Raw genomic sequence first — 57,111 nt, 5'->3', positions numbered from 1 at the left:
CTGGCAGCGGACATCTGTTGCGGGATCTGATCGAGCACGTGGGTTCAACGCATTCAGGCAACGCCCGAAAGATCATCTTCATCGGCGATCCTGCGCAGCTGCCTCCGGTCGGCATGTCGACCTCTCCTGCCCTGGACGCGGATTACCTGCGTGAGACCTTCGGGCTTGATGCAACCAGCTACGAGTTGACTGAAATCGTCCGCCAGAAAGCTGAAAGCGCGGTAATCCGCAACGTCATGCCCCTGCGCGAAGGCGTTACCAGTGGACGCTTCAGCAGCCTGACGTTCTCTTTCGACGATGACGTCATCCAACTGCCCAAGGACAGTGTCACACCTCTCTATATGAAGATCCGCGAAGGACGCGGCCCCCAGGCGCCGATCATCGTTACCCACTCGAATACCGAAGCCGCCAATTTCAACCGCGCGATCCGGGCAGTACTGTTTCCGGGCAAGGCGACAGTGGCGGCCGGTGACAGCGTGATTGTTGCGGCCAATGGCTTTTGCGGTCCTCATTACGTCGCTAATGGTGAAATCCTGCAGATCGACGCGGCTGAAGCGACGGTCGAGCGACGGTCTGTGCAGTTGCTTCAGAAGATCGGCAATAGCGACGTATCGGAACCCATTAATGTCGCGCTGAATTTTCGAGACGTCATGGTTGCGCTGCCGCAATCGGAAGGTGACGATCTCATCCTGAAGGCAAAGATACTCGACGATTTTCTGCACGGCGACGATGCTAGCTTGGCATCTGCGCAGCAGCGCGCCCTCTACGTCGATTTCCTCAAGCGCCACAAGCATATCGACCGGAACAAAGATCGTGATGCGTTCCAGTTGGCCCTGCGTTCGGATCCGTATTTCAACGCTCTTCGCCTCAGGTTTGGCTATGCCATTACCTGCCACAAGGCACAGGGCGGCGAGTGGAGCCATGTGATCGTCAGTTGCGCAACCCGGCAGAACCCGCGGTCATCGGACTATTTTCGCTGGCTCTACACGGCCATGACCCGGACCAGCAGAAAGCTGTATCTTGTCGATCCGCCGGAGATCAGGCTGAAAGCGGCGGGAACCGGATGGGKTACGCCGTCTACCACAGAACCCGGCCCACAAAGCCCGGAGTCCGGCCCTCCCGACCAGCGAGCGATGGCCCCTGAATCAGCTGGAGGGGCCCCCTGCCCGGCTTTGTCCCCGCAATCCCTGTTCCGCACTTGGCTTCAAACGGAAATCCGCAACAGGCTGGCCGACACTGGGGTCGAGATCGAGGACGTCGCTCACCACCAGTATCGAGAGGCGTATTTCTTCAAGCGAGGTGCTGATGCTGTTCGGATCGACATCGGCTACAAGGGAAACTGGACTGTCTCTAGCGTGACCTGCCCGAGGCCTGACGGCTTCGCGGAGGAGATCATAGCTCGCATCGCTGGATTGTCGGGCCAGAAACCAGGAACCGGCACTTCGAGCTCGGCCAGCGTGGGCGCGCCTGACCGCCCTTTCCTGCGGGATTTCCATGACCGGTTGATTGCCGCGCTGTCGAAGAAGGGCATCACGGTCGCCAACTTTAAGGAGCAGCAATGGAGCCAGCGCTACACTCTTGCGCGCGGTCTGGACACAGTCACGGTAGACATCTTTTACAACGGCAAAAACCAGTTAACCAAGTTCATGCCCGTCAATCCGTCCCTGAACCCAGAACCATCACTCATCGCGCTGCAGGATGATGTCGGAACCGTCCTGACCGACGAGGTTGTCCCGTGAGCATCTTTAGCGGGAGCCGGCGAAATAGGAGTTTGGGGGCGGGAACTTGGAACCATCGCTCCAAAGAGGTCACCGAACTTAGGAAAGGTGGCCAGCTTGCCGCTGCACATGCACTCTCACTGGAGCGCATCGCTGATTCCGAGGCCGATGACTACGACCGCGCCGCCTTTGCATGGTGTTTGATTGCGCTCGTGAAACAGCATTCAGCCGATGGTAATCACATGGCGCTGTCCGACTATCTGGACCAGTTGCGGCGCTTCGAAGTCCCGGCCTCAGACGCAATGCTGGCGGAGCATCGCGCGAAGGCTTTGGACCTCGCGGACCCCGACCGCCGTGCGATGCAGTCAGCTCGCATTCTGAGCAAGCAGGGCAAGCACGAGGAGGCCGCAAGGATCTACGCCGACCTTGATGCGAACGGAAAGCTGGCACCAGAGGATCGAAAGGCGTCGGGGTGGGAACTCTACCGCCTAATCAAAGTCGAACTCGAACAGGCGCAGGACGAGAAATTGTCTCCGCCAGTTGTTCAGCGCGTGAAGAGAAACCTGAACACCTATCTGAAGCTATCGATTGGCGGCCCTGACCTTCTGCACAGCCTCATGCTGCGGCAAGCGTTGCGCCTGACAAAGGGCGAACAGCTCAAGCTTCTTCCTTTTCTTCGCCTCTGGAACCCGGATCAGTTCAACGACGAGGACTTTGACCGGCAGACGGGAAAGGACGGCAAGACCTACCCGTCCCTCGTCGAGCAGGTGATCCAGGCCGCGTCGGCCGAGGCAGCCCAGAGCGACCGCGTGGATGACTGCCATTTCATTTTGCCGCATGTGCAGGCCGCGATGAAGCGCTTCCCGGATAACATCTGGCTCAAGTTCAATCTCACGAAACTACTGCGGGGTATGGGGCGTATTGATGAAGCGCTCAAGCTGGCCGTCGAATTTGCGCGCGAGAAGGCTTCTGAGTATTGGGCTTGGGAACTGATCGGTGACCTGGTGCCACATGATATCGATCTGCGGCGCTCGTGCTATGCCAAGGCCCTGAGCTGTTCACAGGACGATAACTTCGTAGGGAAGGTCCGCCTCAAGTTCGCCGCTCTGTTGGAAGAAAGCCACCCTGCCGAAGCCCGGTTCGAGGCAGAGCGAATGATTGCACACCGCGCCCGCGCCGGATACGCGATACCCCGCGAAGCACAGAGTCTTGTTGAAAGACTTTCTGCGGTGACGCCGAACACGACTGATCGCGCCTTCTATGGCAGCCTGAGCGATGCGGCGGAAGCTTTGCTTTTCTCGCACCTCCCGTGGACCGATGCGTGCCTCGGGGACGTTTTCACCATCGAGGGGCGAGATGGTCAGAAGCCTCGAAGGCGCCGCAGAATCTATGTGAAGGGGAATCCGTTCGCAATCGAGTTGAGCCTGCCCGACAGCCATCCGGACATCCGCAGGTTGGCCGAAGGAACGCCGATCAAGTTGCAATTAGAGACATCAAAGGCCGAGCCAAAGCGCACAATAATTCACCGGATCAGCCGCCGGGAAGACGGCACACCCATGGACATCATGCCCTTTCGGGTTGGTGTCATCGACCACATCAACCATGGAAAGTCTCTGCTTCACGTCATCGTAGCACGCGGCGTGGATGGAACTTGCCCAATCTCACTTTGCCCGTGGCAGGTGGAGATTGGAACCACCGTGGCAGTTCGTCTTTCCCAGCACCATTCGAAGAACGGCCTTCGCACGCGTATTCTCGAAATTGAACCCACCGAACAATCACCTTCTGCTGATGTCTGTCGCCCATTCCGCGAGGCAACGAACGTGACGCCGAGCGGGCTGGGGTTCACACTTGGAGATATCTTCATTCCTCCTCACATGATCACTGCTGAAGGGGTACAGGCGGGCGATCTTGTGGAAGGCGTGGCTGTTGCAAGTTTCGATAAGAAGCGTGGGAAATGGGGGATGAAGGCGATCAAGGCGAAAGTTGTCGCGCGAAATCACTTCGACTTTGGAGGTGAAAACGATGACTGGGAATAGCCGCCGCAAAGCACAGAACTAGAGCAATTCTCCCTATGCTTATCTTCCCAATCGCTTTGCCCTCTCGGCCATCCTGACCACCTGCGCGCTCGCCGTCGCCGCGGCGCTCTTTACCGCAGCAGGAGCGTGTACAGTTCCACGTCCAATCGCCTCACCCGTCGTGAGCGCCCCTATCCGCGACCTGCCCTGGACACCAGATGTGTTAGCCAGCCCTCGCAGTACCCCTGCGGACCCGCTGACAATCGCCGGTGCCGCCGCCACCATTAGGTTTCCCGAGATGCCGCGAACGATCAGGGGTGTTGCTGCTACAAATCCTTTGGCCAGGAAAACCATGACGAAGAACGGCACGAGCGATCCGATGTTGGTTGCCGAGTTCGGATCACCGAGCTGGGCTAGCAGCGAATTCGCCATGCCGACGACGGTAGAGAACATTGCTGCGATTACGATGGGGTAGAAGGCATAGCTGACTGTCGTCGAGACCCATCTGTGGAAGAAATCCTTGGTCGCGTCAAAGAGCGACAGTGCGATCATGATCGGAGCGAGGCCAAGCATGAGTGTCAGCATCATCTTGGCGAAGATGAGTACGATGCCGGTCATGAAGCCGAGAAGGCTGAGGAGCACCAGGCCAATGCCGCCGAGGATCGCTCCGGTCATCCAGTTGAGGTTGTTGCCGATAGCGTTAAGGTATTGGCTGAACTCTGTAATCAGTCGGTCGAATTCGGCTGCGAAATAGGTAGCGCCCGCCCCGCCGCCCCCGACTGATGAAATCAGTGCGCCCGCCACATAGTCGAGCCCACCAATGACTGCATTTGCGACAGCGTTGAAGTTGGCCCAGTTGAAAGCGAAGACTCCTATCAGCATCAGCTTGATCAGGTACCAGAAGAAACTTGCCCCATCCATGCTGCGGAACTGGAATGCCATGTTGATGCAGACGCCGATCAGCGAAAGCGTGACCATCAGCAGGACGATCGTGCCGGTATTGCTTGCCACGGCCCCGAACTGGGACTCGGCCGCATCGGCGAGGAAGCCGTCGGCGGTTCCAACCATCCAGCTGACTATGCTCATTACCAGTTGCCTTGCGCTTCGCAGATATCCTGGACGGCGCGGGCGATCTGGTTCTGTTCGTTGCGGAGGGCCAATTGGGCTTGAGTGTGCTCCGCTTGGGTGTTGCTCGCGAACTGTTCCTCGTACTCGGTCGAAGCGGCATCCCAAGACGGGAAGCGCACATCACAGCCGCAATCGCCACTTTCGTTGATCGTCTCCCATGACCGCAACTCGTAGAGACGCATCAACGTCAGCGCCTTGTAGGCTTCCCGCGGATTGATTTCGTCCATCCAGGTCGGGCGCGCCGGACGATCGTTGCAAATCCGGTACTTTTGAGGCGACATATCGACCGTGAGATCGTTTGAGATCGGAGGCGAAGTCTGCGCCACAAGTGGGCCCGCAAGGGCGGCAAGCATGACTGCGAGGATTGGTTTTCGCATCTGGGGGGTCCTTTTTTACTCAGCGGCAACGGAGGGGCTCTTGTTGCCTCTGCCGTCGACCGTGTCGAGGTTCAAATCTGTGGTTTGACCCGGCAGGAAGAACTCGGTGATTCCGCGCGCGCCTTCATGGCGGCCTGCCTGAATGATCACGTCGATTGAGCCCTCGATATAATCGATCATGTCGGCATAGGTCATCGGCACATCGGTTTTCAGGGCGGCGATGGCGAGGCGGCGAACAGCAAGTTGTGGAGTCTCGGCATGGAGCGTAGTCAGCGATCCACCGTGGCCGGTGTTGATTGCCTCGAGAAACGTCATCGCCTCGCGCCCGCGGACTTCGCCTAGGACGATCCGGTCAGGTCGCATGCGAAGCGTTGTGGCCAAGAGCACATCGGCACTGCGGGCATCCGTGTCCCGGTCCGCGATCAACGTCACGGCATTGGGCTGCTCGGGGCGCAGCTCGGCCGCCTCCTCGATGGTGATGATCCGCTCTTCGGGCGGGATCAGCGAAAGGATCTTGCGCGCCGCGACCGTCTTGCCGGTCGATGTACCGCCCGAAACGATCATGTTGAGCTTGTTCTCGACGCAGAAGCGCAGCGCGGCGTCGATGTCGCCGGAGGCAACCACATCGCGCAGCGCGGCGTTTCGTTCGCGCCGCAGACCTTCGAGGCTGCGCTCCTTTCCATAGAGGAAGCCGAGCCGGATTGCCTTCAGCGGCAGGGAGGAGAAGAAGCGCAACGATATTGAAAACCCGCCCTCGACTGCCGGCGGCTGGATCACCTGCGCGCGGATCGGGCGATCTCGATATAGGATCGAGACCGAGACAATGGGCTTCTTCGTGCTGAGCGTCGTCGAGGCGGCCGAGGCGATCTGGTTGCCGAGGTCCTTGATCTCGGTCTGGCTCAGCGGGCTGCCGAGACCTCGCATGAAGTGATCGCCCTGGAATTCGCCCCAGACTTGTCCGTCGGGATTGATACAGATCTCGATCGTTTCATCGCGCAGGACCTCGGGGCCGAAACGGTCGAGCGACGCTTCCAGATAACTTGCAGCCATGTCAGAAAATCTCGAGGTCACGATCAACCATGACCGTGATCCGTGTACCCTGATCGACATGTATCACTGGCCGGATCGCCAGATAGTCCTGCATCACGCTTTGCGTGCTATCGCGCAGGTCGGTGCCGACATCACTCGCAACATCGGCCGCCGCCTCGCTGTCGATTTGACCCGCTGCAGCCGCAGGCAAGGCGCCGATCAAGGAGATCAGCGCGGCGGAGCCGAAGCGTTGCGCGAAACGGGTGTCGACAAACCCGGTGGTGCCAGTACGGCCGAGTTCGTCTCCACCGAAGGCGCTGATCTGCACGGTCTGATTATCGGGCAAGATGATCCGATCCCATGCCACCATGACGCGCGATTGGGCAAGTGCGACATCGGAGCGGTAGCGCCCGATCAGCCGCGCGCCGCGCGGGATCAGGATACGCGTTCCATCGAAAGAATGGACGTCTTCCGAGACGATGGCGCGGATCGCGCCGGGCAGTGTGCTGTCGAGGGCCGTCTCTGTCACAGCCTGAATCATGGTGCCCTGAACAACCGTGTTCAATGGGTTCGCGATCACTTCGGCACGTGTCACCTGTGCTGGTTGCGCGCCCGAACGAACAAAGGCTTCATCTGCATTCAGACGCGCGGCTTCCAGCGTATTCTCCCTATCCGCACCCGCGCCCATCCCGGAGAACGCGATCATAGGAGACGCGATGCGCTCTGCGCGGGCCTCAGCTTCGGCTGCGCGCCGCCTTTCGAGTTCGGCCAGCCGCAATTCTTCTTCACTTGGTCCCAATGAGGTCGGCTCTGGTGGTACAAGCCGTGCTAGCTCCAAGTCCATGCGGAGCTGATTCAATTCGCGATCCCGCTCGGTCAGCTGCCGCTCGAGGGCACGCTGCGCCTCGGCGGATGCTTCCTGTAAGGTGGCAATTTGCGCCGTCAGGTCCGCAATAGCCTGCTCCGCCCCGCTATTCGCGGCCTCGGCCGGTCTTGCGCGCAGTTCCTCGAGTTCCGCTCTCAATGTCGCAAGACTTTCCATCAGCGCGAGTTCAGACTCGCTCGGACCTGTGCCCGCAGGCGGGGCTTGGCTGGGCTCCGGGGTAGAAATCGGCGCCAGATCTCCGAATCCGGGGCCGCTGCTCTGGAACTCCTCCGGCGCGGCGGTCGCCATTGGTGCTTCTGCCGACGGCTGTAGGGCAGCCCATGCCAGACCGCCTGCTGCCGCGATGCCGACGACTCCAAGGATCGCGGCAAGCGGTGCAGGCCGCTTGCTTGCCTTCGCTTTGCCTGTCGAGCCTTCGAGAGCCGCGAGGCGCGCGGCGAGGTCTTCCGTACCTTCGGTCATGATGTGGCCTGTCCTGCGTCCTGGACGCAAATCACCTCTTCGCCAAGGCGAAGGACCCATTGTCGGTTGACGCCGGACACGCGGATGACGCCGTCACTCAAGGCCTGGCTGTTCACCGCGCGTTCCCTGCCGTTCGAATATCGGAAGATGGCGGGCACCGGCGCATTCCGTGCGAACCGGAAATACGTGAAGGTACCATCATCCCAGATGGCCGTCGGCGTGAACTCTTCTCGGGCACTGACCGCATAGTTCGCGTTCGGCGCATCGGCCGCAACCGCCCTGGTGGGTTGTACGCGGTTTTCAGGATAGCGGAACTGCACGACATAATGCGGCGTCTCCCGGGCTTCGACGACATGGAAGTAGTAGGAGCGACGGTTGGTGTAGACGGTGATGTTGGTGGCGACGCCAGATGCTGTCGGCTTGATGGCGAAGGCACGGCCACCCGGGACACCGTCGAATTGAAACCCGACCGTATCGCCGGCGATGATCGAGCGGATGGTTTCACCCTCACCGAATTCGACTGTGGTGACGCTGGTCAGAGTCGTGACGACACGGTAAACTTGGCCTTCAGTCCAGGTCGCGACGCGCACGCGATTGTCATGAGAACCTGGACGGGGCGTAGTTTCGGCCAAAGCAGTCGTTCCCGCGAACGCGAGAATACTGGCGGCCAGCAGCGCAGAGATTGGAGTGCGAGTCATTCGGAACGGTCCGATCGGATGGCATATTGGGTAACGGTGAAACCGAAAGGGTTTTGCCAAACATCGTCGATCGCGCGGGTCCGCTCGGGCCGGAATTCGAACATCAACGTGGCAGTGAACGATCCATCCTGTACCCCCTGAGGGCTGGTCAGGCGCTTTCTGAGCCGCACCTGGGCGCGGTTATCGCCAATAAGGGTGATCGATGCGATCTCGACAGCCATCTCGGCCGCAGCCCCGTAACGCGTCGGCGGATAGCTGTCCTGCCCCGATGTCCACATCGCGCGCATGCTGGCCTCGGCCGATCCGGAAGACTGTGCCAGGACACGGCGGACACGAAGATCGTTGTCGAGCTGGTTGTAGGTTTCGCGGTCGAAAATGTAGCGGTAGATTTGCGCTTCGATCACGGCAGGCCGTTCGGCGAGCGACACGGTTTCAACCGTGGCATTGGGGAGCGCCATCCCGGTCGCGGGATCGTAGGGCACAACCACGGGAGGCGGCGTCTCGACCATCAGCGCGACAGCCGCAGCCGTCAAACAGCCGAATACGCCAAAGCCTGCCCCGGAAATGCCGATCATCCGCCAAAGCTGTTCCCGGCGCAGGGCACCGTAGACAAGTTCCTCTTCCACGAGCTCGCGCGCAGTCATCACCCCTGCCCCACTCACGGCTCAAGATCCGGCAAGGTGAAGTCCATGTAGAGGCGTTCTTCAGCAACGGTGGCGGCGTCAACCACGCCTGCATTGCCAGCGCCTAGGGTTTGGATCGCTTCCAGCTCCCACATCCGGGTCATGGCGATGGCGAGTTCCGCCGTGACGCGTGTGTTATGATCCATCGAGGCTTTGAGATCTTCCATGTCCGGGATCATCTCGACCAGACGTTCCACCCGTTCGAGAGACTGTTCCGCCTCTGCGTGGCTGTTCTGCGCCGCCGCCGACATCACAGCACCTGTGGTTGCCCGCGTGGCCACGCCTTCGGCGCCCGGATTGCCGCTGGTGGCGATCTCGCGGAGTGAATCCTCGTCGAACCCGGCGCTTGCCAGCGCCTGTTCCATCTGCGTGCGCATGGGCACGGCATTGGGCCCGATGAGAGCGCTCCAATCACCCGCCTGGATGCCTCGGATCAGGCCGGGGATGTCTTCGAAGTTGGCCTCAAGCAAGGAGTCGAGGTCCCCGCCCATGGCAAGCCCGAGGATGCTGCGCGGCCCGGTGAGCGAGGCATACATCTCGTTCAGCTGATCGAGCTGGCTTTGCAGCATGTCCAGTTGCTCCAATGCATTGTCCAGAAGATCCGTCTGGACCCCGAAATCCTGCAGCATCTGCTGAAGCTGACGGATTTCCTGGGCAATGTTCTGAGTGTCCACCGTGGGCACACCCTGTGCCGCGACAGGTCCGGTGACATTGAGGGCAAGCGCGAGAGCGATGCTACCGGCGAAAAGGGAACGGGGCAGGCGCAGGTTCAACGCAAATCCTCCTGACTGAAATCCATGAATTGCCGCTCGGCAGCCTGGGCCGCCGCCAAGGCGATCTGCTCGGCGCTGAGTGGCTCGGTTCGGGCGGCCTTGATCCGGGTTCGGATTGCGACCAGTCGGSCAAGTTCTGCCCGGGCATAGGTGTTGAGCGCGATGGCCTCGTGGATATCCTCGGTTTCACTGATGCGTGTAATGATGTCCTGAACCCGCAGGGCGGCGGCGCGGACCGAGACCAGCGAATAGTCGCCATAGACCCCTGCGCCATGGGCCGAGAGGCTGAAACTCGCGTTGGCGAGGAGCACAGGGTCGATGGTGCCGAGCGCATCGATGCCGCCTACGGCCGCGAGGTAGCTGTTGTACTGCTGCGGGATCACCACGACATAGTGCTGGGTTTCCGCGAAAGGCGGCACACCGCCATAATCCTGCACATTGCCAGGACCGGCGTTATAGGCGGCGAGCGCATGGATAATGTTGCCATCGAACATGTTCAGCATTTGTGCGAGGTATCGCGCACCGCCGGTGACCTGCAGATAGGGATCGTCGTAATAGGCCGGGTAGATCCCGAGATCGCCCGCGGTACCGGGCATGATCTGGGTAAGTCCGAAGGCCCCCACGGGTGAGCGTGCCCCGATCTGGAAACGACTTTCTTGCCAGATCAGCGCCTGCAAGAGACAGCGCCATTGCACGAGCGAAAGACCTGCGCGGCCGACCCCGGACAGACTATGGGTGTCGCGTGCTGCGCGGATGATCAGCTCCTCGATCCCCTCCCTGGCATCGCCGAACATCCGCGCTGCCGCTGGATTGGTGTCCTCGGGCGCATAAAGACTGGCGGCCGCGCTTTCGACGTCGTCTACCGCCCCCTGCCCCGCCTCGAGCCCCGCCACGGTTCCGGCCACGTCTCCAGCGCCAAGCGACATGGCATCCATCAGCCCTTCGAGGGAGGCGAGTTGCTGGCGCTCGATTACGGCCAGTTCCTCCTCGCGGCTTAGCCGGACCTGCTGCAGTGCCAGGTCCCGATCGGTCTGCTCAAGGATGGCCTGCCGCTCTGCGAAGAGGCGCAGATCGAAGGTCGGCACGCCTTGGGCGACCGCTGGCCCTGCCGTGGGACCTGCCAGTGCAAAGCCGATCATCGAGAGAGGAAGCCAGGTCCGCATTGGCTCAGCCGCCCGCCCCCAAGAGGACGAAATCGCAGGCCGTGTCGCGGCGCGTGACCTCCGCCCCCATGGTCGAGATCGTGGCGGTGGCGGTTCCTGCCTGCGCAGGAGCCTCGCGAAAATTGAAGCAGTTGGATTGCGGGGGGTTATGCTGCGCACAGGCTGTCAGGGTCAGGCCGAGCCCGAGCAGCACGACGCTGCGAATGATGGTACGGGTCATGTCACTCTCCAGAAATCAGGACGTTCGCGATAATCGGCGCCGACAAGCGCTTCGCCCTTCTCCATTCCGCCAAGGATGGTCACGAGCGGGCCGAGCGCGCTGAGATCGGCATCGATCACGACGGAACCACGGTCGTCGCGTACAAGCGCGAGCCGCGAGGCCGAGCCGACGCCTAGAAGCACGTCGAGCTCTTTCTCGGTCAGGCCGAGCATCGCGTAGTCAGCGGCGGAAGCACGAATGTTGGGCAAGAGCACCTGCGTCGGCACCGCTTCCACGATGGTCTTGCCGGTGCGCGTGCGCTCGAGCTGGCTGGCATATTGCGTCATCATCACGACGACGGCGTTCTGCTTGCGGGCGGTCACCAACCAGTTGCTGAGTCGCTCCGCGAAGTAGGTGTTGTCGAGGGCTTTCCATGCCTCGTCGATGACGATGATGGTGGGCTTGCGGTCCTCGATCACCCGCTCGACCCGGCGGAAGAGGTAGGACAGGACCGCCATGCGTTCCCGCTCGCTCTCGGAATCGAGGATGCCGGTGAGGTCAAAGCCCGCGACGTCTCCATCGATGCTGAAACTGTCCTCGGCATTGGCCCCGAAGATCCAGCCGTAGCGACCCTCGGCCGTCCATTCCTGCATACGCTCGAAGAGATCGCCCTCGTCATCGGTCGAGACCAGCAGCGAGGCGAAATCCGACCAGTTCCGTAGGCCCGCATGTCCTGCGCTCGCGTTCTGGCGTACGACCTCCTGCAGTCGGTTGGTCTGCACCGGGGTCAGAGGCCGGTCGCGGCGCTCGAGAAGACTTGCAAGCCAGTCGGCAAGCCAGGCCTGCCCGCGGGCGTCGATCTCGGTTTGCAGCGGGTTCAGACCCGTGGGTCGCCCTGCCCGCACCGTCGAATAGCTGCCGCCAAGCGCGCGGACCGCCATTTCCATCCCGGCGCGGTAGTCGAAAACGAAAAGCCGCGCACCTGCGCGCCGGGCCATGGTCATCAGGAATGCTGCCAGCACGGATTTGCCCGAGCCGGGACGGCCGAGGATCAGCGTGTGGCCACCCGTGGGTTCGCGATCCGGCGCGCCCTGTTCGTGGAAGTTGAAGCGAAAACCACTGCGCTCGGGTGTCGGAAAGAGCGTGATCGGCACGCCCCAGGGGACTTCCCGCCCTGTCTTTCCGAGCGGGGTGCGGTGGAAGGTAGCGAGATCGGCGAAGTTGTGGTTCGTGATTGCGGCCTTGCGGCTTCGCGCTCCGGTATTGCCGGGATGCTGCGCCATGAAATGCGCCCGCGCCCCGAAGGCCTCCGAGATCAGGTTGATCCCGGAAGTGGCGGAGATGTTGCGGATTTCGGCCGCGATGTCGTCAAGCGCCGTCTGGGTGCGGGCATAGACGGCCACGGTCATGTGGTGCTCGCCGAAGATCAGGCGTTTGGATTCCAGATCGTCCTGCGCGAGTTCCAGTTCCTGGGCGAGACTGACGGCTCCGTCATTGGCGGCCTGCATTAGCCGCAGCTGCCGCTTGATCCGGCCCGCCATGATGTTGGCGTTGATCGGCACAAAAGAGTGTGTGACCACCATGTCGACGGGCAGATTCAACTCGTCGAGCATCAGGCTATCGGTCTTGGCGGGGTAGTTCTTCACCGCAAAGATCGCCCCGAGCTTGTCGCTGACGGCACCGTCCGAGAGTGCGATGGTCGTGCCGCGGAAGGTGACGCGCGTATTGGCTACGTCCTCGGCGATCACACCGAGGCGCGACCGGGGGAAGAGCGGGTGCTCCTCGCCCGTGTTGAGTGAACCGAGGAAGCCCAGAAGCTCTCCGGTGCTTGCGGCCAGCAGGCGGGGCTTCAGCTCATCGAAGGAGGACAGCAGAAACCCCACAACCTCGTCGAGCTTGCGCAAGCGGCGGGTGGTGTCGGCCGCGTGTCGCGAGCGAGACGCCCCAAGTCCGAACGGCAAGCGGCTGCCGGTCTCAGGTCGCTTCAGCACCGTCAGGGTCAGCGTCTTGTCGCGCAAACCCGCGCGGCCGAGATGCGCGTGCCATCGTTCGTCGACGGCAGCCGCAAACCCTACGCCCGGAACGGGCGGCAGGGTCACATCGACCGCTTTCGAGACCTTGTGCAGGTAGAATGAGAACTCCGTCCCCACCTGCGCGACGATGCCAGCCAGCAACCCTCCGATCCGGTCGAGATGCCCGTCCTCGCTCGTGGTGCTGTTCACCCCTTCGAGGCGGATGCACTGCATCAGTTCGTTGCCGCGTGTCCGGATCGTTCGGTCGTTCACGAGGCTCACATAAGGCAGCATCATTGAGAGCCGCTTCTCGCCCTTGACCCATGCGGGTAGCGCGGTCAGCGGATCGATGGCGTTCTCAACCTCATAAGCAATTCCATCACGGGGCATAGCTGTCGCCTCCGTGCAGCTTGCGATTCGTCGTGGGCGGGGTTTCCTGCAGGGTGATCACCAGGACATCGAGGAAGTTCGGATCCCAGTCTGCGGCCTTCCAGAGCGCCGGCCAGGCCAGCCCCGCGAACACAGCCACCACCCAGCTCTGCACCCAGAGGAACAGAAGCGTCGAGCCGAAGAGCCAGACCATGGCGTACATGATCGGCAAGCCCATCAGCTTGGGTGGCCTGAGAAGACCGATGAAGACGCGGGACTGGTCAGCCATGGATGGAGCTCAGGTGGTCCAGATGGCGGCGACGATGGTGGGTGCTGCGGCGATGCCGGCGATTGCAACCACGACCCAGAGCGCCTGACGAAAGTCGAGGATGCCAAAGAGCCAGGAAAGGAACACCCCGATCAGTGCGAGCGTGCCAATCACGATCCCCAAGGGACCGGTGATCGCATCGACAATTCCTTGAAGCAGGGTCTGCACCGGCGAGAGGTCGATGCTCTGTGCAAGCGCTGGACCCGCCAGCACGATAAGGGCCATCGCGCCGAGCGCGACGATCGAAGGTCTCGATGTCATGAAAGATCTCCTCTGAGCCGCTCAAACACGGCAGTCACACGGGCCACATGCCCTTGGGTTTCTCGAAAAGGGGGGATGCCGCCGTGGCGTGTGACCGCCTCAGGGCCAGCGTTGTATGCCGCAAGGGCCAGAGAGCCCTCGCCGAACTGGTCGAGCATCATCAGCAGGTAGCGAGCTGATCCGTCGAGGTTCTGCGCAATGTCATGTGGGTCGACGCCGAGGTCGCGGGCAGTATCCGGCATAAGCTGCCCGAGGCCTATGGCACCGACAGGGCTACGTGCAGCCGGATTGTATGCGCTCTCGACTTCAATGTTGGCTCGGTAAAGGAGCGCCCAATCAGTGACGGAAAGCCCCGCGCGACGCAGCGCACCATGCCCGGCATACCGTAGCGCCGTGGTCTCGATCGCATGGAGGATTTCTGGGGTGGCGCGGGCGGCGGATCGAGCCGGGATCGCTGTCTCGCTCGTTGCGTCAGGAACGCGAGGTTCTGCGAAGAGAAAAAGGCGCCCGTTTGTCTCTTGAGAAGAGGAAATCAATTGGCCGTCTGGGCCAACCGAAAAGATGAAAACGTCGGCCAGGGCCGGGGGCGCGGAACAAACGCCTGTACCCAAAGCAACGACGAGCGCAGTCGCGCGGTCAGCTGCCTTTGACCGGAGGCGCGGCGTGGCGCTCGCGGCCACCTTCTTCAAGTGGGATGCTAGCGGTCGTACAGCCCATGTCGGCCAGGAAACTGACAAGGCCAACGATGGTTTTGAAGTCGCGGAGCTTGAGGACGCTTCGGCTGGTGACGAGCATCTTATCGTCACGCCCATCAGTGGCGACGGCGCGGATGACCCACGAGCCGTACCAGCTGTTATGGCGCTTCTCTGCTCTCTCCTTGCAGACCACCTCAATGAGGTAGCCCTCGGCGAGCAAGCCGCGCAGTCCGTCTTCTGTAACCACATTCGGGGCTTCTTCTATCATGGCCTTCCCTTGGGTCCTTGTTCTGCCTGGGTGCAGTATCAGGCCCACGGGGTCGCAACACCGTGAGCGATACAAAACAACATTAATGATAGCAAGACAATAATAACGTGTTGACGAAGTTCGCCTTGCTCCGATAACGGTGATAGCCGACAGAATGATAATCTTAAAGGCGGCAAAGGAGTTTTGCCCTGCGCTTGTTTATTGCGCGCAACGCACCGTTGCTGTTCGCGTTCCTGCTTGGAAGCATGCCGATAGCCGCGGCAGCAGATTGCGTACCTCCCGAACGACCGTTCTTGCCTCAGTCGCAAGAAGACATGCGTGCCTACGCCGATCTGATCAGAAGCGATTTCGAGACCTACATTGCCGATGTGCAGGACTACTTCCGTTGTCTCGACGCCGAGCGCGCTCGCGCCTTTGTTGAGGCGAGGGAGGTCAGTGATGACTACGCCAGGTTCCTGAATGCTCTCGAGTAAGCGACTACGGGTTTGTGCCGCCAGTAGAAATCAACCGTTAGACCAACGCTCCGTCAGTCTCCAACGCAATGATGTTTTTCAAGCGGGCGATCATGTCGTCACCAACTGCGACATCCACGCTCGCCGTCTCGATGATCGTCTCCTGACCTGATATCCGAAACTGGGCCTGAAGACCTTCCGATCCTGAAAGATCTTGGTGATGCGGATAGAGCAGCGTCAGTCGCGGGGCTTTGTACAGGTGCGCATAGGCCATCATCTGATAGACGTCGCCTTGGGACACTCCTTGTTTTCGATCATCAATACGGGAGGAAATCCGCTTCCACTTCGTGTCGATCACATGGACAACCTGCCCCGCACGCCAGATCAGGATATCGGGTTTCGTCTGGAACACAGCGCGGTCATCATCGAGCGATGTCAGGCAGAATAGTCTCCCGCCTTGTAGAGAGACCCGATACTCCGTGCGTGCCAAAGCGCGTGTGATCAGTCGGCCGACATATTCCTCAAAAAGTGCGTTCATCTCAAAGAGGAGTGCAGTCCCCCGCCCCACCCCGGCACTCGTCGTTTGGTACCGATTACGCAGAAAAAGTTGCGCCATCCCGAACAATTCCTGCCACGCCCGGTTTGTCCGGTCGATGATGACCTCATTCCATTTCAGCGCAGGAACAGCGACTTCGGATATATCGGCGTAGACGAAAGCCAGTTCGCGCAAACGCTGTTGATTGGCGGGACTGCGCGACATTCTGGAGAGATGTGCGACCGTTGCTTTCATGATGCGGTTCAGAGCGATGTCTTCTGACAGCTCATCAAATTTGCAAGCGAGCCGTGAGGGGTTCGCTGCGTGACGAGTAAATTGACGAGGCAGATTGAGCGTCCCGCGCAACGCTGCAAGGTCATCCTCTTGGACAATATATCGCCGCGGCATGCCGCGGCGAACGGCATCGGTCAGCTTGCTGCAGAAAATGCGGATGAGAATTTCCAGAAGCGTTTCGCGCTGCCAGTCAAGCTCTGTGATCTGGCCTGTCTCGATTTTTAGGTCCAGTGCGACTGCGAGCATGTGAACAAGACGCTTGCGAATGGCAGCATTCTTTCTTGCTTCGCATCCTTGCCCTTCGACATCGATCTTGGGAAGAATTTCAAGGCTGCAGCCATCGGTTGCCAGGACCCCGACAACGCCACGCGCCCGCAGTTCATGGCGCCGATCCTCAAGCACTCCGCCTCCACCCCTTCCTGCAAAGGTCGATGCTCTGGCGAGCGCCGCGAGACGCTCGGCAAAATGATCGGGAATGCAGCCGTCCCCTTCGCCGTGGGGCAACGTTTCCCATTCGCGCAGGGTGAAGGCCGGCATCAGGCCGCAAACTCCGAGAAGTCGAATTTGTCTTTGACCGTCCACCGCAGTTTTTCGCTAGAAAAGTCGTCTTCAGTCATGCCTCCGGGTACCGCAATTTGTTTGGCATCGAGGAAGCGGGCGGGACCGTGAGTAGAGTCGCCAAGAACAGCTGCGACCTTGGACCAGTCCTCATAGAAATACTCAGCCAGAAGCGGGATCACCTTGTCTCGCATGACGCTCTCAATATCCGCCCGCGTCTGGCAGCCTGTGAAGTACGCGTGCCCGATTTGATGCTCCCGGTCGAACAGATACTCGATTCGCTCGTTGATCGTAGACAGCAGCTTTTGCAGATCGACCCCATCAACGTTGTCCGACAAAACTGAAGGGTCGGGCATCAGTTCCTTGAAAGAAAACCGGCGGCGTAGTGCTGTGTCCAACAGCGCGATGGAGCGATCGGCCGTGTTCATCGTACCGATGACATGGAGGTTCTGAGGCACGCCAAAGGACTTCTTGGAATAGGGAAGCGTTAGGCGGATCTCGTTGTCCGTCCCGAGCCGCTTGTCGGGCTCGAGAAGCGTGATCAACTCGCCGAAGACCTTCGAGATGTTTGCCCGGTTGATCTCGTCGATTATGAGGACATGCGGTCTTGCCTCCCGATGGATCGGTTCGCCGCCGCTATTCATGTAGCTTTCGATGGCAACAGTATCGAGGCGGGCCAGATCGAGGGCATAGATCGACTTCATGGTGAAATTGCTATCGTAGATCTCGGAGGCAGGAACCCCATCTCTGTCGACCCAGAGCCATCGCACGGACCGCCTGTGGCAGTATTTCCGGTTGTCCCGCTGCCGGTATTGGTACTCCCCCGTGATTTCGCCGATGGCCCGGAACAGTCGGTTGCCCTTGGTGACAACGATGATGTCTCCCACGTCCAACTGATTGCGGAAAACGTCCACTTGGCTCACTTGGCCCGACTGGAGAGTAACCTCGCCTTCGCGCTCGCCATGGGTACGACAAGCCTCCAGTATCTCCTCGACATCGGAAAACCTGTCGTCGGAGAAGTCGATGTCCTCCCAGCCGAGGAGCGTGTGCCCCTCGGAGATGGCTTCCTCGAACAGGTAGTCCTCCGCGGCCACGTTGGCGCGCGCGATCGACATCTTGAAGACCTGCCGCCCGTCGAGGGAAACGACGTTCTCTCGCGGTGCTGTCGGCACGCCCTTCTCCGCACGCTCCGAGATGCGCCTGAATATGCCGGGTGCGGGCTCCAGCCGGAACCCGGTACCCGCCGAGCTGTCCTCGGACTGATCCGTAGTCGGTCGCAGTCCCTCGATGAACTCCTCGTAGGACATAGACTGGTGGAAAGTCACGAATTCGATGCGCCCCTCGCTCACAAGGCTGCGGTACGTGCTCATGAGCTCTGCTCGGCCATCTTGTCCATTTAGTGCAGCAGTAGCCTCGTCACCCAAGCACAGCCGGACGGCCTCCCATGCCGTCTGATACGTCTTGCCCGTGCCCGGCGGGCCATAGAGGATCAAGTTTACGGCGGATGGCGAGGGCGCTTTTTTTGTGTCGGTCACGGTGTCCGCCTCCGGTTGGGAATTTAGCGTATAGGTGAAAACGGTCGAACTGCTTGGATTTGGTTCGGTGCTCGTGGGCGGTGGTACTTGCGCAAGTTTCTGGAATTTTTCACCACCAAGTGCCTGGCAGATGTTCGGGAACGCGTCTTTCAACCCGATTCCCGCAGAAAGGTCTCCTGCGCGGATGGAGACCTCCCTGGCCGACTTTTCCCGGGCAGGTTCGATGAAATAGTTCAGGGCGCAGAGCCTGATCCGGTCGGCACCTTCCATTAGGTGTTCGTACCGCTCAGGGCGCTCGGTGGGCTGATCGTTTTGGTCGACGATGATGTAACCGGCGTTGTGAAGACGCGCAGCAGCATCCGCCTTCTGTCCCCAGCCACCGTTTAGTTCTGTCTTGCCGAGAATGAAGCCAATTAGCGGTTTGGTCGGATAAACGCGGTTTCCGCGCTCACGCGATGACCGGACCCAATAGTCGCGTGGCTCACCGAAGGCACCAAAGATATCGCTATGAGCTCCGTTCGCACGGTAGCTGTCGTATGCGTCCATCGCGGCTTCAATCTGGGCTCGATCGAGTGCGTGGCCTTTTGCGCCTTCCTCCATCGCATAGTTATGGACGACCCAAAGCGCACTTTGAACGTCGATCATATCTCGAGGTGCGAGGCCGCGCTCTTCGAATGCGTGACGTACTGCCTTCATAAAGCGCATCTCATCCGCGTAGGTCTCGGCAAGCGTTGAATGCTTCGGGAATGGTGTTCGTACTGCTTCGCGCCATAGATCCTGCCTAACCGTATGCCGGATGTAGACTGCCTGATCTGGCCATAGATGAAAGAAAATGAACTCACCGATCTGCCTCGCCGCGTCTTCCGTGCCGTTCGGCACGGCCTCTTTCCAAATGCCTGCGAAGATGTCGAGCGCCGCCGCATGTTCTTCCGGTGATCTAAGTGCAGCACGTACAAGCGACGCAACGGCGGGATCGAGAAGCCCGTGATCAGCGTTGCTCTTTGGGCTTAGAGGTTCGCTCGTGCGCCAATCCAAAAGGTTGTTAGAGTCAGTCGCGGCGGTGAAAACGGCTTCTGTAATCGAGCTGTCATCGCCTGCGCTTTCCAGGGCCGGGCGCAGCTTGTTGATCGTTGCCAGTTTGTAGTTTCGTTCTGCTTCATCAAAATCTGGATCCGGGCGATCGAAGCGATCGAGGCTTGGAAAGAAGTGTTGCAGACGCTCTATCCAGCGCTTCACGGCAGTCGGGTCGAGCTGAAAGTCTCCCGCAAAGCCAAGAGCGGTCAGAGCTGCGCGCGCCCTATCGGGATCGAGGTCACCAAGCTTCCAAGCGTCTATGTCTTGAAAACCTTTCGACTTGAGCCCGCTGTGGCGACCTTCACTGTCGCTTCCGGACGGCGGCTTCCTGCTGGGTTCCAGGCCGGCATCGCGCAGCGCAGGCACATGACTCTCGTGAAACCAGAGGTTTGGGCGATCGTTCGTATACTCGAGACAGAGCGGCCGACCCTGCGGATCGATCAGTGGGCCAAGATAGAGGCTTGCATCGTAATCCGGGTTTGGCCGCAGTTTCGAGTTCCGAATGACTTCAAACACTGCACGGCGATTAGCCGAGGGCTTTCGCTTTATTTCAAGTTCGGAAATGCGGTTTGTGAAACTGCTCCAGTCCATTTTCCCTATCTCGTTGATTCTGGTTGATAGCTTTTCAGCGCGCATAGCGTGTTGATCAGCTGCATTTGTTCCACGGTATCGCACTTGGCCTCGCGCAAGCGCGGTGAGCCGAAGACCAAGGCCAGGCCCTTGGCACGCGACACCGCCACATTGATACGGTTGAGCGAAAACAGAAACTCCATGCCTCGCGATGTCTCTTCAGCAGAAGATGCCGTCATTGAGACAAGGCATACAGGTGCTTCCTGCCCCTGAAACTTGTCGACCGTCCCGACCCGAATGTCATCGGGAAGTGCATCTTGGAGGGCATTCACCTGAGCGTTGTAGGGGGCCACAACGATGATGTCAGACCGGCGCATGGGTCGCTCAGTGCCGTCTTTTTCAGTCCAGGTGCCCGTTAGAAGGTCGTCAATCGTGTCCTGAATTGCGGCAACCTCTTCGGAAGCGATCTGCGCATTGCCTTCATGGTTCACGGGCACCCAAAAGGCACCCGCAGCTGGGAAACTGGTTCCCGATACGCCTTGGCGGACCGTAGCTGCGTGACTGATCAAACGACCTTCGTAGACCTGATCGGAGATGAAACGGCAGACGTCGGGATGCATCCGGCGCGTGACGGGAAGGAAAATCCCTCTGTCAGGCGGAATTGTTGCGTGATCGCCCAGCATCCAGTCCAGGCAGGAAAGATTTGCGGGTTCAGGGTGTGCCCCTTGGATCACTTGCGGAAGCTGTCTCGGATCGCCAACCAGCACGATGTTTTTTGCAGAGCGCCCCATGGCAGCCATGTTGGCCAAGCCAACCTGCCCCGCCTCATCAACGAACAGCCAGTCGTATGCCTGCACATTCTCTTCCCGCGCAAAAAAGAAAGCAGTTCCGCCCACGACATGACCGCCACTTGCGGCTTCGGCGTTATCTGTAGTGCGTTGAATTGGACAATCGTCTGGGTAGCCATCTTCGGACCCGGAAACCTTGTGAATCAGATCCAGCGTGATCGGCAGATCTTCGTCTTCAAGCGCACCTAGGCACCCCATCAATACGTTGCGGATGGCCTCGTGGCTGTTCGATGTGACACCTACGCGCGCGCCTTTTCGGACAAGAGACAGGATCGCGCGGGCAGTGACGAACGTTTTGCCCGTGCCCGGGGGACCCTGAATAGGCAAAACCGTTTGATCCATCGCGCCGACGGCATCAATCGTGCCTATGACTGGGTCCTCAACCGGCAACAGCGCCCCAGTAGTCAGCCGCGGCGCCGCTCTGCATAGAAGATCATCTACGGCCCGGTAGGACTGAACCGCGCATTGATCGGCGATGACGTCCTGCAGAGCCGCTGCGATGACCTTGGTATCAAGCGGCCAATCGGGGTGGAGAGAGAGGCGATCCTCCAAAAGGTGGCCTTTTCCCGGTCCGACCTTGACCGTAATCTCGCGTCTTCTCCGGTCCATCTCCTCGATATTGACAGAGACCGGGGCGCCATCGAAAACAGGAACGGTGGCTTTCTTTCCTGGCCGCAGTTTTGTCTCTTGCACTGGAAAGCGGTAGCGGCGTGCAAACGAACGCTTTACCGGCTCGACAGCGGAAATCGCTTCCAGCCCAGCTAGGGCGTCCAAATCGTCGATGAGGTCATCTTCGTCTTTCGCGGCGCTGTCAAAAACGGCCCATTGGGCAGGTTTGACCTCGCGCCTGTGAAAAAGACCCAGATTGAACAGTAGATCCTGCCGCTCATCCGGCAAAGCAGAAGCGGCAATCCGCTCGCGGAGCGCCCTTGTCTCTCCGTCTTCCTCAGCTTCTTTTGGAGCCGCGTCTTGGCCAATCGATGGCCACGGTCCTGCCGGGCGGATGCCAACCAGCCAGTCTCGCAACTCTTCGGTCGAGATGCAGTCAATACGGTTGTAGTCCTCGATTTCATCAAGGATGTGTTGATCGCCGATCTCGCGCCATCTTTCGTATGCTACGACCGAACCACCCGCTGTTTTGACCTCTCCGTCGCGCTTTCGGTCGTAAAAAGCTTCCATCGATTTGATCGAATAGTTTGGCTCCGAACCAATCAGTCCTCCACGCACGACGGCGAACAGATCGACAAAACGGCGCTCGCGTAGAAGCCGATCGAGAAAGGCTTCGCCGATTCCATATTTGGTCGTCAGCCGCTTGAGAGCCGTGATTTCATAAGGGGCATAATGATAGATGCGCGCTTTAGGATACTCTTCCAGCCTTGCGCGGAAGAATGCCAGTAAATCGCTCAAAGCTTGGGCCTCGGCCCTGTGATCATGCGCCCAGAACGCTAGAAATTGCCCGTCGAGCCAGAGCCCGTGGAGGTATTCCAGCCCGCCTTCGAAGTGTGGATCTCCTTCGATGTCATAGAAGACGTCGCCAGGCTGTGGTTCTGGCAGCAGGTCAAAGCCTTTGCCAGGTTCAGGCACCCTCAATTCGAACGCTGGTCCTCCAGTCTTCCGGGCATGCTGCAGACGCGCCTGCGTGACCAGTCGCAAGCGAGTGTTCTCGGACATGCCGCGGACTGGTTGGGCGACCGCCGCCAGCTCCGCCATGGTTTTGATACCAGCTGCTTCAAGCTTCTTGACCTGGCCCTTCGTGACATTCGCCACATTGAAGAGGCTGTCCTCCTTCGCCCATACATCGGCGCAGTGATCTGCCCAACGACACAGTCCGCAGTCGGCGCAAGGTACAGGCCGCGTGGCAGCCGGTTCCGCCACGAAAGCCTCAAGCCGCGCACGGGCTGCTCGAGCGTAATGTGCGTAATCTGCCAGCCGCAGCGTTGCACGCTCACCTGTCCCGAGTTCAACATGCGCAAACACGGGAGGCACACCCTGAATTTCGGTCAGAAGGTCTGAGTAGAGCACGAGCTGCAGAACATGCTTGGGATGCGGTCGGCGTTTCAGTTTGGTGTCGGCCACTTCGTAACTGAATGGTCCAAGCGCCGAGGGCGTATCCACCCGCAAAAGAAAATCCGACCATCCACCCCAGTTCCCGGACAGAAATGCACCTTGGAAGACGACCTCGGCACCGCTTTGCAGTGCCGCGCGTGTCGTATCGGAATCCTGGGCGATGTTTCCCCGTTCGATCTCCACGACTTTGTTGCCCGCGGCCTTCAGACGTTCGAGATGCGCCAGCTCGTGCGCATCTCCTTGCTTCTGCAGAAGTGCGGCGTCTTCTGTGTCTTCTCCCGGGGTGGGCCCTTCGCCTCTAAGGCGCAATAAGTCGAGGGCGGTCGCATGGGTACATCCCATGAACCGCATCAAGTCAGTCGCCGAAAAAAGGATTTTGTTGTCAATTTTCCGCATGGGTTCCAGCAATCATCAATGAGCGCAACCCTCGGAGCGGAAACGTCTCGTTAGCTTGCAGCTTCTTCAATAACATCGGTGGGTGTCAATATCTGTCGTGCTTGGCAAACATTTGATTCTTGACGCTTTACAGCCGACGACGCGCTGCGGACACTGCTATGCGGCGAAGCCGTCCTGGCCCCGAACAATCCGAAGACTTTTGGGCGCAATAAGGGAAGCGCGCTTGCCCTTTGCTCCCATCCATAGTGAGAACCCTTTGGCGATTAAGTTTGCCGCATCATCCAGCGTAATGGCATAAACTGCGAATTCAGCATGGTGCTTGTTCTTTCCATGCGCCGGGTCCGCCAACTGATACCCTTTGCTGGTGATTGCCGGCTCTTCAATCACCCCGGCACGAGAGCAAATCCGTTCAATTTTGATCACACGTCCACGCATCGTTTTTTCCCTCTCTGTGTTCTGCTGCGCCTGACGAGCCTCTCAACTCGCACCGTGATCACCCTTACCGGAATCGGCTCGACAGGACGCAATGACACAAATAGCCTGCAAGGGTGTCAAAAACTGACAGGTCCAGAGCAGCCCATGTCCTTTTCCAAGGCCCAAGATCTCATTCGTCTTGCTCAGATGGCCGCCGCGCGCCGCAGCGGGGTCAGTCTCGAAGACATCTGTGACGAGTTTTCAGTTTCTCATCGCACTGCTCAGCGTATGACCGATGCGTTGGTGGCCACCTTCGGAAATGTCGTGGCTGAAGACGGTGAGGACCGGAAGCGACGCTGGTGCTTACGCGACACTGGACTCTCACGGCTACAACTTCGGCATGAAACTGGCGCCGAAGCACTGGAGATCGCTGCTCGTTCAGCCGAAGCAGAAGGCAGGCTGCGGCATGCAAAGGCCTTGGCGGACCTTCGAGATGGTATGTTGGCAAGAGTGCCGGCTCGAGCTCGCATCGAAGCGGATGCAGAGGCTGTCCTGATGGCCATGGGCCAAGTCACACGACCCGGCCCCCGTGTCAGTGTCGCTCCCGACATTCTTGACGCAATTATCGAGGCGCTGCGCGGACCCTTTCGGTTACGCGTGCGCTACAGTCAGGACACGAAGAAACGCATCTTGGAGCCGCATGGGGTATTGCTGGGGCACAGGACATATCTTGCCGCGCGTGACCCAGCAAAGGCAGATGAGGTCCGAAACTTCCGCATTGATCTTATACACGAAGCAGAAACCTTGAATGAAAGCTTCAAGCTCCAGGACGGCTTCACCATTGCAGATTATGCAGCCCACGCCTTTGGGGTCTGGCAAGATCCGGCGCAATTCGGGGAAGTGATCTGGCGCTTCAGGCCAGACGCAGCCGCTCGTGCAGCCGGCTTCCAGTTTCATCCAAGACAGACATTGGAACACCAGCCAGATGGCAGTCTTATCGTCCGTTTCCATGCAGCGGGCTGGCTTGAGATGGTTTGGCACCTGTATCAATGGGGCGACAAGGTTGAAGTCATCGCCCCGGCGGAGTTGCGAGCCATGGTCGAGGGCTATCGCCGCTCCGATTTTGCCGCGATGCCGTGACCTGATTTTTCGAGGAGAATTTTTATGAACGACAGCTTGACGTTCCAAGCACTGAAGGAAAAACAGAGGGCCATTCGCTCGGGATTTCCCGAAACCATGGGCCTTCGTGTCCACCGTGCAATCAGTTGGATCGGTCGTGCCGAGGCCTGTGAAGAAGACGATGACGCGCGGTTCATATTTCTTTGGATCGCATTCAATGCAGCCTACGCCGACGAACGAGAATTCCAGTCTATCCCGCTAGGTGAACGCGCTACGTTCCTTGAGTTCTTTGGTCGGCTGACACAGCTGGATGCTGATCGGCGGATCTACAAGGCCGTTTGGCAGCGCTTCTCTGGTCCAGTTCGTCTTCTCCTGGAGAACCACTACGTCTTCAGCCCGTTCTGGCAACACCACAACGGAATCGAAGGCTTCGATGATTGGCAGGAGCGTTTCAATGCTTCGGCCCGAGCCTTCGGGCAGGCTTTCCAGGCTGGAGACACAGCGAGAGTTTTGAGTTTTGTCTTTGACCGTCTGTACGTTCTGCGCAACCAGCTCGTGCACGGCGGTTCGACTTGGAACGGCGGAGTTAATCGCGCGCAAGTGCGCGATGGAGCGGCAATCCTTGCATTCCTGATGCCAGTTTTTGTTGACCTGATGATGGATAACCCGAGCGGAGACTGGGGGCGTCCTTTCTACCCCGTAGTCTCGTAGCTGCGCGCAGTTCCTGCTGAGCTAACAGCAGAACCCCGCACGTGCATAGACCTTCTTCCGGCAAAGGTACCGCTAGCGGGGACCTTTCGCTCTGCCTAGCAATCAAATCTCCTTGCTATCATTAATGTTGTTTCGTATCGCTGCACCATTATAGATGGAGTCGGCATCATGAAGCACGTGATCCACGGCGTGGCAACAGCCACGACAATAAGCATATCCGGACTAATGGCCTCGTCAGCTCCGGCTCAGGCCTATCAGGTGGATTGTGCGATCCTCCTCTGCCTTGCGGGCGGTTGGCCTGCCTCTGCGCCCTGCGCGCATGCCAGAGCGGTCTTCATTCGGCGGATCACGCCATGGCCGATCGAGCCGCCCTTACAAATCTGGCGGTGCCCAATGGGTGTGTCGTTCAAAGACCCCAGTCCAATGTCGCCTATGGAACGCCTTTATGACATCACGTTCCGCTATCCGCCCGAACCGCAGGAATCGACTCCTATGCCCCTTGTCCGCGTCGAAGCGGATGAACAAGCCGACATCGACATCTCGGGCGACGCCTTTGATTTCGTGCGCAGCATTCGCGTTTATCACATCCAGTACCGCCAGCATGAAAACCGAGATGGCGACTGCAATCGCAGCGACTCGACGCGATTGGGGTCCTACGGCGTGCAGGGCGACTACCGATGGACAAGATCCACCGTGGGCCAGGTGCCAGCCGCATCCGGCCTGAGCATCCCGAATGGATGTGGCAGCTACTTTTACCGTTCCGTCTTCGTCGACTGGCGTGATCACGCCGGGAACTATGGTTCTGAAGAAGTTCGCTACTGACAAAATCTGCGCGCGGTTTTGCCGCGCGCGTCATCTCAACCCCGCACGGGAGGCTGTGCAAAACCCCTGAAAAGGAGACGACGCCAGACCGTGAAGCCTGACGCCGTGCTAGAAAACTCCGTGAACAAGAGTTTCCTAGCGCACCGCTAAAACACCTGCAACCAGCAAAGTTGTTTTGCTGGCAAGAATGTTGTTGTCTCACGACATGGCGTCGGATCTCCAAGGAGACCTCGACCATGGAACCTACGACCGGCTTGATCCTGCGACGGATTACGCAGACAAATCTCTCTGTTGCAGCGCACAAGCTTGCCACCCTCATCCTCGACGCCATCGCCTGGAAGGATGGCTACAACGGTTTGTCGCGCGGAACGGCAGCCTTCACCCTCTCTGCCCTGGCGGAGAAGATGGGTGTCTCACGACAATATCTTTCGGTTCTTTTGAGCGAACTTGAGACGTCGGAGTTGCAGCTCGAGCGGGCGAAACCCAATGGCAAGTTCGCGCCCTGGATCTTTCGGTTTTCCGCTTTCGACGAGGAGAGTGAAACCCATGATCTCGTGTCAGGTGAAGGCGACACATCACTATCTAGAGATAATAATAACAAAACTATCTTCTCAGGGCTGATCGATATCACCGCGAGTTCGAACGTTTTTCAGACCAGTTGGGCAGAGCTCATCAAAGCAGCGAAGGCCACGTTGCCCTGCTGGAACATCGACACCCAGGTCATCTGGGATCGCTTCCTCGCCTTCAACCGGTCCCGAGGCAACGGCAGGGTGCCGGCCGGCTTCCTGCTTGGCTTCATGCGCCGATGGCGAAATTCGTGGGGAACTCCAACTCGTCCCGCGGTCAAGCCGCCCGCGAGACCAATAACGGATCCCAAAGAGCGCGAATTGCTGAGACAGATGCAAGCCGCACCAACTGCGAACCGCCAGTTCCACGCGTCCGACTTGTGTCGCTTGATCGGACACGCTGCCTACGAAGCGCGGGTACTCGATGTGATCCGCAAGTTTGGGTGCCAGAGGTTTTCAGCAACTTTGGCGGTGCACGGAAGAGCGGTGTTGGCAGGGGAAATATCCAGATGATCCGCTGGCGGCGGTGCGCGATTGTATCAAGGAGCGCTCTCTGCGCTTGAAGGACCCCTTGTAAATGCTGGACCAAAATTCCCCAGAAGTGCTGGCGCAAATTTCCCCACCTAACGGGTTCGGGGATCAGCCGTGCGGGTGATTGGCGCCTCCGCTCTTTGGTGGCTGACCGCGCCGTTTCTGTGGCGGTGGCGGTGTGATGGTGGCGTGCGACCGGGTGTGTTCCGGCATCAGGTCAGCATGGCCTCGGAGGCGGTAGCTGGCGCCCTCGATCTGCACGACGACCGCGTGGTGCAGCAGCCGATCCAGCAGCGCGGTGGCGACGACAGGGTCGCCGAAGACCTCACCCCATTCGGCGAAGCCTCGGTTGGAGGTCAGGATCATCGCCCCTTTCTCATAGCGCGCGTTGACGAGCTGGAAGAAGAGGTTGGCGCCGCCGCTGGTGATGGGCAGGTAGCCGATTTCATCAACGATCAGCAGCGAGGACCGGGCATAGAACCGGATCTTCTCCGGTAGGCGTCCTTCCCGTTCGGCCTGCGCCAGGGCATCGATGAGTTCGGCCAGAGTGCAGCGATAGACGCTGCGGCCCGCCTTGACCGCGGCGACGCCGAGGGCCGTGGCCAGGTGGCTCTTGCCCGTGCCGGGTGGGCCAAGGAAGTGCAGCACCTCGGCACGGTTGATGAACTCCAGCTGGGCCAGCGCCATGATGCGGTGGCGGTCCAGTGAAGGCTGGAACGAGAAGTCGAAGCTTTCCAGCGTTTTGATCGGTGTGAGCCGGGCCGTGCGCAGGCCGACGTCGACGCGGCGTCCTTCGCGCAGGGTCAGCTCTTCTGCCAGCAGGGCGTCGATCGCCTCGATCGCGGTCATCTCGCCCTTTTCCAGCTGGCTGAGGACTTGATCCAGCGTTTCGAGGGCACGAGCCATGTGCAGGCTGACCAGGCTCTGGCGGATGCGTTCCGTGACCGGGATCATGGGTGGCTCTCCGGCTGGCTGGCCAGCCGCTGACCAACCGCCTCGTAGAAGGCCAGAGACCGGCGCAGCACCGCGGTATCCGCAGGGGATGTTCGATCGACTACGGCACGGCGCGCGACAGGCACCGGCTTGCGATGGCTGGGATCGACACGCTTCTGGTTCTTGCCCTCGAGCACCGGATGGCAGGCAATCAATTCCCCATCCTCGAAGATGCGCACCTCGGTCGGATGGTTCTGGACCTCGACGATCCGGCGCCGGGTCGTATCCGGCACGCTGTATTGGTTGCCGCCGACGGCGACCATGCCCTTCTGGCTGATCCGGCGCTCCACGGTCAGGACCGCGTCATAGGGCCGGGCCGGGAGGGCCACGAGGTGCGGCTGTTCTTCGGCAAAATGCTCGTCGACCACCCGCTGCGTAGTGGCATGGACCCGGGGATTGGCAATGGTCGCCCGCCATTCCTCGAACTGGGCGTTCAGGTCTTCGAGATCACGGAAGATGCGTCCAAGGAAGAAGTCTTGGCGCACATAGCGAAAGGGCCGCTCGACCTTGCCCTTGGTCTTGGCCCGATAGGGCTGGCAGGCGCGCGGCGCCGAGCCGTAATGCGCCAGCAGCGCCACGAGCGACGCGTTGTAGGTCACGACGCCTGCCGCATCTTCGCCGATGACAGCCGTCTTCATGCGATCGTAGAGCACCTCGGCACAGGCGCCGCCCATCGCGTCGAAGGCGGCGATGTGACAGCGCATCACCGTCTCCAGCGTCTGGTTCGGACAGAACCGCCCCCAGAGCCAGCGGCTGTGCCCCAGCACCATGCTGAACAGCCAGACCTTGCGGGTGACGCCGGGCTCGGCGGTGAACTCGACCTGGAACTCGGCAAAATCCACCTGCGCCTGCTGGCCGGCGGGCGTCTCGAAGCGTCGTTCGAACTGGCGCGGGGCGGCCGGACGGATCAGCCGCAGATATTCCGTCAGCGTCGAATAGGCCCCCTCGAAGCCCATCGCCTTGATCTCCCGGTGCAGCCGTCTCGCAGAGAGGCCCGGCCAAGCAGCCAGCCTGTCGACCAAGTAATTGCGATATTCCTCCGCCAAGCGCTCTTCCGGCTTGCGCGGCCCATAGACCGGCACCTCGAGCCCGCGCTCGAGGTATTTCCGCACAGTCTTGCGGTCCAGCCCCGTCTGCCGCGCGATCGCGCTGACGCCAAGACCCTGCCGCTTCAATTCCAAGATCATCACGATCTCCCTCAATTCCACCACCTGCGCGCCCTTCCATTGGCATCAGCAGGGGTAATTCTGCGCCGCCGATGGTCCGGGGGGCATGCCCCCCGGACCATCGGCAACAGCGCCAAACTGGGGAAATTTCATCCAGCGCTTATGGGGAGATTACGTCCAGCACTCACACCCCTGGATGGGTAAATTCGGGGGGCGGGCCTAGAGATGTGGTAGGGACTGCGTGAACAGCTTGCGGGCGGTTTCTGAGTTGGTTCTGAAAAGCTGGTTCAGGTATCCAACTGTTCCGTCATTTCCAACTCGAGCCGCGCAGTCTCCTGGTTCAGTCGCCATCTTCTAACGACATAAAACACGAGCGCCTTGCGAGTTTCGATCAGTAAATGCGTCTTGTCGTCAAAGCCGTACTCCAGCCGGACGGCTCGCGCTTGTGCATCAGATAGATCTGAACGCGGACGTATCCACAGGCGCACCAAGCTGTTCCAGTCCGTGTCAAAAGGCAGGGGAGCAGGCCGCTCCCGCGTTTTCATCTCAGTTTGTTTCGTTATTCGTATTGGGAGATAATCGCGGTACGCCTCGTGATTATAGCTCCAGGCGCGGAGATAAATTGCCTCTCCGTCAAAATGAAACTGAACTGGACTGATCCACTGCGGGTCGGATAGGCCGCTTGTCATCGAGGTGTAAGTAATCTGGATGTCGCGTTCGCCCATCTTGGCGCGGTAGAGCTGTGCGACAACGGTGGAATCCATCACGCGAGTGGGAAGCGGGATGCTCGCGCCAAGCGATGTCGCCTTGCCATCAAGTAATTCGAAAACTTGTTCCGGGCCAGCCTCAGTCAATGCGCAGTGGTCGCCGGTCGAGAAATAGGCCTTCTCTGTGGCATCGTAGACTGGCGGCGTATTCGTCAGAGAAAGATAGGTTCGAAAGTCAACGGCAGCCTGTGCCATCGAGATATTGAAGCGTTCGATCAAGTCGCGGCGGTTCGCCTGACCTCTCCAGGTCAGACACTGGTCGAGGAACAAAATTCGCTCACGTTGCGCGTGCTTGAGGGCTTTCAGGCTCATACGCCGAGTAATACTTGACTCCGCTCGCATAGTCCATACATTTACTATACGTATAGAAAATGGATTGATCTGATGCGAATACTTCATACGGCAGATCTGCACCTGGGGCGGCAGTTCATGGGGTTGAGCCTCGAGGAGGATCATGAGGTCATCCTGGGTCAGATCCTTGAAACGCTTGTGGCCGATCGGGTCGATGTTCTTGTCATCGCCGGGGACGTTTTTGACCGTGCCTCGCCGCCCAATTCGTCGATCCGGCAGTTCAATCGCTTCCTCAAACGCGTGGCAGAGGAGACCGAAGCCGCTGTGGTTATGATCTCTGGAAACCACGATTCTGGCGACCGGATCGAGGCAATGTCTGTCTTTTCCACCGCGTCTCGTGTGCTGGTGCGCGGGATTGCCGGTGCGGTGGAAGCGCCGCTGGTGCTGCGTGACGCGCATGGCGAGGTCGCCTTTTCCGCACTGCCTTTTTCCTATGAATACGCCGCACGCGAGGTGTTCGGGGATGAAAGCATTAGTGCGCCGGCGGAGGTAGTTGCCGCCCAGATCGCTGCGGCGAGGGGGCAGGTGCCTGATGGGGCGCGTTGGGTCGTCGTGGCCCATGCTTTCGTCGCGGGGGGTACGGTCGGCGAGACCGAGCGCGCCCTGACGCGAGTCGGGGGCATCGAAACTGTTCCCTCCGATGTCTTCGATGGGGCGGACTATGTTGCACTGGGGCATTTGCACAAGCCGCAGGAAGTGGGCGCGAGCCATATTCGTTACTCCGGCGCACCGCTCGCCTTCGGTTTCGACGAGGTGGGAAACCAAAAATCCATGACTGTCGTCGATATGAAAGCTGAAGGGGTAGAGATCCGCATCGTACCGTTCCGACCGATCCGGCAGGTTCGCTCGCTTACCGGGGCATTCTCGGATCTTCTGGAAGGAACGCCGTCTGATGACTTCATCCAGGCTATCCTCACGGATGAAAACCCTCTGATCGATCCGATGAAGCGGTTGCGCGCGACCTATCCCAATGCTTGCCATCTGGCCTATGCCCGGCAGGAGCGCGAGGCAGAGACCAAGGCGCTCGGCAGCGGGCGGGCCGCGGTCACGCCGATCGAGATGATTGGCGACTTCGTGAAAGTTGTGCGCGGCCGGGAACCAAACGCCACCGAAGTCGCGATCGTCGCGGAAAAGCTCCACGCAGTAGCCTCCGGGGAGGAGCAGACATGAGACCCATTCGCCTATCGCTTCAAGCCTTCGGGCCATTTGCGACAACCGAGGTAGTCGATTTCCGGTCCGCGCTGGAGACGGGTCTGTTTGGAATCTATGGTCAGACCGGCGCGGGAAAGTCGACGCTGTTTTCGGCGATGTCCTTCGCGCTATTCGGGGCGCCGACCAAGACTGATCAGGAACCACGTTCACTACGCTCGGATCACGCCGCGTCGGATCTACCTACCGAAGTCAAATTTGTCTTTGAGCTGGGCGCCAAGACCTACCTGATCCGTCGTCGTCCGGCGCAGGAACGTCCAAAGGCACGCGGTGAAGGGACCACTGAGGACGCGGCGGAAGCCTCGCTGTTCGACGTCACCGGGATTCCGGTGGACAGTCTTGGTCCGAGTCAGTCTGGCCGTGTCATTGCGGAAAAGAAGGTCTCGCTAGTGGGGCAGCAGGTCGAGGCGCTGCTTGGCTACGGGGCAGATCAGTTTCGACAGATCGTGCTCTTACCGCAAGGGAAGTTCGAGACGTTCCTAGCCGCAAAAACGGATGCGCGGGTCGAGATATTACGTGATCTCTTCGACGTGAAGATCTATCGCGATCTCGCCGCACGGCTGAAAGAAGAAGCCTCAGAGGCAGAACGAGCGTTGCGCGACCAGCGCGCTCTCTACGTGGCTCGACTCGAGGAACGTGGCTTCGAGAGCGCCGAAGCGCTGGAACTCGGGATTGCCGCAGCCGAAACAAAAGTCGAAGAAAAGCAGGCAATTCAGAACGGCGCGGCGATGGCTACCGAAGCCGCGCGTAAAGCTCTGACCGAAGGCGAGCAAATCGAGAAAGCATTTTCTGCTGTCGATACGGCACAGCAGGCATTCGATGATCTAGAAAAGAAAACGGCCGAGGTCGAAGAACTGGCCAAGCGGATTGAGGCTGTCCGGAATGCCATGCAGGCCCGTGATCTTGAGACGGCTTTGCGCGATGCGGAGCAGGAAAGCCGGAATGCGGTGGAGGCTGTCACAAAGGTCGAGGCGGAACTAGACATCGCAACTGGCGCGAAGGAGGTGGCGGGAAAAAAACTTTCTGAGGCACAGTCGGGCGAGGACCGGCGGCAGCAAGTTCAGGCTGACCTGACAAGGTTGGAGGCGATCGAGAACCAGGTCGGTCAAGCAGCGGCTCTTAGAAGCGCGTTTGACGACGCTGCGAAGGACGAAGCTTCAGCGAAGAAGGCTCTGACCAAGGCCATAGATGCCCGAGAGAAGCTCAAGTCTCAGCGCGATGCGACTGATCTGGCGCTTGATCAAGCGCGAAAGACCGAAACGGATCGAGGCCAGCTGACCGTTGAGTTGGCCGAGGTCAACCGAGAAAGGGTCAAGGCAGCGGCGTATGCTAAGGCGCAAGAAGCTGTCGCGGATGCTGAACGAAATGTCAATGAGGCGTCGAACGAACTGGCGACAAGAACTGACGCGGCGCGAGCCGCTGACGCGGACTTGGTAGAAGCGGAGGCACGGCTTTCGCGCACGCAAGCGATCATTCTGGCCGAAAAGTTGACCGAAGGAGCGCCCTGCCCTGTCTGTGGTTCCCATGATCATCCTGCGCCTGCCCATGGTACGCCCGAACAATCCGGTTTGACTGAAGCGTTTCGGAGCGCGCAGGTTCTGGCGAGAACTGCCTCCGAAGCCAGAGTTCGGGCAGAAAGCGAACTTAGCAATTTTCAAATGCGGCTCGACGAAAAGAAGCGGTCGCTGGAGGAACAGGAAAGTCCTGAGCGCACGTTGGTGGAACTCAAAGCTGAAATCGCACGGCTTGAAGGCGACGTCGCCGGGCTTGGAGAAGCGGTCGATTTAGACGCGATGGCGGAGCAATTGGCCCAACTCAAGCTGAAACTGACCGAGGCTGAAACTGCCGAGGCTACGGCGCGCACAGCTGCGGGAAAGGCCGAGACCGCTCTTGCCGGCGCGCACGCCAAGCTGGACACAGTGATCGAAGCTCTGCCGGAAGGTCTGCGCACGCCCGAGGCGGTTGTCGCTCGACGGGGGGCTTTGCAGAGAGAGCAAAGGCAACTCTCTGAGGCGCTGGAAGTGGCGACGCAACAGGACCGAGCCGCCAGTGAAACGCTCACCCGTGCGCACGAGCAGCTTGAAGCAACAAAGCGGGCGCGCGACGCGCAGCAACAGCGCGTGAAAAAGGCCCAAGGTGATTTTGACGCTCGGCTTGCCGAGGTCGGGCTGGACAAAGCGGGATATGATGCTTGCAAGAGCCATTTCCCGACTCTCGACGCCGACCGCAAGAAGGTGACCGATCACCGCGATGGATTGATCGCTGCTCGCACGACATTGCAGAACGCCATAGCCGCTTGCGCAGATCGTGAACGCCCGGATCTTGCCCCGCTTCAGCTGGCGTTGGCAGACGCCACCCAGACCCTGAACGCGGCCAACGCTGCACTTGCCACAGCGAGAACGGATGTATCGTCACTGACCAAATTCAAGGAATCGCTTGCCGCGGCTCTGACCGAAACCGAGCGGCTTGAAACTGAGACCGGTCCGCTCCGGGGGCTGGCTGATCTGGCTAACGGCAAGAACGATTTCAAGATGACACTCGAGACCTTCGCGATCGGAGCAATGTTCGACCAGGTTCTCGAGGCGGCGAATATGAGGCTCGACCCTATGACACGTGGTCGCTACCGGCTAACGCGTGGACTCGAGGCATCTGGCGGTCGCGGCAAGCGTGGGCTCGAAATCGAGGTCTTCGACATCAACACCGGCAAGGCGCGCCCGACAGCAACGCTGTCAGGCGGCGAAACCTTTATCGCGGCACTGGCCCTCGCGCTTGGGCTAGCTGATGTGGTCGAGAGCCTTTCGGGCAAGATCCGGATGGACACAATTTTTATCGATGAAGGCTTCGGGAGTCTCGACACCGAGAATGGGGCGGGCACGTTGGATCAGGTGATCCAAGTTCTTGCTGCGCTGACAGAGGGCAGCCGGGCCGTCGGCCTGATCTCGCACGTCGGGCTGGTGCAGGAGGCTATTCCACAAGGCTTTTACGTGCGCTCGACCCCAAGCGGCAGCCGGGTCGAGGAAAGAAGGGGTATGGGATGACGGACCGCTGGTATTACCGGAAGGCACACACCCGCCGTCTGTCGTCAGGGCGCACGGTATCCGTCCGCGGCGGTTGGGCAGTTCGGGGCGATCGTGAAAGCAAGAGGGGCGCATCGTTCAGGCGGAGTTGTCCAATATGTGGGGCGCTGATCGTAAGCGTGGGCATGCCCAGAGGAGGGTGGGTCCATTTTGAGGGCGGCAAAGGCCTGACACGAATTAAGCACCCTTGCCTGCATCTTGGCGAGGGTCTGAGCAGGCAGCGCGACGAGGACACACCGGATCTTTTCGAAAGCCTGCCATAGCTCGTTGCCGGATCACACAGAGCGATTCTGACTGAGCTGCTCCCCAGAGAGTCCTCATTTATGAGTTAGCTCTGTTCGAGTTTTGGTCTTCGTTTGACCGGTTAGCATATTCGTGCGGTGTCAGGCCAGCGAGGCTTGAGTGCGGGCGGCGGTGGTTGAAGTCATCGCGCCATGCCGCCACTAAATTGCGGGCATGGCGCAGGGTTTCGAAGAGATGTTCGTTCAGGAGTTCATCGCGCATCCGGCCATTGAAAGATTCAACGAACCCGTTCTGCATAGGCTTGCCTGGGGCGATGTAGTGCCACTCGACCTTGCGGTCCTCCTGCCACTTCAGGATCGCATTGCTGGTCAGCTCAGTCCCGTTGTCGCTGACCACCATGCAGGGATAGCCTCTTACCTCGGCGATCTTATCCAACTCGCGACCGACACGGATGCCCGACAGTGACGTGTCGACAACGGCCGCCAGACACTCCCGGCTGAAGTCATCGATCACGTTCAATATCCGGAACCGGCGGCCGCAGGACAGGCTGTCGGATACGAAGTCCAGGCTCCACCGCTGGTTCGGCCCCTGCGGGATGGCCATCGGCGCTCTGGTGCCCAAGGCGCGCTTTCGGCCACCACGTTTGCGCACGGTGAGGCCTTCCTCCTTGTAGATGCGATACAGCTTCTTCCAGTTCACCGACCAGCCCTCGCGCCGCAGCAGAAGATGCAGCCGCCGATAGCCGAAGCGTCGCCGTTCCGACGACAGATCCTTCAGTCGGTTCCGCAGATCAGTATCCTCCGATCGCGCTGGCGGTCGTCGATACACACGCGGATCAATTCCTACCAAAGCGCAGGCCCGTCGCTGCCGGTATCCCTTCTGTGTCATGGCCCAATCCACGGCGCGACGCCGCGCACCGGGCCTTAGAAGTTTTTTCCCAGCATCTCCTTCAGCGTCGAGACATCCATCATCTGCTCGGCCAGCAGCTTCTTTAGCTTGGCGTTCTCGGCCTCCAGCGCCTTCAGCTTCTTCGCATCCGACACTTCCATGCCGCCAAACTTCGCCCGCCATTTATAGAAGGTCGCATCGCTGACACCGTGCTTGCGACACAGATCCTTCGCTCCAAGCCCGGCCTGGTGCTCCTTCAAAATGCCAATGATCTGTTCTTCCGTGAACCTTGATCGCTTCATCGTCCGTCTCCTTTACAAGGAACAGACTAACCCCAAATCGCGGACTTTTTGGGGGAGCAGGTCATGACCAAAACACTTAGGTCGATGTTCAAACCACGACCGTTTGGCGGCATCGATGAACGTAAGTATTGGCGGCAAGCGCTCATCCCTCAATGAACCGAGAAGGTCCCTGTCGCTGGATCTGATCACAACGGTCTAGTCCTTTATCCGCCACATTCTGAATCGTCCTTTTTGCGTCACTTCTCGGATCAGGCCTCGCTCTTCCATCCATGCGAGGTTCCTTTGAACAGCCGCGCGACTTGCGCCAGTTAGGGCCTCCGCCATCGGGGCCGACACCAAAGGCCACTCTGTCAACACAGACCGAAGAGCGGCCGGAGTTCTGCCCGAAAGCTGAGACATGGCTCCTTCCGCCCGAACACTCCATGTTTGGGTACCATCTAGATGGCGCATCGCCGTTAGAATTGCGCTGTTCATCCCATCCAGCCAGCGGGCCAAACGTTCGGGCGGCAAGCCCGAAACACGCAGCCCCCCTGCCCCGCCCATGGCGAGCGGTGCGAAGATGGCGCCGCTTCCATCGCTGGCCGCGATCCGGGACGCGGCGACGGCGGCTTCCATCTGGTCATCGTGCTGTCCGAGGCCGGCCAGGCTCCAGAGATGAAAGCCCATGCAAGCCCGCGTGATCGGGTGGAGCTCGGCTGCTGCAGCCATTACGTCCAACCATCCGCCCGCGCGATCTTCGAAACGCTCAGCGCTGCCTTCAATGTTCTCGGGATCGCGGCGATCCAGGAAGGCGGCCAAGTCAGCCTTCGGTCCGGGACCGCCTGTCAGGCGCCGAACAGCCCATCCAACTCTTGCCAGGGCATTTGGGTCATCCTGTGCACCTGACAGCCGCATCGATATCCAAAGCGCCAGACGATCAGAACTCACCCGATCCCCTGCGAACCAGCTAAGGTCCGCTGCCTCGATAAGAGCGAGGCGATGCCGCCAGCCTTCCGGGCCACGCAGCAGCCGGTCATCCAGAGCACCCAGGCGTCCAGCGACCCGTGCCAGTCGCGCAGCGTGAACGCCCTCTGCCTTTGCCCAGTCTTCGATGACAGCAGTGTCGGGCGGTTCCGCCCGTGGCCCGGGAGGCAAATCATCCGGTTCTTCTTCGAATGGTCCCGGCAGAAACCAGAGATCCTCTTCGTGAGCCTCTTCATCCTCCTCGATGGTGATGAGGGGGTCATTGAAATCATCAGTCAAATCAGATTTTGGAGTCTTCATATGTGCAAAATACTGCTCTTTTGCACATTACCCAAGTGACTTTGTGGCGGTTGCCTTCGCTCTTTATATAGTATGCGCGCGCGACTGCCGGTGGAACCTCTCAGATCGCGCTCAGCGCAAGGAAACCAAGGGTTTCTGGACGAGCGCGACGAGAGAGCATCTACTTGCATTCGTTTACAAACGGTCGTTTATTAGCGATATATTAAATTGCAAACGGCCCGGTTTCATGCCCCTGATTGGCTATGCGCGCGTCTCCACCGAGGATCAGACCCCCCTGCCCCAGTCTGAGGCACTGCAGTCTGCGGGATGCGCCGAGATCTTTGAAGAGCACGCCTCGGGCGGCAATCGCGTGCGGCCCGTGCTTGCACGTGTGCTGGAGCGGATTGGCAAGGGCGACACGCTGGTCGTCGTGCGGATCGACCGGCTTGCGCGGTCTTTGTCGCACTTGCTTGAGGTGATCGAAAGACTGGAGGGCAAGGGGGCGTTCTTCCGCTCGCTCCAGGACCCGATTGACACTGCCTCGCCCCAGGGCAAGTTCACGTTGCAGGTTCTGGGCGCTGCGGCTGAGTTCGAACGCGCTCTGATCCGCGAGCGTACCAAAGCCGGACTTGCCTCGGCACGCTCAAAGGGCCGCGTCGGCGGCAACCCAGGTCTTCGCGCCAAGGACCCTGAAGCGCTGCGCAAGGTGCGGTTGGCACGACAGGACGGCTACATGGAGCGCTTGAACGAGACAGCGCAGGATTGGGTGCCCCATGTACGCCGCCTGCGGCCGGATATGGCCTGGGAAGACGTGCTGCGTATCATCAATGCTCCCCTGCCCCACGACCGCCACTGGACCCAAAGCCGTTTGCTCCGCGCCGTGAAGGCATACGTGGGGGACGGATTCCTGCCCGCTGAAGTGCTTGGACGCGCTGGACGTCGCGAAACCGACGATCGCCTGCCTGCGATTGTCGCCGCAATCAAAGGTGCTGACCCCGAGATCACCTTGCAGGCAATCTGCGACCGACTCGAATCCATGCGTGAGCGCACCCCTCGCGGTCGAACCAGCTGGCAGCCTTCCTCAGTAAGAATGCTGCTGGAGCGTGCAGAGCGCCTCGGCCTTTTGTAGGCGCTAATGGTCGGCAAACCACTCTGTTCGCTCGGCCTAAATCTTCCAGAATCATCGCCTCAATTGGACGAAAACCACGTAAATATCCAACAATGCCTTGGGGTTAGTTCGCGCGAGCAGAAAATATCTCGAATGGTGTCGGCTTCGCCAGACACGGACTTTATCGTTGGCAATCAATGCGTTATCTAGCGCAAGCCCCGCGCGACCAAATTGGTGCTGTGGATAACTTTTCCACTACATCTAGATTCTTCTTGCCGGACTCAGATGTTCGTGGCATTTCCATTCTGACGGCAAAACGCGTCAGACGTGGCTTCGACCGTCAGAACGACAAAGAGCCTTAGCAAAGGCCATGAGAGGCGGCAGAACATGGATGATCGAAATACGGGCTACGCGCAAGGCATAGGCTCTTCCGACATCGGAGCATTCGCAGACAGTCTTGCTGAGTCGCTTGACCGGCAGATGAAAGTTGCGTTCGAGCCAGAAGAGCGCAAGTCCTTGCGCCGCTTCAGCTCGACCGAGGTCGCCGAGGTGCTGCGCGTTAGTACGTCGAACCTGCGCAACCGCCACAAAGATGGCAGCTTCCCAGAAGTTCACACTGACGGTCGCGGTCATAGGTTCTACACGGCCGAAGAAGTTGACGACCTCCGCAGCATTTTGGCGCGGACAGGAAAAAATGCTGACGCGTACAGACCTGGCCGCCGAGACGGCGACCGTCTTCAGGTCATTTCGGTCGTGAATTTCAAAGGCGGCAGCTCGAAGACAACAGCGACGATCCATTTGGCACACAGGTATGCCCTGCGTGGCTACCGCGTGCTTGTGCTGGACCTCGACCCGCAAGCCAGTTTGACGACATTTTTCGGCTTCCGGCCTGAGCTCGAATTTGCCGAAGGCGGCACAATCTACGACGCATTGAGATACGATGATCAGGTTCCGCTCTCGGAGGTCATCCAGAAAACATACTTCCACAAGCTCGACATGGTCCCGGCTGGCTTGATGTTGTCCGAGTACGAAACCGAGACAGCGAATGCCCTTGCGCGCAGGGTTCAGCCGATTTTTGCAGAGCGTCTTGCTCTGGCGCTAGAGGAAGTCGACTCAGACTATGACATCGTGCTGATCGATTGCCCTCCGCAGTTGGGCTTCCTGACATTGACAGCATTGGCAGCGTCCACCGGCTTACTTGTGACGGTCGTCCCCGGCATGCTCGACATCGCTTCGATGAGCCAGTTCCTCAAACTCGCTTCGGAAACGGTCAAAGCCGTCGAAGAGGCGATTGGACGACATGTCACTTGGGACTTCGTAAAGTTCCTGATCACACGCTACGAGCCGTCGGACGGACCACAAACGCAAATGGCCGGGTACCTACGTTCAATCCTTGCGGGCCAAGTCATGACTGAACCGATGCTGAAGTCGACAGCCATTTCTGACGCCGGCATGACTCAGCAAACCATCTATGAGGTAGACCCGAGCCAGCTCATTCGGAAGACCATTGATCGGGCTTTGACCAGCGTGAACAGCGTTGCCGATGAGCTGGAGCAGACAATCCAAATGGCATGGGGGCGTCGCTGATGGCTCGAAATATCTTCAACCAGCCACCGAAAGACGAGAAAGAGTCGGCAGCCCCCTCCCCTGCCCCGGTCAAATCCTCGAAGCTACCTGGCTCGGTTGGCGGATTGCGGGATTCTCTCCGGGAAATCACTGCCAACTCAATCCGAGATATCGAACCCGACCGGATCGATATGGATGGTCTCCGGGATCGCCTGATCCTGGAAGATAGTAGCATTGAAGATCTCGCCGAAAGCATTCGCAAGCATGGTCAGCAAGTGCCGATCATGGTTCGCCCCTCTGACCAACCGGATCGATACCGCATCATCTACGGGCGTCGCAGACTTGCAGCCATTCGAAGAGCTGGTGGAACCGTCAAAGCGATCGTTCGAACGCTCGATGATGATGCTTCTCTGATCGCGCAAGGTCAGGAAAACAACCTGCGGCTGGATCCGTCCTTCATTGAAAAATCTCTTTTTATCAAAGAGATGCAGGAGGCCGGTTACAAGCCTGGCGTCATTCAGGACGCCCTAGGCCTTACCCGGCAAGGTGTGTCGAACCATCGTGTAGTCATCGAGCAGCTGCCTGACGAACTTGTCCGGCTTATCGGCCCGGCTCATGGCGTAGGTCGACGCCAATGGGGTGATCTTGCTGCACTTTCAGAGAAGGTTCCGCTTGTCGACATTGCGCGTGAGACACTTGCCTCTCTGCCTGACACCACTCCAAGCTCGGACAAGTTTCAAGCCGTCTATGTTGCTTGCTCCAGCAAGGCGCGTGGCGCAGCCAACCAAAGCGCCCGTGGCCAAACGACCGTGGTAAAAGACAATAGTGGTAGCCCTGTCGGCACACTTTCAGTCGATGGCAAGTCGATCGCTATCAAGATCACCCGCAAGGACAACCCGGAATTCGGCCAATGGCTCGAAGAGCGCGCGGAAACCACGCTGCGACAGCTTTTTGAACAATGGCAGAATGAGAGAGGCTCGGGGAGCTGATCCCCGGTCATAACCAAAAACACGAGCAGAGGAGAAAGGCGAAGACCAAAAAGAAAAGAGCCCCCCAAGGTTTCCCCCGGAGAGCCCTCATCATCTGATTAGCACCTGTGATGTAGCAATCTCCGACATACCGGTCAAGAGTCACCGATTCGGTGGACGTCTTATTGTTGTCTTTTCTCGCCAAAAACAGCGGGAAGAGCCGGGGAAGTTGTGGGCCGCAACGGTCGTCGTTCAACAAACATGGCATTCACAAAGCTTTCCGTTCAGACCTTTGGCGTCGGCAAGGGCACCCCCGCCACGTCAACACCTGAAACCGACATCTGGGCAGTCTTCCGTGCGCTCAGAGATACTCGCAGCCTATTCGGTCTCCGTCCAGGACATGTTCAAACGCTCCAAGCGATGCTGAGCTTTCTCAAGCCTGGGCATGGAGACACAGTCTTCGCTTCCAACGACGAGATCTGCCGTCGAGTTGGCGGGATCGATGAACGAACCCTCCGTAGGCACATCGATCGCTTTGTTGAACTCGGTTTCATGAAGCGCCACGACAGCCCAAATCGCAAGAGATACCGAGTGAAGTCCTCCGAAGGTCAGTCCATTAGCTATGGGTTGTCGCTGGCTCCGTTGCTCGCGCGTGCCGGCGAACTACTTGCGACAGCCCAAGCGATGGAAAACGCTCGTCGGGATCGCGTGTTTTTGCGAAAGCAAATCCTAACCAAACTTGCTCAGATCGACGAAGCTGACCCCGAGAACGAACTCACTCATCAGGTACGCCGAGTTCTTCGGAGGAAGCTCTCGATCGCGGAGTATCGTGCTTTGCTCGGCGAACTGGAGGCTCAATGCAAACAGATGTCCACCGCGGTGGACGCACCAGAAACAATGAAACTGCCCGCCAATGACGGGCAAACTGTCCGCCACCATTCTAAGTCTAAAAAAGAACAAAAAGATTTAGAAAGCGGGACCAACAGCCAAACACTTCCCCTGGAAACGCTCACAACCGTTTGTGATCAAGCTACATCGTTCGCAACGAACTCACTTAGGAACTGGCACGATGTCGAAAGCCACGCGAGAACGCTCGCTCCAATGATGGGAATCCACGAAAGCACCTTCGAAAAGGCTGCTAGGAAGATAGGCTCTCAAAAAGCATCATGCGCCATCTTCATAATTCTCCAAATGAGCAATCGCATCCGAGACTTTGGAGCGTATTTCCACAGCATCACGCTCGGTCGCAGAGAAACTGACTTCAACCCATCACTGTTGTTGGAGAGGCTTTCTCGTTCTGGGGCAGCAACTGCGTGATGTCCACCGCGGTGGACATGTCGAGAGGTAGAGATGGGCTGTGAAAGGGGTGACGGGAAGTGAGATCGGGAGAGTGGCTTCCGGCGCCCGTCGCGGAGAAGATCTGATGGCGAAATCTGCCCAGAAAGTCACCCTGTCCCCGTCCCGGGACATTCCCTTCGACAAGCTCGTGCTGAGCCAGTCCAACGTCCGGCGCATCAAGGCCGGCATCTCGGTCGAGGAACTGGCCGAAGACATCGCCCGCCGCGGGTTGCTGCAGAGCCTGAGCGTTCGGCCCGTTCTGGCGGATGATGGGTCCGAGACCGGCAAGTTCGAAATCCCCGCTGGCGGTCGGCGCTTCCAGGCCCTGTCTATCCTCGTGAAGCAGAAACGCTTGGCCAAGACGACGCCCATTCCCTGCATCGTACGGGATGCCAGGTCCACGATCCTCGCCGAAGATGACTCGCTCGCTGAGAACATGCAGCGCGTTTCCCTGCATCCGCTCGATCAGTTCCGGGCCTTCGTGGCACTGCGGGAGAAGGGTCAAGGCGACGAAGAGATTGCGGCCGCCTTCTTCGTCACGCCGCAGGTGGTCAAACAGCGCCTGAAACTCGCCGCCGTGGCCCCTGCCCTGCTCGAGCTCTATGCCGAGGACGAGATGACGCTGGAACAGTTGATGGCCTTCACGGTCAATCCGGACCACGAGCGTCAGATTCAGGTCTGGGAGGCGATCAAGTCGTCGTGGAACAAGGAGCCCTATCAGATCCGGCGCATGCTGACGGAAACCTCGGTACGCGCCTCTGACCGTCGGGCCGTCTTTGTCGGGGTCGAGGCGTACGAGACGGCTGGTGGCACCATGTTGCATGACCTTTTCCAGGGCGATGACGGCGGCTGGTTGGAAGACCCTGCCCTGCTCGATCGTTTGGTCAGCGAAAAGCTTCAGGCTGAAGCCGAAGCCATTGCGACCGAAGGTTGGAGGTGGATCGAGGTCTCTCTCGACCTGCCCTATGGCTACAGCCACGGTTTGCGGCGGCTGAGCGGAGACCCGGCGCCGATGACGGATGACGAAGGCGCGGCCCATGCCAAGCTGCTTGCCGAGTACCGGGCGCTCGAAGAGGAATACGAGGGTCAGGATGATTTCCCCGAAGAGATCGACGCGCGTCTTGGTCAGTTGGAAGTCGCGATGGAGAAGCTCGAGGCACGGCCGCTGATTTTCGACGCGGAGGAGATCGCACGGGCAGGGGCTTTCGTGACGCTTGACCGCTATGGCGAGCTTGCCGTTTATCGGGGCTTTGTGCGGCCCGAGGATGAGCCAAGGGCAGACGTCGACGTCCACAGCGGTGAACAGGCAGCAGACGGGCAGGGCGCTGAGCTTTCAGCGGCGAGCAGCGTGGATGGTGTCGGCCATGGCACGGTGATCACCTCTGCTGGTCAGGCGCTTGGCGCCAACGTGCCCGACGAGGAGGACGATGGTGCGGTGAAGCCCTTGCCCGAGCGGCTGGTCATGGAGCTGACGGCGCACCGGACATTGGCACTGCGCGAAGCTGTCGGGCGCTCCCCCGACGTCGCGCTGACGCTGCTGCTCCTGAAGCTGGTCAATGACACCTTCCGGACGTCCAGTTCGGCCGGCAGCTGCCTCGAGGCCTCGGTACGTCACGTCTACATGTCCGCGCAGGCGAGCGATCTGAAGGACAGCGTGGTGGCCAAGCTGGTAGACGATCGTCACGCCGAGTGGGAAGCCGACCTGCCGCTCGGCGACGATGCCGCACTCTGGGATTACCTGGCGTCCCTCGATCAGGCGAGCCGGCTGTGCCTGCTCGCGCATTGCCTCAGCTTCGGGATCAACGCGCTCCATGAGAAAGTGAACCCCTATGGTGCTGGTATCTCCGCCAGCGGTTTGACCAAGCGGATGAACCAGTCCGACTTGGTCGCACAGGCGGTCGAACTCGACATGGTCGAGGCGGGTTGGGAGCCGACGGCCGATACCTACCTGAACCGCGTGCCCAAGGCCCGGATCCTCGAGGCCGTGCGCGAGGCGAAAGGGGAGGGGACGGCGCAACTTCTCGATCACCTGAAGAAGGGTGAGATGGTGACCGAAGCGGAGCGTCTGCTGAAAGGCATCGGCTGGCTGCCGGAGGTTCTTCGCCGTCACGATCTGGCAGAACTCGACGGTGTGGAAGGGCAGGGGGCGTCTGAACCTGTTTCCGACGCCGAGCAGGCCGAAGATGTCGATCTGCCCGCCTTCCTTACGGCGGACTTGCCGAGCACTGAGGCTTCGATGATGGCCGCGGAGTGATCCGCGCCATCCGAGGGCGGGGAAACCCGCCCTCAATTACATAAAACACAACAATATCAATAAGATGAATGCAAGGTGACGCATTCAGGATGAGGAATCATGTCTGCAACCACCATTCTCGACACCGCGCCCCTGGGCGCGCTCATTCGCTACACCGATAGCACACCGAAACCGCCCGCACGGTTCACGAAGAAGCTCGCCGCCTGGGAGCGTTCGAACGGCGTCGGCCGTCTCGTCAAGAAGGAGCCGCCGCGACCCTATCCGACCTGGACGGCGCCGGCGTCGTTTACGCTGCACGAGGGGAATTTCTCTTCGAACGGGGTCATTCTCGTGACGATCATGCGGACGCATTCGGCGGATAGCGCCTTAACCTTCGAGGTTGCTGAGGAACCACAGCCCGGGCAGGTGCGTGTCCTGCTGGATTTCGGCGGCTGCACGGAGCTGCTGCATTTGGCCGAGTCCCTCACGGCCGCCGAGCTCTGGATCGCCAGGGWAGGCTATCGCAACGCGCGGCTGGAGATTGTCGGCGAAGAAGATGCCGGTAGGGCAGGGGACGCGGAACTTGCCGCCTGAGCCTGTAGAATCCAAGGGGCCCGCCAAAGCGCGGGCCTCTCACCCATCACGACTCTGTCCCGCGAGATCGCGGGGCACCATAGGATCCAATCCAACACGGAAGGAGGTCTTCACCCAAGAGCCTGCCCGGGAGGCTGGCAGGCAGCGAAAGCATCAGCGGGACACCCGGCTCCAGTCTGCGGTCGCACCATCCCCCGCTCGCCATTCCCTTCCTTGCCCCGAATCCCGTCTTCGAGATCAACCCGCGAGGGGTCGGACTACGGGCGAGCCCGTGCCGCCGGGTGGATTCGGACGAGCCGAACGCACCCGGTGATGTCAGCCAGTCTTCGGGCCCGCGGGGTCCTGTCGCGCGGGGGATGGTCCTCCGCCTCCAAGCAGGAGCCAAACAGATGTCCCGCAAAGATGCACACGCCTTCGCCGCCTCCCTCGCCGCCACGCTCATGGTCTCGATCGTCGTCTTCCAGGCCGGTGATGGAACCTATGGCGCCGTCCCCGCTGATGAAATCGACGGAGACGAGGTTGTGATCGTCTCGGAATACGATCCCTTCGGGTGAGGCCTTGGCCTCACCTCCTTTGGGCCCCGTGCGCGGTGCAGGTGCGCCCCTTGTCCTATCACCGACAAAGAGATCGGCGATGCCGATCCTAAGAACGTCGGTATGCGACCCGGTGTGAACCGTGATGCTCCCTGATCGCATTGCCTTCCATCGTGACCTCTCCATCGTTCGTGTCCCCTACTATGTCGAGCGTTTGCGCGAAAACGACTGACCAAGCGACGGTGGAGACGGCTCAGTTGGTCTCAAGAAGGCGCGCGATCTCGGCCGCATTGGCCCGGATCCATGCCAAAAGGTCCCGGGTCGCGATGAGACCCGCCTCGACCTTGTCTTGTTCGTCCTCGAAGGGGCGCATCGGGTTCACGCCGGGCGTCCTGGCGCGAATGGAGAGGCTCTGCCCTGCGGTTTCCACTTGATAAGAGGTCCCCCGCAGCAGCGCGCTTGAACGCAACACCGCGACTCGATTTGCCTGCTTCGGGAACTGGACGTTAGTGTACTTCCAGGCTTCTTGTTTTCCAAATTCGTGCCGTAGCCTCATGTTGGGAAGCGCCGAGATATGCATTGCTTCGAAGATGCGTGTGGTCGCCTTGGGGCCATCAGTCGAAGGCCGAACCTTCAAATCGGGCAGGATTTCCGATGCCAACTGCTCGTAGGCGATCCCGAAGTCCTTCTTCTCGGCCACGGTGCTCGCCACCCAGCCACCCGACGCCCGTTTCCCGGCTAGGGCCTCCAGGAGTTCGATCCTCACTGATAGCCGCCGAGACAGCTCCCCTTCGTCGAGATCCAAAAGCCGGCTTTCCAGGAAAGCGATGATCTCCTCGATCGTGACATCTGCCGCGAACGCGCCGTTGTGCTGTAAGCTTGGCATCTTACCGGCCGGGGCGACGAGCACGGCGGCCGCCCTCTTAGGCCCCAGCTTGAGTAGCTGCGCCTGGACCTCGCCGAAATATGACTCGGCTTGGCCGGTTTGGAAGTTGTCGGCGACCTTGCTCTCCAGTAGCACACAGGCTTGCTGATCGCCGCGGGAGAACCAGCCCAACTCTACATCGGTTTGCCGACCGTCGAGGCTGGCGCGGACAGGGCTCTTGCGCACGCGAATATCTCCGGTCTCCGGCGGCAGGAAATCAGCCGTGATGCGGCTCAGAAGCCAGTCGCGAAAGTCGTCGGAGGACGAAAGCTCTTCGACCAGAAAGTTGTCTAGGTCCCTCTCTCGGACGCTGTCCCGATATGCATTTTCGCTTAACATACAACCCTACCTATTCCCTCAATGAAGTGAGGTTTGCCCGGCCCGGCCATCCTGTCAAACGCCGAGGCATCGCTTGCTCATTTTCTCCGAGCAGTACGCTCCAGTCATTTCAAATATAGAGGGTTTCGGGAGGTTCGCGCCGGTGGACGATGGCCAGCAGGCGCGGGCAAGCGGCCAGTTGTGGCGCTGCCTTGGTCAGGTAAGACGCACAGAAACTGATAACCAGCAGTTCCCCGCGTCGATGTCAGAAAAGGGGCCATCGCGTCGCTAATTCCCTCAACGTATTGTTGCCTCACTTGCGATGTTGCCGACCACCAATGCCTTCACGAACCACCGCGGTTTGCGACGTCGGCCAGACCAGGTGGGTGCTGGATGCTCAGAATGCTGGTATCTCGCCGTTTCTGGCGAATGCGCTGTTTTCGTTTTGGAGCCGACAATTTCGGCGAGGTAGTAGCCCTGGTTCTGGGCAAGAGCTTCATCTAAGGCGCGGGCTTCTGCCTTCTGCCAATCTTGATGGGTGGAGATCGCCTTGGCGACGTCCTCCTGAATTTTCGTCAGCTCGCCGAGCGACAGTGCCGCGAGATTGTAATCAGCCATTGGTGCGTGCCGGGTCTTGAATGTTCCGGTATCTATAGCATTTCGCGGCAGGGCCCTGCATTTCCTAGCAGGCAAGGGCAGTGCGACGAGAGCTGGTGATAGCCACTTTGGCCGCTGGTGGGGTGCTGGGCTTTGGGTCAAACAGTCCGATTGGCAAGGGGACATGGTCTGGCATGGGCTCCCCGCATCTCTCTGTCTCTTGGGCCATCCCTTCGACTGACAATCCCCTAATCCCGTTTGGTCTCCTGCGCGCAACCCCGCGTCAGTCCGGGCCGTGTTGGCCGCCGTTGGCGTCCTGCCCGCTCCACCCCGGTCCTCTGGGGGTGTCCGGTGTCCATGCTGTCCACCGTGCACGCGTCGCCCGACGGGCTTTTTCAGGGTCTTGTCGAAGGGACGGTCCCGAAGACAGGAAACACAGGAGCTTATCATGCAGAACATCGTCATCCTCGCCGGCAACATCGGTCAGACCCCCGAAGTCCGCACCACCCAGAGCGGCACCAAGATCACCAACTTCAGCCTCGCCACCTCGCGTCCCCGCCTCTCGGAAGGCCGTGTGATGCGCGACGAGAACGGCTACCGGGTCATGGACACCGAATGGCACCGCATCACCTGCTTCAACGGTCTCGGCAAGACGGTCGCCGAGCATTGCGAAAAGGGCATGAAGGTCCTCGTCCACGGCCGCATCCACTACACCAAATGGATCGACAGCATGGGGAACGACCGCTACGGCTGCGAGATCATCGCCGAGAAGGTCGACTTCCTGAGCCGCCCGAAGTCGGCCGAGAACGAAAACCCCGAGCTGGTCGACCGCGACGACGAGATCCCGTTCTGAGGAACGGGGTCTCCCCTCGAGCCCGGCGGGTTAGACCGCCGGGTTTGCGGGATTGCCGCGAAGCGGCTTAGAGCACAAAGTGCCCTCGCCGGGACGGATGTAACTGCACGCGCATTCGTCCGCTTCGCAGCCCAAGCCAAACATTGGACTTGGTGGAAGGCTACGTCGCCTTGATAGAAGATCCCAGGCTGATAGAAACTGGGGAAGGGGACTACAGAAATGTGCGTTATTGAGACAATTCACTGCAACTAGTATTGGAATATTGGTGCCAAATTGACCGGACACAATCATTACCCTTGGTGCACATGCGGGTGGTGCGTTGGCGGCGGCAACCGAAACGGTGGAGGCGCCAACGCTGCGCCAGTAATAAAGCCACTTCGGCCGGCCTATTCCGAGTATGAAAAGCACCAAGCGACGCAGACGCTGAAAGGCTACGGCGCAACAAGCTACTCTCGCTGCTTCGTTAATCCCAATGCATCCTGCCCAGTCTGCGGTCAGCCCGTCTATTTTTATGCTAATGAAAACGGTAGTCGTGTCTTCTTTGATGAACTCGGAAAGCCTTGGGCAAAGCACCCTTGCACGGACAACGGGCGCCCCGCCTCTGGCTCTGTGCGTGCTCGCCCCTCCAGAAGACCAGTTGCTGAAATCAAAGATATTCTCAGTGCCGAACAAAAGATCGACCAGAGAATACTACCTGTAGGTCGGAAAAAGAGACGAGATTCCTGGAAGCTTGCGGTGGTGGTTGAAGTCCACTTTGCCGACTTCGGGATGGAAGTTCACGTCGAAGACCTTTCAAGCCAAAATCATCAGAAATATCGTTTTTTCATCTACTGTGACCAGCCGCTTTTGGTTGAAGGTGACCTTGTCAGTCGCCGTAAAGAGACGTTCTCATTTCTCCACCCGCAGTCACTTGAAGATACTACCGTTGTCAACGGGGACCGGCTGGTCGACTTCGAAGCGCTGGAAAAGGATATCGACCCTAGTATAATTCCCGGTGATGTTTCAGAGATTTTGCCATCCGAGAGGAGGCACTTTGGGTCAGGAAGCGGCGGAACTGCCAAAGTGTCAGGAACACTACGTTCTGTACTCGAAGATTTCGCCAAGAAGGGGATCGTGGGGCCCAAACTTGTTTCTCACTATTTGAATGAAACAGGCCGTGTGACTGCTGATGGTTCGCCTTGGACTCCCCGCGTTGCCTTTTTTCTGATTGCCCTATCCGGCGTCTCCCAAGAAAAACCGGTTAGGCAAAAGAAACGAACCGCAGGTAGCAAACCTCAGAAGGCTCGGAAACCGCAACCACATGCACGCGCCAAGAAGCGCCCACGTTCATCTGGAACCCTGTCTGGCAATTCGGTTTCGCAATCAGCCAAAAAAACCCACAAGCCACGTTCCGAACCCGCAGCTCGGCTCTCCACCGATGTAGATGAGTGGGCACGTATGCTCTCAAGACTTGGGCGGGTTTCCAGAAAAGACGACGACGGCTGATGATTGCCCGGAACTACGATTGTCCGCATTTCTGCCTTCTAAGCATCTTTCGAGAGTGAAAGGAGTGCCGGTTTCCCGGTGACAGGTTGAAGGCTGGGAGAGTGGCTCCCAGCGCCTGTCACGGAGGAATGCCGATGGGCGTTGTGGAAGTTCTGGATCCGGTTCAGCCGGCGCGGGCTGGTGGCTGGAAAGTGGATGTAAGCCGGGGCGAGCGGAACGGGCGGGTGTCGTCCGAATGGTTCAACCGGCCGGATGACGAGCGGTATCTCTCGCTCGACGATCTCTGGGCCAATGTGAAGGGTCGCTCTGAGCGCAGCCGCAGCCGGGTGGTACAGACCGCCGATATCAGGGTCGAGGCCGCGCGCGACAGTGCAGAGCGGCTGCACTTGGTCCTGCCGAAAGCGCATGAGCCGGTCGCGCCCACGCACTGGGCCTTCGGCCAGCTTGCCAGCATCGTCGGTGCCCCGGCATCCTACCTGCGGCAGCTTCCCGCGCCTCTGGCGGGGATCAACCTGCAATACGGTTTGACCAATCACCGTGCCGAGCAGGTGAAGACCTTCGAGACGGCGGATGGCCGGACCGAACTGCGCGCCGTGACCGGTCCAGACTACGGTCGCATCCATGACTTCGAGCTTGTCGAGGCGGTGCAGCGCATCGCAGGCAATGGCACGGGCGATACGCGCTGGAAGGTGCCGGGTGTGCTGGATTGGTCGACCGGGGTCTACAACCCCGATGTCGAAATCAGCCGCGACACGACTACGCTCTACGCCTCGGACCGCGATGTCTTCTTGTTCCTGGTCGACGATCGCAATCCGATTGAAGCGGGCAAGCTGGCGGACGGCTCGCCCGACCTCTACTTCCGGGGATTCTACTGCTGGAACTCCGAGGTGGGGGCAAAGACCCTCGGCATGGCGAGCTTCTACTTGCGGGCGGTGTGCCAGAACCGGAACCTGTGGGGCGTCGAGGATTTCCAGGAGATCAAGATCCGCCACTCGAAATACGCCGCCTCGCGCTTTGCACATGAGGCGGCGCCCGCGTTGACGCGCTTCGCCAATTCCTCGCCCCAGGGGTTCGTGAACGGCATCAAAGCGGCGCGGCAGCAGATCGTGGCGCGCAGCGACGAAGATCGTGCGGATTTCCTGCGCAAGCGCGGCTTCTCGAAGGCCGAATCCGGCAAGATCATCGAGAAGGTACTGATGGAAGAGGGCCGCCCGCCCGAAAGCATCTTCGACTTCGTGCAGGGCATCACGCGGCTTGCGCGCGACAAGACCCAGCAGGATGCGCGGCTCGACATGGAAGGGCGCGCCAAGAAGCTCCTCGACCGCGTTGGTTGAGGTGGCGACCGGAGGCGATATCGCCTCCGGTCTCTTTCCTGTTTCATCGATCTGCTACTGTGCCCGACACGTTTAGGTGTTGGAAGTACGCGCATGGAAGAAATTGATTGGTCAGATCGTGCATTTTATGATGACGGTGAATGGGTTACCTGGTCGGAAATCGACGAGCAGCTTCGCTACAAGGAGTGGGGCGCTAAATACCCGAACGCGATCAGGTCTATGATCCCATATTTTGAGGATCTCCTGTCCCTCGCGGAAGGCTATCACCTCGAGACCGGCCTTCACCTCTCTGTCTACGGCGATATCGGTGAGCTGTTCGGTGCTATCACGTACGGTATCAAGCTGAACAAGACCTATGCCCAGGGTGCTGACGGAAGACTTGGCAATGATCATGTCGAGGTCAAGACCATTACGCCATTCAAGACAAAGGATGTGGTTGTGGTCGATACAAATGGGCATTTCAACAAGCTCTTGGTTGTAAAGATCAACGAGGATTTTCAGGTCTCGGGTCGGATGATCGACCGAAAAGATCTTCCAAAGCGCGAAGGGCGCTACTTGCGGGTTCGATGGGGCGATTTACCAACGCCGAAATGATCGGCTCGATCAGCGACAGAGAGTCCGAGGGGGCGGTTTGGTCTTTGACGGTTTGAAGCGGGGAGAGAGGCTCTCCGCACCGTCGGAGATATGCCCATGTTCGACCTTACTCTCCAAACTCAGCCGGAAACACAGAAGACAGGTTTGCCGCCGAGCTTCCTGACCGTTTCTGCAGATCAAGACTTGCCGTTTGCACTCACGACGGCTTGCCATGTGCCCGCGGCTCTCATGTCCGGGCAGGCACACCCCAAGGTACTGGAGCGGTTTGCAACGCTGGCCGACGCCATGCAGGGGGCAATCGTTCACGCCGAAGATATCACTCCTGAAGAGGCGCCGCGCATCCTGGCGATCCTCGATCGGGAGGGCCGCCTCGTTCTGGCCGGCGCTACCTGTGATGGCGGGGTCGCCTGGTGCCACCCGGTCTCGGATGCCGCCGAAGCCCGCGCCATCGTGACCGAGGCCAGCCAGACCCGCGCGCAGGCCATGCGGGCGGCCGAGTGGCATGAACATGGCCTCGCGCGAAGGCTGCGGCACCACGCCGATCTTCTCGATGCCCGTCTTGTCGATCCGCTCTGGCGCGCCTTCGCGTCTCGCGCCCTGCAGATCGCGGCGTGACGTCCAAGAGTCAGAGACGGGCAGGGGAGGATGTGAACCTACGAGTACGAGAGAGAGCCTCGGGGTTCATATCCTTTCCCTCATTCCGGAGTTTCCAATGTCCAAGATCGAACCCACCCTGGCCGCGCCGATGGCGCCGTCCAGGATTGATTTCGCTGCCGTGCTGGCCCGGCAGGCCGAGCGCGACGTGCGGATCGCAGCTTTGCGTCCGGCCAACAAGGAGCGCCTCTTCGATGGCCTGACTGCCGCGGGCATCACCCATGTGACCGTGAGCTTTGACGGCTATGGCGATAGCGGCCAGGTTGAAAGCATCGAAGCCTACGCTGGCGAGACCGAGGTTGCTTTCCCCAAGACCGAGATCGCCTATGCCGCATTGACCTGGGACGTCCCGGAGGTCGAGATGCGGGCGCTTTCGCTCGAAGATGTCGTGGAGCGACTGGCCTACGACTTGCTCTCCGACGCCCATGGCGGTTGGGAAAACAACGACGGGGCCTACGGCGAATTCTGCTTCGACGCGAGCGCTCGCACCATCCACCTCGAGTTCAACGAGCGCTTCACCTCGTCCGAACTCTACACACACGATTTCTGAGGGGGCGGCGATGGCACATCCGTATCACCACGCCCTGTCTGCGGTGAAGAAATGGGGCGGCACGGTAGAGGATTACCTCGCCGTGCATTCCTGGTTCGACCAGAGCAAGGAGATCACAGCCGATTTTCGGCACCGGGCGTTGCGCCACCATGCCGAAGGCATCTTCATGGCCGAGACAATCTTTGGTCCGACGCTTACGCTCTCGACCGGACGCAGCATCCCTACCCGGTGGGTCGGCGAGCAGCATGTTAAGGAGGACCTCGGCTTCATCCCGAGCTTCGCCGATTGGGTGAAGGCCATTCGGCCCGAGCCTTGGATGGGTCGGACCGAACGGATCGAGGCACAGGTCGATCCGTATCTCGCTTCGCCCGTGGTCGAGGTCATGTGACATGACCGATCCCACTTATCGACGTCTTGGCTTGCCGCCGGCCGCTTCGCGACTGGCAGTGGTTCGCGCGGCGGTCCGGGCGCTACACCCCGACACGCGCGCTGTTTGCAGTCTCCGGCTGGCGCGCAAGCGCTTCTACCGGCAGATGCTCTGCGCTCATGCCGCACGACAGGCGGCGGGCGACACGCCGACCGGCTGATCGTTCCCAACTACCCCTTCATCCCAATCGATCGCCCGGCCTCCTGGCCGGGTCTTCCCCATTCAGGAGGTCCCCATGGCGGATTACTTCACCCATTTCTCGTGCCTGCTCGACGTCGGCACTCCCGACAAGGCCACCCGCGCGATCGCGCTGTTTCAGGATCTGCGCGCTGCGGATCAGGACGCCGACGACCCGGTTGTCGCGGGCTTCGATCTCGTGCACCAGGATGCCCCCGAGGGCAGCAGCCTCTGGATCCATGACGACGACCACGGCGATGTCGAAGCCGTCATCCGCTTCGTGCTGCGGCTCGCCGACGACCTCGACCTCACCGGCCTTTGGGGGTTCCAGTATGCTCTGACCTGCTCTCGGCCGCGGCTCGACGCCTTTGGCGGCGGCGCGCATGCCATCGATCTCGGCGCTCGTAAATCCTTCGGCTGGTCCAGCACGCAAGAATGGTTGGTCGCGGCGCTGAACGGGGAGGACGTCGATGCCTGAGATCATCTGCACCACCGTCTACCAGTTCCCCGAGCTCTCGGATGCCGCCAAGGAAAAGGCGCGTACCTGGTATCGCGACCTCGGACCCCACGACGACTGGTGGGACGCGGTCTATGAGGATTTCGAGCGGGTCTGCGAGATACTCGGCATCAGCCTGAAGACCACGCCCGTCCGCCTGATGGGCGGCGGGACGCGCCAAAAGCCCTGCATCTGGTTCTCCGGGTTCTGGAGTCAGGGCGACGGGGCCTGTTTCGAAGGATACTGGTCCCACGCCAAGGGCGCGGCCGCGCGCATTCGGGACTACGCGCCCACGGACGCGACGTTGCACGGCATCGCCGACCGGCTGCAGGCCATCCAGCGGCGGAACTTCTACCAGCTCGCCGCCGAGGCCAGCCACCGTGGTCGCTACTACCATGAATACACCATGTCGGTGGACATCACGCGGGACAGCGCGACCTGGCAGCCGCCGACTGAGGACGCAGAAGAAGTCGTGACCGAGGCGCTGCGTGATCTGGCCCGCTGGCTCTACCGCCAGCTTGAAGCCGAATACGACCACCTCACCTCGGACCAAGCCATCGAGGAGGGAATCATCGTCAACGCGTATACTTTCACGGAAGGAGGGCGGCGGTTCGGGTGATCCTGCCGAGTCACTTATTCCCGTCGATCCACTTCGACATGAGCCCCTTGTCGCGGAAGCATTCGTCCGGAACGGCGCGCCGTTTGATCCGGGCGAGTTTCTCAGCGAAGGCTACCTGCTTGGACGTGGGCAGCCGGTCCATGTCCGATACCGGCTTGAGCTGGGCCTGAGCCTCGATCCAAGCGCTCAAAGATCGCCGGTCTTGCTGAACCTCCCAGGGCAGGAGCGTCCGGTTGCGCAGGGCGAGCAACCGCGCATAGGCAATCTGCTTGGGTGTTACGGGCAGGGCGTGCGTGGTGATTTCCATGGTGGAACCCCCTTTCTGGCTTGGTTCTGAATATAGAACATAACAGGAACAAAATCAAGCAAAGCATCGGGAACGCCTTGGTGCGAGAGGGAGAGAGGGGCCGGGAAAGATCAGGCCTGAAGGTGCCCGAGAGAGGGTGTCCGGGCCTGATCCTATCCTTCATTCCGGAGATTCCCGATGACCCATCTTGCCCCTGTTGCGCAGGCGTCCTTGCCTGCGCCCGTTGTTCCGTTGGCAGCAAATCCTGCCCCTGCGATCGTTGCTGTTGCCGAAGCGCTGCAGCCTGATCTGGCGCAAGGGCTTCAGATCGACGCGCTGCGCCTGCGCCGCGAGATGGAACATGCCTTTGGCAGTTCCGATGCGACCGGTGCCTGGGACTGGAAGCTCGCCTATGAGGCCGGCGAGGTGGCGCTGGTTCTGTTCTTGCGGAAATTCGGCCGCGCCCTTCTCGCCCGGGCGGGCTCGCCTTCGGCGCTGTTGCCCATCCTCGCCAAGGTGGCAGGTCTCTTGCCCACGCATACGCGCCGCTCGGAAGAGATGGAGCGCTTTCAGCAATTCAGCACGCCCTTGCCCATGGGACTCGCGGCACTGGTTGCCGCACAGGTCCAGCCTCACGAGCTGGTCCTCGAACCGTCCGCCGGGACCGGGCTCCTGGCGGTCCTCGCCGAGATCGCCGGCGGCACTCTGGCTCTGAATGAGTTGGCGGACACCCGCGCCGACCTTCTTCGCTTGCTGTTCCCGGGTCGACCGGTCACGGGGTTTGATGCCGCGCAGATCGACGATCATCTCGATGTCTCCTCAAGCCCGAGCGTCATCCTGATGAACCCGCCCTTCTCGGCCCAAGCCAATGTCGATGGTCGGTCGACCGAGGCGACGGCCCGGCATCTGCGCTCGGCCCTCGCGCGTCTGGCCCCCGGCGGACGGCTCGTCGCCATCACCGGAGCCGGTTTCGCGCCGGATGCGCCTGCCTGGGCCGAGACCTTCGGCCGTCTGACCGAGACCGCACATCTGGTGTTCTCCGGCGCGGTGTCGGGCGCAGCTTTCGCCAAGCACGGCACCAGCTTCGAGACGCGGATTTCTGTCTTTGACAAATGCCGCCGCGGCGAGCCGGGCGGCATCACCGCCGACCTGCGCCAGCCCCTGTCTCCGGACGTGGCGCATCTGATGTCGCGGGTCACTGCAGAGGTTCCGCCGCGCCTCGAACTGGAACAGGCCGTAAATGCGGGTCTGTTCCATTCTTCCCTCTTCCCGGGAAGTCCTGCCCGCGCCACACACACAACCACCAGCCGATCGCGCGCGACCTCTGCGGCTCAAATGGCGAAACCCGAAACGCCGATTGAGGCCGAGGAACTGGACTACGCTCTCCGCGACGCCGCCGAGGACGAAGACTCCGCACGGCTGTCCGACGCGATCTACGAGACCTTCCGTCTGCAGGCTATCGACATCCCAGACGCCGCATCGCACCCGACCAAGCTTGTGCAATCGGCGGCCATGGCCTCTGTCGCACCTCCGAAACCCACGTACCGCCCCAAGCTGCCCCCGGCCGTCCTGCGCGACGGCCTGCTGTCCGACGCGCAGGACGGCCGGGGGCAGCTTGGGGCTGCTGTCCGACGCGCAGGACGGCCGGGGGCAGCTTGGGGC

General features: G+C 60.0%; 53 protein-coding genes (1 of these 53 only partly in view). 27 read left to right on the top strand and 26 right to left on the bottom strand.

From position 1 onward, the window contains the following. Both A9D60_RS09830 and A9D60_RS09825 read left to right on the top strand, forming a co-directional pair. On the top strand, window positions 1-1,739 hold the 3' portion of the coding sequence (locus A9D60_RS09830) for an ATP-dependent DNA helicase (protein ID WP_065267413.1). The gene continues 985 nt to the left of window position 1, outside the view; 1,739 of the gene's 2,724 nt are visible here — the last part of the coding sequence; its start codon lies beyond the left edge, outside the window; it ends in the stop codon at window positions 1,737-1,739. After that, complete coding sequence (locus A9D60_RS09825) at window positions 1,736-3,754, top strand: DUF7017 domain-containing protein (protein ID WP_217492047.1); 2,019 nt, start codon at window positions 1,736-1,738, stop codon at window positions 3,752-3,754. Before A9D60_RS09830 ends, A9D60_RS09825 begins: the two co-directional genes overlap by 4 nt. A gap of 39 nt (window positions 3,755-3,793) precedes the next feature. Here A9D60_RS09825 and A9D60_RS09820 read toward each other — a convergent pair whose 3' ends face one another. Genes A9D60_RS09820 through A9D60_RS09755 form a run of 14 tightly spaced genes read right to left on the bottom strand, consistent with a single transcriptional unit; the run spans window position 3,794 to window position 15,064 of the window. Continuing rightward, complete coding sequence (locus tag A9D60_RS09820; protein WP_065267411.1) at window positions 3,794-4,819, bottom strand: type IV secretion system protein; 1,026 nt, start codon at window positions 4,817-4,819, stop codon at window positions 3,794-3,796. Beyond that, window positions 4,819-5,238, bottom strand: a complete 420-nt coding sequence (locus A9D60_RS09815; protein ID WP_040885977.1) for a hypothetical protein — start codon at window positions 5,236-5,238, stop codon at window positions 4,819-4,821. Before A9D60_RS09815 ends, A9D60_RS09820 begins: the two co-directional genes overlap by 1 nt. 15 nt (window positions 5,239-5,253) lie before the next feature. Beyond that, the gene (locus tag A9D60_RS09810) at window positions 5,254-6,288 is read right to left on the bottom strand and encodes an ATPase, T2SS/T4P/T4SS family (protein WP_065267410.1); all 1,035 of its coding nucleotides are present in this window, start codon (window positions 6,286-6,288) and stop codon (window positions 5,254-5,256) included. Between the two features lies 1 nt (window position 6,289). Further along, window positions 6,290-7,615, bottom strand: coding sequence for a TrbI/VirB10 family protein (locus A9D60_RS09805; RefSeq protein WP_065267409.1), 1,326 nt, complete (start codon window positions 7,613-7,615; stop codon window positions 6,290-6,292). Continuing rightward, entirely contained in the window at window positions 7,612-8,313 is a 702-nt protein-coding gene (locus A9D60_RS09800) for a TrbG/VirB9 family P-type conjugative transfer protein (RefSeq protein WP_175392929.1), read from the bottom strand. The genes A9D60_RS09805 and A9D60_RS09800 overlap by 4 nt, the downstream gene beginning before the upstream one ends. Then, the gene (locus tag A9D60_RS09795; protein ID WP_043872331.1) at window positions 8,310-8,957 is read right to left on the bottom strand and encodes a virB8 family protein; all 648 of its coding nucleotides are present in this window, start codon (window positions 8,955-8,957) and stop codon (window positions 8,310-8,312) included. The genes A9D60_RS09800 and A9D60_RS09795 overlap by 4 nt, the downstream gene beginning before the upstream one ends. Window positions 8,958-8,971: 14 nt before the next feature. Continuing rightward, window positions 8,972-9,769: a type IV secretion system protein gene (locus A9D60_RS09790; protein ID WP_065267407.1), complete on the bottom strand. Its 798-nt coding sequence runs from the start codon at window positions 9,767-9,769 to the stop codon at window positions 8,972-8,974. After that, window positions 9,766-10,932 (bottom strand): lytic transglycosylase domain-containing protein, encoded by a 1,167-nt coding sequence (locus tag A9D60_RS09785; RefSeq protein ID WP_065267406.1) that lies wholly within the window; start codon window positions 10,930-10,932, stop codon window positions 9,766-9,768. Before A9D60_RS09785 ends, A9D60_RS09790 begins: the two co-directional genes overlap by 4 nt. A gap of 4 nt (window positions 10,933-10,936) precedes the next feature. After that, on the bottom strand, window positions 10,937-11,152 hold the full coding sequence (locus A9D60_RS09780; protein WP_065267405.1) for a hypothetical protein: 216 nt from the start codon (window positions 11,150-11,152) through the stop codon (window positions 10,937-10,939). After that, window positions 11,149-13,533, bottom strand: a complete 2,385-nt coding sequence (locus A9D60_RS09775) for a type IV secretion system protein B4 (RefSeq protein ID WP_065267404.1) — start codon at window positions 13,531-13,533, stop codon at window positions 11,149-11,151. The genes A9D60_RS09780 and A9D60_RS09775 overlap by 4 nt, the downstream gene beginning before the upstream one ends. After that, the gene (locus A9D60_RS09770; protein WP_009574151.1) at window positions 13,523-13,801 is read right to left on the bottom strand and encodes a type IV secretion system protein VirB3; all 279 of its coding nucleotides are present in this window, start codon (window positions 13,799-13,801) and stop codon (window positions 13,523-13,525) included. The genes A9D60_RS09775 and A9D60_RS09770 overlap by 11 nt, the downstream gene beginning before the upstream one ends. 9 nt (window positions 13,802-13,810) lie before the next feature. Beyond that, entirely contained in the window at window positions 13,811-14,101 is a 291-nt protein-coding gene (locus tag A9D60_RS09765) for a TrbC/VirB2 family protein (RefSeq protein WP_054540759.1), read from the bottom strand. After that, entirely contained in the window at window positions 14,098-14,781 is a 684-nt protein-coding gene (locus A9D60_RS09760; RefSeq protein WP_065267403.1) for a lytic transglycosylase domain-containing protein, read from the bottom strand. Before A9D60_RS09760 ends, A9D60_RS09765 begins: the two co-directional genes overlap by 4 nt. Next, window positions 14,738-15,064 (bottom strand): hypothetical protein, encoded by a 327-nt coding sequence (locus A9D60_RS09755; protein WP_010138156.1) that lies wholly within the window; start codon window positions 15,062-15,064, stop codon window positions 14,738-14,740. Before A9D60_RS09755 ends, A9D60_RS09760 begins: the two co-directional genes overlap by 44 nt. A gap of 293 nt (window positions 15,065-15,357) precedes the next feature. Between A9D60_RS09755 and A9D60_RS09750 the strand changes: the two genes are divergently transcribed. After that, complete coding sequence (locus A9D60_RS09750; protein ID WP_368072345.1) at window positions 15,358-15,537, top strand: hypothetical protein; 180 nt, start codon at window positions 15,358-15,360, stop codon at window positions 15,535-15,537. Window positions 15,538-15,574: 37 nt separating this feature from the next. Here A9D60_RS09750 and A9D60_RS09745 read toward each other — a convergent pair whose 3' ends face one another. The 4 genes from A9D60_RS09745 to A9D60_RS09730 all read right to left on the bottom strand — a co-directional run bounded on the left by A9D60_RS09745 (window position 15,575) and on the right by A9D60_RS09730 (window position 23,828). After that, a complete protein-coding gene (locus A9D60_RS09745; RefSeq protein ID WP_065267402.1) occupies window positions 15,575-16,882 on the bottom strand; it encodes an McrC family protein in 1,308 nt (435 codons plus the stop codon). After that, window positions 16,882-20,148, bottom strand: coding sequence for an AAA family ATPase (locus A9D60_RS26830; protein ID WP_217492046.1), 3,267 nt, complete (start codon window positions 20,146-20,148; stop codon window positions 16,882-16,884). Before A9D60_RS26830 ends, A9D60_RS09745 begins: the two co-directional genes overlap by 1 nt. Beyond that, the gene (locus A9D60_RS09735; RefSeq protein ID WP_065267401.1) at window positions 20,109-23,393 is read right to left on the bottom strand and encodes a TM0106 family RecB-like putative nuclease; all 3,285 of its coding nucleotides are present in this window, start codon (window positions 23,391-23,393) and stop codon (window positions 20,109-20,111) included. Before A9D60_RS09735 ends, A9D60_RS26830 begins: the two co-directional genes overlap by 40 nt. Before the next feature lie 156 nt (window positions 23,394-23,549). Then, window positions 23,550-23,828 (bottom strand): hypothetical protein, encoded by a 279-nt coding sequence (locus tag A9D60_RS09730; RefSeq protein WP_065267400.1) that lies wholly within the window; start codon window positions 23,826-23,828, stop codon window positions 23,550-23,552. Window positions 23,829-23,972: 144 nt separating this feature from the next. Between A9D60_RS09730 and A9D60_RS09725 the strand changes: the two genes are divergently transcribed. The 4 genes from A9D60_RS09725 to A9D60_RS09710 all read left to right on the top strand — a co-directional run bounded on the left by A9D60_RS09725 (window position 23,973) and on the right by A9D60_RS09710 (window position 27,538). Then, a complete protein-coding gene (locus A9D60_RS09725; RefSeq protein ID WP_065267399.1) occupies window positions 23,973-24,947 on the top strand; it encodes a helix-turn-helix transcriptional regulator in 975 nt (324 codons plus the stop codon). A 24-nt stretch (window positions 24,948-24,971) separates the two neighbouring features. Beyond that, complete coding sequence (locus tag A9D60_RS09720) at window positions 24,972-25,637, top strand: HEPN domain-containing protein (RefSeq protein ID WP_065267398.1); 666 nt, start codon at window positions 24,972-24,974, stop codon at window positions 25,635-25,637. A gap of 225 nt (window positions 25,638-25,862) precedes the next feature. Beyond that, entirely contained in the window at window positions 25,863-26,459 is a 597-nt protein-coding gene (locus A9D60_RS09715; RefSeq protein WP_254656667.1) for a hypothetical protein, read from the top strand. Window positions 26,460-26,695: 236 nt separating this feature from the next. Next, window positions 26,696-27,538: a hypothetical protein gene (locus A9D60_RS09710; RefSeq protein ID WP_065267397.1), complete on the top strand. Its 843-nt coding sequence runs from the start codon at window positions 26,696-26,698 to the stop codon at window positions 27,536-27,538. Window positions 27,539-27,664: 126 nt separating this feature from the next. On the opposite strand, the gene istB is transcribed toward A9D60_RS09710, so the two are convergent. From istB to A9D60_RS09695, 3 genes are all read right to left on the bottom strand, one after another. After that, entirely contained in the window at window positions 27,665-28,510 is an 846-nt protein-coding gene (istB, locus tag A9D60_RS09705; protein WP_065267396.1) for an IS21-like element helper ATPase IstB, read from the bottom strand. Then, window positions 28,507-29,760, bottom strand: coding sequence for an IS21 family transposase (gene istA / locus A9D60_RS09700; protein WP_065267395.1), 1,254 nt, complete (start codon window positions 29,758-29,760; stop codon window positions 28,507-28,509). The genes istB and istA overlap by 4 nt, the downstream gene beginning before the upstream one ends. A 242-nt stretch (window positions 29,761-30,002) precedes the next feature. Beyond that, window positions 30,003-30,794: a WYL domain-containing protein gene (locus A9D60_RS09695; RefSeq protein ID WP_065267394.1), complete on the bottom strand. Its 792-nt coding sequence runs from the start codon at window positions 30,792-30,794 to the stop codon at window positions 30,003-30,005. Window positions 30,795-30,866: 72 nt separating this feature from the next. Here A9D60_RS09695 and A9D60_RS09690 point away from each other — a divergent pair, with 72 nt between their 5' ends. Together A9D60_RS09690 and A9D60_RS09685 are read left to right on the top strand one after the other, a co-directional pair. Further along, entirely contained in the window at window positions 30,867-32,003 is a 1,137-nt protein-coding gene (locus tag A9D60_RS09690) for an exonuclease SbcCD subunit D (RefSeq protein WP_065267393.1), read from the top strand. Continuing rightward, a complete protein-coding gene (locus A9D60_RS09685; protein WP_065267392.1) occupies window positions 32,000-35,080 on the top strand; it encodes an AAA family ATPase in 3,081 nt (1,026 codons plus the stop codon). Before A9D60_RS09690 ends, A9D60_RS09685 begins: the two co-directional genes overlap by 4 nt. A 360-nt stretch (window positions 35,081-35,440) precedes the next feature. On the opposite strand, the gene A9D60_RS09680 is transcribed toward A9D60_RS09685, so the two are convergent. Next, window positions 35,441-36,552 (bottom strand): IS3 family transposase gene (locus A9D60_RS09680; protein ID WP_141117882.1). Its coding sequence is split into 2 segments (ribosomal slippage): window positions 35,441-36,303 and window positions 36,303-36,552, totalling 1,113 coding nucleotides; the frame shifts between segments, so codons are not numbered across the junction. Window positions 36,553-36,747: 195 nt separating this feature from the next. Next, entirely contained in the window at window positions 36,748-37,815 is a 1,068-nt protein-coding gene (locus A9D60_RS09670; protein ID WP_065267390.1) for a hypothetical protein, read from the bottom strand. Window positions 37,816-38,041: 226 nt separating this feature from the next. On the opposite strand from A9D60_RS09670, the gene A9D60_RS09665 reads away from it, so the two are divergent. From A9D60_RS09665 to A9D60_RS26555, 7 genes are all read left to right on the top strand, one after another. Beyond that, a complete protein-coding gene (locus A9D60_RS09665) occupies window positions 38,042-38,923 on the top strand; it encodes a recombinase family protein (protein WP_065267389.1) in 882 nt (293 codons plus the stop codon). A 366-nt stretch (window positions 38,924-39,289) separates the two neighbouring features. Further along, entirely contained in the window at window positions 39,290-40,489 is a 1,200-nt protein-coding gene (repA, locus tag A9D60_RS09660) for a plasmid partitioning protein RepA (protein ID WP_065267388.1), read from the top strand. Next, window positions 40,489-41,457 carry a plasmid partitioning protein RepB gene (repB, locus tag A9D60_RS09655; protein WP_254656660.1) on the top strand — a complete coding sequence of 323 codons (969 nt, stop codon included), beginning with the start codon at window positions 40,489-40,491 and terminating at the stop codon, window positions 41,455-41,457. Before repA ends, repB begins: the two co-directional genes overlap by 1 nt. Before the next feature lie 240 nt (window positions 41,458-41,697). After that, complete coding sequence (gene repC, locus A9D60_RS09645; protein WP_065267385.1) at window positions 41,698-42,753, top strand: plasmid replication protein RepC; 1,056 nt, start codon at window positions 41,698-41,700, stop codon at window positions 42,751-42,753. A 106-nt stretch (window positions 42,754-42,859) separates the two neighbouring features. Next, window positions 42,860-45,028 carry a ParB/RepB/Spo0J family partition protein gene (locus tag A9D60_RS09640; protein ID WP_065267384.1) on the top strand — a complete coding sequence of 723 codons (2,169 nt, stop codon included), beginning with the start codon at window positions 42,860-42,862 and terminating at the stop codon, window positions 45,026-45,028. Window positions 45,029-45,127: 99 nt separating this feature from the next. Beyond that, window positions 45,128-45,601 carry a hypothetical protein gene (locus tag A9D60_RS09635; RefSeq protein ID WP_065267383.1) on the top strand — a complete coding sequence of 158 codons (474 nt, stop codon included), beginning with the start codon at window positions 45,128-45,130 and terminating at the stop codon, window positions 45,599-45,601. A gap of 389 nt (window positions 45,602-45,990) precedes the next feature. Then, window positions 45,991-46,155: a hypothetical protein gene (locus A9D60_RS26555; protein ID WP_009574204.1), complete on the top strand. Its 165-nt coding sequence runs from the start codon at window positions 45,991-45,993 to the stop codon at window positions 46,153-46,155. A 232-nt stretch (window positions 46,156-46,387) separates the two neighbouring features. On the opposite strand, the gene A9D60_RS09630 is transcribed toward A9D60_RS26555, so the two are convergent. Further along, the gene (locus A9D60_RS09630) at window positions 46,388-47,398 is read right to left on the bottom strand and encodes a hypothetical protein (RefSeq protein ID WP_065267382.1); all 1,011 of its coding nucleotides are present in this window, start codon (window positions 47,396-47,398) and stop codon (window positions 46,388-46,390) included. A gap of 276 nt (window positions 47,399-47,674) precedes the next feature. Then, complete coding sequence (locus A9D60_RS09625) at window positions 47,675-47,995, bottom strand: H-NS histone family protein (protein WP_065267381.1); 321 nt, start codon at window positions 47,993-47,995, stop codon at window positions 47,675-47,677. A 427-nt stretch (window positions 47,996-48,422) separates the two neighbouring features. Here A9D60_RS09625 and A9D60_RS09620 point away from each other — a divergent pair, with 427 nt between their 5' ends. The 10 genes from A9D60_RS09620 (at window position 48,423) to A9D60_RS09585 (ending at window position 55,163) form a co-directional block, all read left to right on the top strand. After that, the gene (locus tag A9D60_RS09620; RefSeq protein WP_008335991.1) at window positions 48,423-48,827 is read left to right on the top strand and encodes a single-stranded DNA-binding protein; all 405 of its coding nucleotides are present in this window, start codon (window positions 48,423-48,425) and stop codon (window positions 48,825-48,827) included. Window positions 48,828-49,436: 609 nt separating this feature from the next. Beyond that, entirely contained in the window at window positions 49,437-50,312 is an 876-nt protein-coding gene (locus A9D60_RS26045; RefSeq protein ID WP_175392928.1) for a hypothetical protein, read from the top strand. Window positions 50,313-50,446: 134 nt separating this feature from the next. Beyond that, complete coding sequence (locus tag A9D60_RS09615) at window positions 50,447-51,646, top strand: DUF932 domain-containing protein (RefSeq protein WP_065267380.1); 1,200 nt, start codon at window positions 50,447-50,449, stop codon at window positions 51,644-51,646. A gap of 93 nt (window positions 51,647-51,739) precedes the next feature. Further along, the gene (locus A9D60_RS09610; RefSeq protein ID WP_065267379.1) at window positions 51,740-52,240 is read left to right on the top strand and encodes a hypothetical protein; all 501 of its coding nucleotides are present in this window, start codon (window positions 51,740-51,742) and stop codon (window positions 52,238-52,240) included. 96 nt (window positions 52,241-52,336) lie between these two features. Further along, window positions 52,337-52,855, top strand: coding sequence for a DNA repair protein RadC (locus A9D60_RS09605; RefSeq protein WP_065267463.1), 519 nt, complete (start codon window positions 52,337-52,339; stop codon window positions 52,853-52,855). 97 nt (window positions 52,856-52,952) lie between these two features. Then, complete coding sequence (locus A9D60_RS09600; RefSeq protein ID WP_065267378.1) at window positions 52,953-53,444, top strand: DUF6878 family protein; 492 nt, start codon at window positions 52,953-52,955, stop codon at window positions 53,442-53,444. Between the two features lie 10 nt (window positions 53,445-53,454). Further along, window positions 53,455-53,832: a DUF6915 family protein gene (locus tag A9D60_RS09595; RefSeq protein WP_065267377.1), complete on the top strand. Its 378-nt coding sequence runs from the start codon at window positions 53,455-53,457 to the stop codon at window positions 53,830-53,832. Window position 53,833: 1 nt separating this feature from the next. Beyond that, on the top strand, window positions 53,834-54,031 hold the full coding sequence (locus tag A9D60_RS25460; RefSeq protein ID WP_083194141.1) for a hypothetical protein: 198 nt from the start codon (window positions 53,834-53,836) through the stop codon (window positions 54,029-54,031). A 75-nt stretch (window positions 54,032-54,106) separates the two neighbouring features. Then, entirely contained in the window at window positions 54,107-54,526 is a 420-nt protein-coding gene (locus tag A9D60_RS09590; protein ID WP_065267376.1) for a hypothetical protein, read from the top strand. Continuing rightward, window positions 54,519-55,163: an antitoxin of toxin-antitoxin stability system gene (locus tag A9D60_RS09585; protein ID WP_065267375.1), complete on the top strand. Its 645-nt coding sequence runs from the start codon at window positions 54,519-54,521 to the stop codon at window positions 55,161-55,163. The genes A9D60_RS09590 and A9D60_RS09585 overlap by 8 nt, the downstream gene beginning before the upstream one ends. A 10-nt stretch (window positions 55,164-55,173) precedes the next feature. Here A9D60_RS09585 and A9D60_RS09580 read toward each other — a convergent pair whose 3' ends face one another. Then, a complete protein-coding gene (locus A9D60_RS09580) occupies window positions 55,174-55,470 on the bottom strand; it encodes a hypothetical protein (protein ID WP_065267374.1) in 297 nt (98 codons plus the stop codon). A gap of 177 nt (window positions 55,471-55,647) precedes the next feature. Between A9D60_RS09580 and A9D60_RS09575 the strand changes: the two genes are divergently transcribed. Continuing rightward, a partial coding sequence (locus tag A9D60_RS09575) for a strawberry notch-like NTP hydrolase domain-containing protein (RefSeq protein ID WP_254656659.1) occupies window positions 55,648-57,111 on the top strand: 1,464 nt, incomplete at its 3' end.

The organism is Leisingera sp. JC1 (assembly GCF_001679925.1).
GTDB lineage: Bacteria > Pseudomonadota > Alphaproteobacteria > Rhodobacterales > Rhodobacteraceae > Leisingera.
Note: the sequence above shows the minus strand (reverse complement) of the source record. Positions and strands in the feature narration are given on the sequence as shown.

What these genes read in the sequence shown, in the direction of transcription:
- A9D60_RS09695 (WP_065267394.1), bottom strand. Translation starts at nt 30,794, where the DNA reads ATGAGCCTGAAAGCCCTCAAGCACGCGCAACGTGAGCGAATTTTGTTC.
- repA (WP_065267388.1), top strand. Translation starts at nt 39,290, where the DNA reads ATGGATGATCGAAATACGGGCTACGCGCAAGGCATAGGCTCTTCCGAC.
- A9D60_RS09590 (WP_065267376.1), top strand. Translation starts at nt 54,107, where the DNA reads ATGGCGGATTACTTCACCCATTTCTCGTGCCTGCTCGACGTCGGCACT.
- A9D60_RS09665 (WP_065267389.1), top strand. Translation starts at nt 38,042, where the DNA reads ATGCCCCTGATTGGCTATGCGCGCGTCTCCACCGAGGATCAGACCCCC.
- repC (WP_065267385.1), top strand. Translation starts at nt 41,698, where the DNA reads ATGGCATTCACAAAGCTTTCCGTTCAGACCTTTGGCGTCGGCAAGGGC.
- A9D60_RS09600 (WP_065267378.1), top strand. Translation starts at nt 52,953, where the DNA reads ATGTCCAAGATCGAACCCACCCTGGCCGCGCCGATGGCGCCGTCCAGG.
- A9D60_RS09810 (WP_065267410.1), bottom strand. Translation starts at nt 6,288, where the DNA reads ATGGCTGCAAGTTATCTGGAAGCGTCGCTCGACCGTTTCGGCCCCGAG.
- A9D60_RS09610 (WP_065267379.1), top strand. Translation starts at nt 51,740, where the DNA reads ATGGAAGAAATTGATTGGTCAGATCGTGCATTTTATGATGACGGTGAA.
- A9D60_RS09805 (WP_065267409.1), bottom strand. Translation starts at nt 7,615, where the DNA reads ATGACCGAAGGTACGGAAGACCTCGCCGCGCGCCTCGCGGCTCTCGAA.
- A9D60_RS09670 (WP_065267390.1), bottom strand. Translation starts at nt 37,815, where the DNA reads ATGAAGACTCCAAAATCTGATTTGACTGATGATTTCAATGACCCCCTC.
- A9D60_RS09735 (WP_065267401.1), bottom strand. Translation starts at nt 23,393, where the DNA reads ATGCGGAAAATTGACAACAAAATCCTTTTTTCGGCGACTGACTTGATG.
- A9D60_RS09690 (WP_065267393.1), top strand. Translation starts at nt 30,867, where the DNA reads ATGCGAATACTTCATACGGCAGATCTGCACCTGGGGCGGCAGTTCATG.
- A9D60_RS09720 (WP_065267398.1), top strand. Translation starts at nt 24,972, where the DNA reads ATGAACGACAGCTTGACGTTCCAAGCACTGAAGGAAAAACAGAGGGCC.
- A9D60_RS25460 (WP_083194141.1), top strand. Translation starts at nt 53,834, where the DNA reads ATGACCGATCCCACTTATCGACGTCTTGGCTTGCCGCCGGCCGCTTCG.
- A9D60_RS09730 (WP_065267400.1), bottom strand. Translation starts at nt 23,828, where the DNA reads ATGCGTGGACGTGTGATCAAAATTGAACGGATTTGCTCTCGTGCCGGG.
- A9D60_RS09580 (WP_065267374.1), bottom strand. Translation starts at nt 55,470, where the DNA reads ATGGAAATCACCACGCACGCCCTGCCCGTAACACCCAAGCAGATTGCC.
- A9D60_RS09715 (WP_254656667.1), top strand. Translation starts at nt 25,863, where the DNA reads ATGGCCTCGTCAGCTCCGGCTCAGGCCTATCAGGTGGATTGTGCGATC.
- A9D60_RS09755 (WP_010138156.1), bottom strand. Translation starts at nt 15,064, where the DNA reads ATGATAGAAGAAGCCCCGAATGTGGTTACAGAAGACGGACTGCGCGGC.
- A9D60_RS09795 (WP_043872331.1), bottom strand. Translation starts at nt 8,957, where the DNA reads ATGACTGCGCGCGAGCTCGTGGAAGAGGAACTTGTCTACGGTGCCCTG.
- A9D60_RS09820 (WP_065267411.1), bottom strand. Translation starts at nt 4,819, where the DNA reads ATGAGCATAGTCAGCTGGATGGTTGGAACCGCCGACGGCTTCCTCGCC.
- A9D60_RS09585 (WP_065267375.1), top strand. Translation starts at nt 54,519, where the DNA reads ATGCCTGAGATCATCTGCACCACCGTCTACCAGTTCCCCGAGCTCTCG.
- A9D60_RS09615 (WP_065267380.1), top strand. Translation starts at nt 50,447, where the DNA reads ATGGGCGTTGTGGAAGTTCTGGATCCGGTTCAGCCGGCGCGGGCTGGT.
- A9D60_RS26830 (WP_217492046.1), bottom strand. Translation starts at nt 20,148, where the DNA reads ATGCGCGCTGAAAAGCTATCAACCAGAATCAACGAGATAGGGAAAATG.
- A9D60_RS09770 (WP_009574151.1), bottom strand. Translation starts at nt 13,801, where the DNA reads ATGGCTGACCAGTCCCGCGTCTTCATCGGTCTTCTCAGGCCACCCAAG.
- A9D60_RS09765 (WP_054540759.1), bottom strand. Translation starts at nt 14,101, where the DNA reads ATGACATCGAGACCTTCGATCGTCGCGCTCGGCGCGATGGCCCTTATC.
- A9D60_RS09800 (WP_175392929.1), bottom strand. Translation starts at nt 8,313, where the DNA reads ATGACTCGCACTCCAATCTCTGCGCTGCTGGCCGCCAGTATTCTCGCG.
- A9D60_RS09620 (WP_008335991.1), top strand. Translation starts at nt 48,423, where the DNA reads ATGCAGAACATCGTCATCCTCGCCGGCAACATCGGTCAGACCCCCGAA.
- A9D60_RS09625 (WP_065267381.1), bottom strand. Translation starts at nt 47,995, where the DNA reads ATGGCTGATTACAATCTCGCGGCACTGTCGCTCGGCGAGCTGACGAAA.
- A9D60_RS09710 (WP_065267397.1), top strand. Translation starts at nt 26,696, where the DNA reads ATGGAACCTACGACCGGCTTGATCCTGCGACGGATTACGCAGACAAAT.
- A9D60_RS09725 (WP_065267399.1), top strand. Translation starts at nt 23,973, where the DNA reads ATGTCCTTTTCCAAGGCCCAAGATCTCATTCGTCTTGCTCAGATGGCC.
- A9D60_RS09605 (WP_065267463.1), top strand. Translation starts at nt 52,337, where the DNA reads ATGTTCGACCTTACTCTCCAAACTCAGCCGGAAACACAGAAGACAGGT.
- A9D60_RS09780 (WP_065267405.1), bottom strand. Translation starts at nt 11,152, where the DNA reads ATGACCCGTACCATCATTCGCAGCGTCGTGCTGCTCGGGCTCGGCCTG.
- A9D60_RS09775 (WP_065267404.1), bottom strand. Translation starts at nt 13,533, where the DNA reads ATGCCCCGTGATGGAATTGCTTATGAGGTTGAGAACGCCATCGATCCG.
- istB (WP_065267396.1), bottom strand. Translation starts at nt 28,510, where the DNA reads ATGATCCCGGTCACGGAACGCATCCGCCAGAGCCTGGTCAGCCTGCAC.
- A9D60_RS09630 (WP_065267382.1), bottom strand. Translation starts at nt 47,398, where the DNA reads ATGTTAAGCGAAAATGCATATCGGGACAGCGTCCGAGAGAGGGACCTA.
- A9D60_RS09745 (WP_065267402.1), bottom strand. Translation starts at nt 16,882, where the DNA reads ATGCCGGCCTTCACCCTGCGCGAATGGGAAACGTTGCCCCACGGCGAA.
- A9D60_RS09640 (WP_065267384.1), top strand. Translation starts at nt 42,860, where the DNA reads ATGGCGAAATCTGCCCAGAAAGTCACCCTGTCCCCGTCCCGGGACATT.
- A9D60_RS09815 (WP_040885977.1), bottom strand. Translation starts at nt 5,238, where the DNA reads ATGCGAAAACCAATCCTCGCAGTCATGCTTGCCGCCCTTGCGGGCCCA.
- repB (WP_254656660.1), top strand. Translation starts at nt 40,489, where the DNA reads ATGGCTCGAAATATCTTCAACCAGCCACCGAAAGACGAGAAAGAGTCG.
- A9D60_RS09595 (WP_065267377.1), top strand. Translation starts at nt 53,455, where the DNA reads ATGGCACATCCGTATCACCACGCCCTGTCTGCGGTGAAGAAATGGGGC.
- A9D60_RS09685 (WP_065267392.1), top strand. Translation starts at nt 32,000, where the DNA reads ATGAGACCCATTCGCCTATCGCTTCAAGCCTTCGGGCCATTTGCGACA.
- A9D60_RS26555 (WP_009574204.1), top strand. Translation starts at nt 45,991, where the DNA reads ATGTCCCGCAAAGATGCACACGCCTTCGCCGCCTCCCTCGCCGCCACG.